The sequence below is a fragment of the Mitsuokella sp. UBA4253 genome (genome assembly GCF_002395285.1).
GTDB classification, from domain to species: Bacteria; Bacillota; Negativicutes; order Selenomonadales; family Selenomonadaceae; genus Mitsuokella; species Mitsuokella jalaludinii.
This window is the reverse complement of record NZ_DGWR01000013.1, coordinates 1-57671: the sequence shown is the minus strand read 5'-3', so window position 1 is coordinate 57671 and position 57671 is coordinate 1. Positions and strand designations below refer to the sequence as shown.

50 protein-coding genes, 3 tRNA genes and 1 rRNA gene are annotated in these 57671 nt (G+C 59.5%); 43 read left to right on the top strand and 11 right to left on the bottom strand.

The annotated features are described in order from the left end of the window. Nucleotides 1-159: 159 nt before the first annotated feature. The 7 genes from B2X55_RS06410 (at nt 160) to B2X55_RS06380 (ending at nt 9123) form a co-directional block, all read left to right on the top strand. Nucleotides 160-927, top strand: coding sequence for a ParA family protein (locus B2X55_RS06410; protein ID WP_414683488.1), 768 nt, complete (start codon nt 160-162; stop codon nt 925-927). After that, complete coding sequence (locus B2X55_RS06405; RefSeq protein ID WP_286821383.1) at nt 917-1855, top strand: ParB/RepB/Spo0J family partition protein; 939 nt, start codon at nt 917-919, stop codon at nt 1853-1855. The genes B2X55_RS06410 and B2X55_RS06405 overlap by 11 nt, the downstream gene beginning before the upstream one ends. 72 nt (nt 1856-1927) lie before the next feature. Then, a complete protein-coding gene (locus tag B2X55_RS06400; RefSeq protein ID WP_270528678.1) occupies nt 1928-2443 on the top strand; it encodes a DUF4446 family protein in 516 nt (171 codons plus the stop codon). A gap of 160 nt (nt 2444-2603) precedes the next feature. After that, nucleotides 2604-3728: a peptidoglycan DD-metalloendopeptidase family protein gene (locus tag B2X55_RS06395; protein WP_286821382.1), complete on the top strand. Its 1125-nt coding sequence runs from the start codon at nt 2604-2606 to the stop codon at nt 3726-3728. A gap of 314 nt (nt 3729-4042) precedes the next feature. Further along, nucleotides 4043-5149: a glutamate synthase gene (locus tag B2X55_RS06390; protein ID WP_036378501.1), complete on the top strand. Its 1107-nt coding sequence runs from the start codon at nt 4043-4045 to the stop codon at nt 5147-5149. Next, nucleotides 5137-6768: a glutamate synthase-related protein gene (locus B2X55_RS06385; RefSeq protein ID WP_286821381.1), complete on the top strand. Its 1632-nt coding sequence runs from the start codon at nt 5137-5139 to the stop codon at nt 6766-6768. The genes B2X55_RS06390 and B2X55_RS06385 overlap by 13 nt, the downstream gene beginning before the upstream one ends. Before the next feature lie 18 nt (nt 6769-6786). After that, a complete protein-coding gene (locus B2X55_RS06380; protein WP_286821379.1) occupies nt 6787-9123 on the top strand; it encodes an FAD-dependent oxidoreductase in 2337 nt (778 codons plus the stop codon). A gap of 86 nt (nt 9124-9209) precedes the next feature. Here the strand turns inward: B2X55_RS06380 and B2X55_RS06375 are convergent, their stop codons facing one another. Continuing rightward, entirely contained in the window at nt 9210-10667 is a 1458-nt protein-coding gene (locus B2X55_RS06375; protein ID WP_286821378.1) for an MATE family efflux transporter, read from the bottom strand. A gap of 81 nt (nt 10668-10748) precedes the next feature. Between B2X55_RS06375 and B2X55_RS06370 the strand changes: the two genes are divergently transcribed. The 5 genes from B2X55_RS06370 (at nt 10749) to B2X55_RS06350 (ending at nt 15939) form a co-directional block, all read left to right on the top strand. Beyond that, entirely contained in the window at nt 10749-11609 is an 861-nt protein-coding gene (locus B2X55_RS06370) for a MerR family transcriptional regulator (protein WP_286821377.1), read from the top strand. An 8-nt stretch (nt 11610-11617) separates the two neighbouring features. Further along, complete coding sequence (locus B2X55_RS06365) at nt 11618-12478, top strand: LysR family transcriptional regulator (RefSeq protein ID WP_286821376.1); 861 nt, start codon at nt 11618-11620, stop codon at nt 12476-12478. Between the two features lie 120 nt (nt 12479-12598). After that, entirely contained in the window at nt 12599-12892 is a 294-nt protein-coding gene (locus B2X55_RS06360; protein ID WP_278519991.1) for a hypothetical protein, read from the top strand. Between the two features lie 167 nt (nt 12893-13059). After that, on the top strand, nt 13060-14817 hold the full coding sequence (locus B2X55_RS06355; RefSeq protein ID WP_286821375.1) for a subtype B tannase: 1758 nt from the start codon (nt 13060-13062) through the stop codon (nt 14815-14817). A gap of 243 nt (nt 14818-15060) precedes the next feature. Further along, the gene (locus B2X55_RS06350; protein ID WP_286821398.1) at nt 15061-15939 is read left to right on the top strand and encodes a LysR family transcriptional regulator; all 879 of its coding nucleotides are present in this window, start codon (nt 15061-15063) and stop codon (nt 15937-15939) included. Between the two features lie 66 nt (nt 15940-16005). Here B2X55_RS06350 and B2X55_RS06345 read toward each other — a convergent pair whose 3' ends face one another. The 3 genes from B2X55_RS06345 to B2X55_RS06335 all read right to left on the bottom strand — a co-directional run bounded on the left by B2X55_RS06345 (nt 16006) and on the right by B2X55_RS06335 (nt 19888). After that, nucleotides 16006-17493, bottom strand: coding sequence for a class I adenylate-forming enzyme family protein (locus B2X55_RS06345; RefSeq protein WP_278821648.1), 1488 nt, complete (start codon nt 17491-17493; stop codon nt 16006-16008). 138 nt (nt 17494-17631) lie between these two features. Continuing rightward, the gene (locus B2X55_RS06340) at nt 17632-19026 is read right to left on the bottom strand and encodes an amino acid permease (protein WP_036378462.1); all 1395 of its coding nucleotides are present in this window, start codon (nt 19024-19026) and stop codon (nt 17632-17634) included. A gap of 139 nt (nt 19027-19165) precedes the next feature. Then, nucleotides 19166-19888: a phosphatase gene (locus B2X55_RS06335; protein ID WP_055160428.1), complete on the bottom strand. Its 723-nt coding sequence runs from the start codon at nt 19886-19888 to the stop codon at nt 19166-19168. Between the two features lie 176 nt (nt 19889-20064). Here B2X55_RS06335 and B2X55_RS06330 point away from each other — a divergent pair. From B2X55_RS06330 to araA, 8 genes are all read left to right on the top strand, one after another. Beyond that, nucleotides 20065-20141, top strand: a tRNA-Val gene (locus B2X55_RS06330). 46 nt (nt 20142-20187) lie between these two features. Then, nucleotides 20188-20264, top strand: a tRNA-Val gene (locus B2X55_RS06325). A gap of 300 nt (nt 20265-20564) precedes the next feature. After that, on the top strand, nt 20565-21857 hold the full coding sequence (gene purB, locus B2X55_RS06320; RefSeq protein ID WP_036378460.1) for an adenylosuccinate lyase: 1293 nt from the start codon (nt 20565-20567) through the stop codon (nt 21855-21857). A gap of 103 nt (nt 21858-21960) precedes the next feature. Further along, nucleotides 21961-23247 carry an adenylosuccinate synthase gene (locus tag B2X55_RS06315; protein ID WP_036378459.1) on the top strand — a complete coding sequence of 429 codons (1287 nt, stop codon included), beginning with the start codon at nt 21961-21963 and terminating at the stop codon, nt 23245-23247. Between the two features lie 227 nt (nt 23248-23474). Then, a complete protein-coding gene (locus tag B2X55_RS06310; protein ID WP_055160422.1) occupies nt 23475-24890 on the top strand; it encodes a sugar porter family MFS transporter in 1416 nt (471 codons plus the stop codon). 47 nt (nt 24891-24937) lie between these two features. Then, the gene (locus B2X55_RS06305; RefSeq protein WP_286821372.1) at nt 24938-26551 is read left to right on the top strand and encodes a xylulokinase; all 1614 of its coding nucleotides are present in this window, start codon (nt 24938-24940) and stop codon (nt 26549-26551) included. 33 nt (nt 26552-26584) lie between these two features. Continuing rightward, nucleotides 26585-27313 (top strand): L-ribulose-5-phosphate 4-epimerase, encoded by a 729-nt coding sequence (locus tag B2X55_RS06300; protein ID WP_286821370.1) that lies wholly within the window; start codon nt 26585-26587, stop codon nt 27311-27313. A gap of 96 nt (nt 27314-27409) precedes the next feature. Further along, entirely contained in the window at nt 27410-28837 is a 1428-nt protein-coding gene (araA, locus tag B2X55_RS06295) for an L-arabinose isomerase (RefSeq protein ID WP_286821369.1), read from the top strand. A gap of 106 nt (nt 28838-28943) precedes the next feature. Here the strand turns inward: araA and B2X55_RS06290 are convergent, their stop codons facing one another. Then, a complete protein-coding gene (locus tag B2X55_RS06290) occupies nt 28944-29966 on the bottom strand; it encodes a LacI family DNA-binding transcriptional regulator (protein ID WP_286821368.1) in 1023 nt (340 codons plus the stop codon). A gap of 187 nt (nt 29967-30153) precedes the next feature. On the opposite strand from B2X55_RS06290, the gene B2X55_RS06285 reads away from it, so the two are divergent. The 8 genes from B2X55_RS06285 to B2X55_RS06250 all read left to right on the top strand — a co-directional run bounded on the left by B2X55_RS06285 (nt 30154) and on the right by B2X55_RS06250 (nt 37250). Beyond that, on the top strand, nt 30154-30999 hold the full coding sequence (locus tag B2X55_RS06285) for a Cof-type HAD-IIB family hydrolase (protein ID WP_286821367.1): 846 nt from the start codon (nt 30154-30156) through the stop codon (nt 30997-30999). A gap of 199 nt (nt 31000-31198) precedes the next feature. Then, a complete protein-coding gene (gene sufC, locus B2X55_RS06280; RefSeq protein ID WP_286821366.1) occupies nt 31199-31954 on the top strand; it encodes a Fe-S cluster assembly ATPase SufC in 756 nt (251 codons plus the stop codon). 8 nt (nt 31955-31962) lie between these two features. Further along, nucleotides 31963-33390, top strand: a complete 1428-nt coding sequence (gene sufB, locus B2X55_RS06275; protein ID WP_270528696.1) for a Fe-S cluster assembly protein SufB — start codon at nt 31963-31965, stop codon at nt 33388-33390. Between the two features lies 1 nt (nt 33391). Then, complete coding sequence (locus tag B2X55_RS06270; protein ID WP_286821365.1) at nt 33392-34228, top strand: SufD family Fe-S cluster assembly protein; 837 nt, start codon at nt 33392-33394, stop codon at nt 34226-34228. Next, complete coding sequence (locus tag B2X55_RS06265) at nt 34221-35456, top strand: cysteine desulfurase (protein ID WP_286821363.1); 1236 nt, start codon at nt 34221-34223, stop codon at nt 35454-35456. The genes B2X55_RS06270 and B2X55_RS06265 overlap by 8 nt, the downstream gene beginning before the upstream one ends. Beyond that, nucleotides 35446-35883, top strand: coding sequence for a Fe-S cluster assembly sulfur transfer protein SufU (gene sufU, locus B2X55_RS06260; RefSeq protein ID WP_036378448.1), 438 nt, complete (start codon nt 35446-35448; stop codon nt 35881-35883). Before B2X55_RS06265 ends, sufU begins: the two co-directional genes overlap by 11 nt. A 115-nt stretch (nt 35884-35998) precedes the next feature. Further along, nucleotides 35999-36502 carry a flavin reductase family protein gene (locus tag B2X55_RS06255; RefSeq protein WP_036378447.1) on the top strand — a complete coding sequence of 168 codons (504 nt, stop codon included), beginning with the start codon at nt 35999-36001 and terminating at the stop codon, nt 36500-36502. A 4-nt stretch (nt 36503-36506) separates the two neighbouring features. Beyond that, the gene (locus B2X55_RS06250; protein WP_244881846.1) at nt 36507-37250 is read left to right on the top strand and encodes a Crp/Fnr family transcriptional regulator; all 744 of its coding nucleotides are present in this window, start codon (nt 36507-36509) and stop codon (nt 37248-37250) included. 544 nt (nt 37251-37794) lie between these two features. Here the strand turns inward: B2X55_RS06250 and B2X55_RS06245 are convergent. Genes B2X55_RS06245 through B2X55_RS06235 form a run of 3 tightly spaced genes read right to left on the bottom strand, consistent with a single transcriptional unit; the run spans nt 37795 to nt 40520 of the window. Then, entirely contained in the window at nt 37795-38589 is a 795-nt protein-coding gene (locus B2X55_RS06245; RefSeq protein WP_055160395.1) for an ABC transporter ATP-binding protein, read from the bottom strand. Continuing rightward, the gene (locus B2X55_RS06240; protein WP_286821356.1) at nt 38589-39473 is read right to left on the bottom strand and encodes an ABC transporter permease; all 885 of its coding nucleotides are present in this window, start codon (nt 39471-39473) and stop codon (nt 38589-38591) included. The genes B2X55_RS06245 and B2X55_RS06240 overlap by 1 nt, the downstream gene beginning before the upstream one ends. Before the next feature lie 33 nt (nt 39474-39506). After that, nucleotides 39507-40520 (bottom strand): ABC transporter substrate-binding protein, encoded by a 1014-nt coding sequence (locus B2X55_RS06235; protein ID WP_286821355.1) that lies wholly within the window; start codon nt 40518-40520, stop codon nt 39507-39509. Nucleotides 40521-40780: 260 nt separating this feature from the next. Between B2X55_RS06235 and mqnE the strand changes: the two genes are divergently transcribed. The 4 genes from mqnE to B2X55_RS06215 all read left to right on the top strand — a co-directional run bounded on the left by mqnE (nt 40781) and on the right by B2X55_RS06215 (nt 45594). Beyond that, entirely contained in the window at nt 40781-41878 is a 1098-nt protein-coding gene (gene mqnE / locus B2X55_RS06230; protein ID WP_286821353.1) for an aminofutalosine synthase MqnE, read from the top strand. Nucleotides 41879-41889: 11 nt separating this feature from the next. Continuing rightward, nucleotides 41890-42990: a radical SAM protein gene (locus tag B2X55_RS06225; protein WP_286821351.1), complete on the top strand. Its 1101-nt coding sequence runs from the start codon at nt 41890-41892 to the stop codon at nt 42988-42990. Continuing rightward, complete coding sequence (mqnC, locus tag B2X55_RS06220; protein ID WP_036378441.1) at nt 42987-44012, top strand: cyclic dehypoxanthinyl futalosine synthase; 1026 nt, start codon at nt 42987-42989, stop codon at nt 44010-44012. Before B2X55_RS06225 ends, mqnC begins: the two co-directional genes overlap by 4 nt. Nucleotides 44013-44724: 712 nt before the next feature. After that, nucleotides 44725-45594, top strand: coding sequence for an MTAP family purine nucleoside phosphorylase (locus B2X55_RS06215; RefSeq protein ID WP_055160377.1), 870 nt, complete (start codon nt 44725-44727; stop codon nt 45592-45594). A gap of 107 nt (nt 45595-45701) precedes the next feature. Here B2X55_RS06215 and B2X55_RS06210 read toward each other — a convergent pair whose 3' ends face one another. Further along, nucleotides 45702-46580 carry a response regulator gene (locus tag B2X55_RS06210; protein WP_286821350.1) on the bottom strand — a complete coding sequence of 293 codons (879 nt, stop codon included), beginning with the start codon at nt 46578-46580 and terminating at the stop codon, nt 45702-45704. Beyond that, nucleotides 46577-47956 (bottom strand): sensor histidine kinase, encoded by a 1380-nt coding sequence (locus B2X55_RS06205; protein ID WP_055160373.1) that lies wholly within the window; start codon nt 47954-47956, stop codon nt 46577-46579. Before B2X55_RS06205 ends, B2X55_RS06210 begins: the two co-directional genes overlap by 4 nt. Nucleotides 47957-48228: 272 nt before the next feature. On the opposite strand from B2X55_RS06205, the gene B2X55_RS06200 reads away from it, so the two are divergent. The 9 genes from B2X55_RS06200 (at nt 48229) to B2X55_RS06160 (ending at nt 56385) form a co-directional block, all read left to right on the top strand. After that, on the top strand, nt 48229-49647 hold the full coding sequence (locus B2X55_RS06200; protein ID WP_055160370.1) for a DASS family sodium-coupled anion symporter: 1419 nt from the start codon (nt 48229-48231) through the stop codon (nt 49645-49647). Nucleotides 49648-49931: 284 nt separating this feature from the next. Further along, a complete protein-coding gene (locus tag B2X55_RS06195) occupies nt 49932-51320 on the top strand; it encodes an aspartate ammonia-lyase (RefSeq protein ID WP_036378647.1) in 1389 nt (462 codons plus the stop codon). 205 nt (nt 51321-51525) lie between these two features. Beyond that, nucleotides 51526-51711, top strand: coding sequence for a ferredoxin (locus B2X55_RS06190; protein WP_036378646.1), 186 nt, complete (start codon nt 51526-51528; stop codon nt 51709-51711). Between the two features lie 107 nt (nt 51712-51818). Beyond that, a complete protein-coding gene (folE, locus tag B2X55_RS06185) occupies nt 51819-52418 on the top strand; it encodes a GTP cyclohydrolase I (protein WP_278822378.1) in 600 nt (199 codons plus the stop codon). After that, nucleotides 52387-53238 carry a dihydropteroate synthase gene (gene folP / locus B2X55_RS06180; protein WP_279182419.1) on the top strand — a complete coding sequence of 284 codons (852 nt, stop codon included), beginning with the start codon at nt 52387-52389 and terminating at the stop codon, nt 53236-53238. The genes folE and folP overlap by 32 nt, the downstream gene beginning before the upstream one ends. Nucleotides 53239-53258: 20 nt before the next feature. Continuing rightward, nucleotides 53259-53621, top strand: a complete 363-nt coding sequence (folB, locus tag B2X55_RS06175) for a dihydroneopterin aldolase (protein ID WP_278822382.1) — start codon at nt 53259-53261, stop codon at nt 53619-53621. Continuing rightward, nucleotides 53618-54616 (top strand): 2-amino-4-hydroxy-6-hydroxymethyldihydropteridine diphosphokinase, encoded by a 999-nt coding sequence (gene folK / locus B2X55_RS06170; protein WP_286821348.1) that lies wholly within the window; start codon nt 53618-53620, stop codon nt 54614-54616. The genes folB and folK overlap by 4 nt, the downstream gene beginning before the upstream one ends. A 17-nt stretch (nt 54617-54633) precedes the next feature. Next, the gene (locus B2X55_RS06165) at nt 54634-55308 is read left to right on the top strand and encodes a uracil-DNA glycosylase (RefSeq protein WP_055160355.1); all 675 of its coding nucleotides are present in this window, start codon (nt 54634-54636) and stop codon (nt 55306-55308) included. Nucleotides 55309-55347: 39 nt separating this feature from the next. Continuing rightward, a complete protein-coding gene (locus B2X55_RS06160) occupies nt 55348-56385 on the top strand; it encodes a LacI family DNA-binding transcriptional regulator (protein ID WP_036378636.1) in 1038 nt (345 codons plus the stop codon). 62 nt (nt 56386-56447) lie between these two features. On the opposite strand, the gene B2X55_RS06155 is transcribed toward B2X55_RS06160, so the two are convergent. Next, entirely contained in the window at nt 56448-56810 is a 363-nt protein-coding gene (locus B2X55_RS06155) for a PTS glucitol/sorbitol transporter subunit IIA (RefSeq protein ID WP_081828486.1), read from the bottom strand. A 219-nt stretch (nt 56811-57029) separates the two neighbouring features. On the opposite strand from B2X55_RS06155, the gene B2X55_RS06150 reads away from it, so the two are divergent. Continuing rightward, nucleotides 57030-57105: transfer RNA gene (locus B2X55_RS06150), tRNA-Gln, on the top strand. A 476-nt stretch (nt 57106-57581) separates the two neighbouring features. Further along, nucleotides 57582-57671, top strand: a 16S ribosomal RNA gene (locus B2X55_RS06145); the annotation flags it as partial.

Genomic DNA, 57671 nt, shown 5'->3' with positions numbered 1-57671 from the left:
GCGCGGAGGAGCCGTGACGGATTGCAGAGGCTCCTGTCGCACAGATGTTACAATGTAACAATTATACTGATTCTGCGGCGTTTTTACAAGGAAAGTTGTGTACTTGTTTCTTATTGCGGGACAGAATGGTATGGGAAATCAAAGAAAGTGGTGAAATCCGTGGCAAAGGCAAAGATCATTGCAGTGGCCAATCAGAAGGGCGGCGTCGGCAAGACGACGACATCGGTGAATCTCGCAGCGTGTCTGGCGGCAAAGGAGCAGAAGGTCCTGCTCGTCGACTGTGACCCGCAGGGCAACGCGTCGAGCGGTTATGGCATCGACAAATCGGCGCTTGCGACGACGATCTATCAGGTCATCATCAACAGCACGTCGGTGCAGGAGGCCATCGTCAAGACGGAGTTCGGCGTCGATGTGCTGCCGGCCAATATCGAATTGGCCGGCGCTGAGGTCGAGCTCGTCGCGGCCATCTCGCGCGAGACGCGCCTCAAGCGCGCGCTCGAGCCGGTCGAGCAGGAGTACGACTACATCCTCATCGACTGCCCGCCGTCGCTCGGCCTCTTGACGCTCAACTCGCTGGCCGCGGCGGATTCCGTGCTCATGCCGATCCAGTGCGAGTTCTACGCGCTCGAGGGCGTCTCGCAGCTCATGAACACGATTGAGCTCGTGCGAACGAATCTCAATCCACATCTCGAGGTCGAGGGTGTGCTCATGACGATGTACGACGGGCGCACGCGCCTTGCGGAGCAGGTCGTCGCCGAGGTCCGCGAGAACTTCGGCGAGCTCGTCTACGAGACGATGATCCCGCGCACGGTGCGCCTCAGCGAGGCGCCGTCGTACGGCGAGCCCATCCTTTACTACGACAAGCGCTCCAAGGGCACAGATACCTACATGAAGCTGGCAGAAGAGGTGATGGCACATGGCAAGTAAGGGACACGGCGGTCTCGGCAAGGGCCTCGGCGCGCTCTTGAAGAACCGCGAGATCACGCCGGCCAAGGACCAGGTCCAGGAGATTGCGGCCAGCGAGATCCGGGCCAACCGCTATCAGCCGCGCCAGAGCTTCGATGAAGAGGCGCTCGAGGATCTCAGCGAGTCCATCCGCCAGTACGGCATCCTGCAACCTCTGATCGTCCGGCGCCTGCCTGGGAAGGGCTACGAGCTCATCGCCGGTGAGCGCCGCCTGCGGGCTGCCCGCAAAGCGGGGCTTGAAAAAGTACCGGCACTTGTGAGAGAATATAACGACGCAGAGATCAGCGAGATTGCCCTGATCGAGAACATTCAGCGCGAGAACCTCAACATCATCGAAGAGGCAGAGGCGTACGCCTTCCTCATGAAGAACTTCCAGCTCACGCAGGAGATGCTCGCCAAGAAGGTCGGCCGCAGCCGCCCGCACATCGCCAACTCCCTGCGTCTCCTGGAACTCGCCGAAGAGATCCAGGACAAGCTCGTCGCCGGTGACCTGCTCATGGGCCAGGCAAGACCGCTCCTCGCGCTCAAGGACAAGGCCCTGCAAGTAAGGGCTGCAGAGCATATCCTCGAAGAGCACCTGTCCTCTCGCCAGGCTGAAGAGCTCGTGCGCCGCCTGCTCGATGACCCAGCCTATCTCGACGCACGCGAGAGCGGGGCAGAGGATGAGCCAGAAGAGGTACAGGAAGCACCGCAGGATGCCTTCTATCAGGATGCCGCAGGCCGCCTCAACGAGTACCTCGGCACGAAAGTCCGCATCCGTCCCGGCAAGAAGAAGAGCCGCATCGAGATCGAGTTCTACTCCGAGGATGACCTCGAGCGCCTGCTCGAACTTCTCTCCTCGGGCCACGCCGATCGCCATGCCAATCCGCCCGATCACTTCTCTGTTTGACCTTGACGTGACTGTTTCACGTGAAACATCGTCGCGTCCCCACGTATCTTATAAAGGAGTATTCAATAGACAATGGACATTCAGGAAATCACGAAATTTGCCCTAAACAACATCATCCCGATCCTAGCCGGACTCGGCGTCATCGCCGTCATCCTGCTGGCGCTGCTCATCAACCTCTACATGAAGGTCAGCTACATGAAGAAGCGCTACCGCAAGATGATGACGGGGGCGGATGGTGCGAACCTCGAGCGCATGCTCATCGGCCATCTCAACGAGATCCAGGAGGTGTCGGATGAGAACGCCGCCATCAAGCGCGAGAACGAGCGACTCGACAATCTCTTGCAGCTCGCCATCACGCGCGTCGGCGTCGTGCGCTTCCGCGCCTTCGATGATATGGGCAGTGACCTGAGCTATGCCGTTGCACTCCTCGATTCCTACAACGACGGCGTCATCCTCACGAGCATCTTCGGCCGCGAGGATTCGCGCAGCTACGTCAAGCCGGTCGAGAAGGGCCAGTCGACGTACCAGCTGATGCCGGAAGAGCAGCAGGCTCTCGACGAGGCGATGCGCAAGGGCGCAACCGCCTGAACCATGAAATAAGTTTTGAATTGCGGTAAATCCTATGCTATAATAGGCGTAAGATTTACCGCATCATTATTTTCCAGTGAATCATCAGTAAGGCAAGGCAGTTTTAATCCAGGGAGCGTATTATTTCCGTGGATTATTTTTTTGTTTGGAGGTTTCATCTTTGGCGAAGAAAGAAGAACAAGAACAGAACGGCACTCCGGCCCCGAAGGCAGAAGTGACCGACAAGACGATGGTGATGGCCCCGGTGGCTGATCCGTCGGATGCGCCTGACTCAAAGGGCGATGCTCCGGCAGAGAAAGAGGAGAAGCCCAAGACCAAGAAGAAGCAGACAATCTACACGATCAAGTTGATTCCCGATGACGATGGCGCGACGAAGAGCATCCGCCTGCCGGCGCGCGTGCTCAAGTTCGGCCTGGCCTCGGTGGCGGCCGGCGCACTGCTCTTTGTCGGCGCCTTCAGCTACTCGGTCTACAGCACGTTTGCCAACCAGAATGGTGCCGCGGAGATCCGCGAACTGCGCGAGGTCAACAACATCCAGCAGGAGCAGCTCTTGCAGCTCTCCAAGAAGGCCAATGCCCTGCAGGACGAGATCGACCAGCTCACGCAGCTCGAGTCCGACCTGCGCCGTATGTCGGGTGCAGGCCCGGCACAGGATGACGGTGCAAGCGATGGCAGCGGCCTGACGAATGACGGCACGAGCGGCAAGCACGACGGCCAGGGCGGCCCGTACGTGCAGCAGCCGAGTCTCGACAATGTCAGCGAAGCGCTCGACAATGTCGAGAAGGACATCGAGAAGCGCCGCGCCTCGCTCCTCGAGCTGCAGGAGCAGCTCAAGGCACAGCAGGAGTCACTGGGCACGCCGGGGATGGTTTCGCTGCCGGGCTCGCTCGTCGGCAGCACTGTCTCGGTCACGACGCCGACGGGCTGGCCGGCACGCGGTGAGGTCAGCTCGCCGTATGGCCTGCGCTGGAATGGCTCGGACTTCCACCCGGGCATCGACATCGCCAACGACATGGGCACGCCAATCGTCGCGACGGCTGACGGCACGGTCACGACGGCTGGCTGGAATTCAGGCGGCTACGGCAACATGGTCGACATCGACCACGGCAACGGCATCATGACGCGCTACGGCCACGCGATGCAGGTCGTCGTCAGCGCCGGCCAGCACGTGCGCCGCGGCCAGATCATCGCCTACATGGGCAGCACGGGCTTCTCGACGGGCCCGCACGTCCACTACGAGGTCCGCGTCAATGGCCAGACGGTCAACCCGGTCAGCTACCTCTGACAACAGCATGACGGTCATGACGGAATGATAGAAGCGCTGCAGAGGCACACATTCCGTGCCCAATGACAGGAAATCTGGGACGAATCCGCACAGAACGCATTCTTTCGCGTTCTGTGCGGATTTTTTATTTTTTGGAGTAATTTTCGATGATACTCGAGGTAAATGGTACAATAGATAGGGGTATTCATGTATACATGTTAAGTTATGGTTGACATGTCAAGTATACATTTTTATAATAGAAGTTACGTAACGCCGTATGCATTGTGCGAATACATTTGTGTATTGATTGTATCAGGATAGAAGGAGAGACCGCTATGTGTCGGATAGGTTCCATAAAGAGTAAAGTACCCATTCAGCCCTCCAAGGCACTGCATCTCATGCTTCCGCAGCAGGAAGGTCATGACAACTCAGGCTTCGCGATGGTCATGCAGGATCTGTACGGGATCTTTTCCAATTATAAGGACAAGCCGCTGTTATCGCTCGCCTGCACGCAGCGCGGTGCCCAGCTCGTCGAGGAGTACATGGATACCCACAACTTCGTGCAGCTGGCCGAGTGGATCCCGGTTCCGGACAAACAGCCGGGCCTCGACATCCAGGCTATGCCGTACTACATCTTCCGCAACTACGATTATCCGGAAGATGCAGAGCACATGACGAAAGAGCAGAAGGAAGACCTGCTGCTCGACACGCGCCTGGCTCTGCGCAAGATCCTTGAGAAGGAGAATGCCGGTTACGTCTACTCGTTCTGGCCGGATGTGCTGACGCTCAAGGAGATCGGCGATCCGCGCGACATCGCGACGTACTTCCACCTCTGGGATGACAATGGCTGCCTTGTCGCAAAATCCATCGTCGCCCAGTGCCGCCAGAACACGAACTACGACATCGTCCGCTATGCGGCCCATCCGTTCTTCCTGCAGGGCTACACGCTCTGCGCGAACGGCGAGAACACCTTCTACACGAAGAACAAGGAGTTCCAGAAATCGCTGCACCGCGGCTACATCGGCTTTGAGTCCGATTCCCAGTGCTTCCTCAACACGCTTCACTACGTCCATCACGAGCTCAAGTGGCCGCTGACGTATTACAAGCACGTCATCACGCCGCTGCCGTTCGAGGAGATCGCTGAGCGCCCGGACAAGGATGTCCTGATCGCCATCCGCCAGAGCCTCGCGAACCTCGAGATCAACGGCCCGAACACGATCATCGGCGTCCTGCCGGACAAGAAGATGATCACCTGCTGTGATTCCAAGAAGCTGCGCCCGGTCGTCGTCGGACGCACGGATGACATGGTGGCCATCTCGTCCGAGGTTTGTGGTCTCAATGAGATCATGCCGGACCGTGACCAGACGAAGGATATCTACCCGAATGAACGCGAAATCGTTGTGATCGACAACGACCTGGAGGTACAGAGATGGAAGCAGTAAAGACACAAGACGTGGGCGTCAATGATCTGCCCTGGATAATCGAATATCACCCCGAACGCTGCACGATGTGCGGCAGCTGCGTGGCATCCTGCTCCTTCAACTCCATCAAGGTGGCAGTGCGCGGCCAGTCCCTGACGGTGTCGGAAAAGCCGGTACCGGAGCCGAAGAAGGTCCATCAGGTGCGTCCCGTCATCAAGCAGGTTGCGAGCCTCACGGACTTCTGCCGCGGCTGCGGTATCTGCGAGAAGGTCTGCCCGAATGACGCAATCCGCCCGGTGCGCAACCCGGACACGAGAAAGACTCTGCTCTCGAAGGATCACGGCCCGATCAAGCGCGGCGGCCGCACGAACCTCAACGCACAGCGCACGCTCGACTCGATCGTCGTCGGCCGCATCTCGCAGATGACGGACCCGTCGCTCGATGCTGCGCGCCACACGTTCGACATCCGCTCGCCGTTCGGCCGCGTGCTCTCAGCCAAGGAACTGCCGTTTGCCATCAAGGACGGCAAGCTCGTCGAGACGAAGCACACGCCGCCGGTACACTGGATCTACCCGCTGATCTTCTCCGACATGTCCATCGGCGCGCTGTCGACGCGCGCCTGGGAAGCTGTCGCACTCGCTGTCGGCTACCTCAACGAGAAATGCGGCCTGCCGGTCCGCATGAGCTCCGGTGAGGGCGGCATGCCCGTGAAGCTCCTCGAGTCGGATTACCTCAAGTACTTCATCATCCAGATCGCTTCCGGTCACTTCGGCTGGAACCGCATCATCAAGGCCATGCCGCACATGAAGACGGACCCGGCAGGCATCCTCATCAAGATAGGCCAGGGCGCAAAGCCGGGCGACGGCGGTCTGCTGCCGGAGGCAAAAGTCGCCGAGCACGTCCAGGCCATCCGTGGTGTCCCGAAGGCGACGCTCGCTTCGCCGCCGAACCATCAGGGCCTTTACTCCATCGAGGAATCCGTCCAGAAGATGCACCTCTCGATGAACGCGGCTTTCGGCTTCCGCGTGCCGGTCGCCATCAAGTGCGCGGCTTCGGCAACGTCGGTATCCGTCTACAACAACCTGCTGCGCGACCCGTACAAGATCTGCGGCGGCTTCTTCATCGATGGCATCCAGGGCGGCACGGGTGCGGCAAACGAGGTCTCCCTCGACCACACGGGCCATCCGGTCGTCTCGAAGATCCGCGACTGCTATCTCGCAGCCGTCAAGCAGGGCCTGCAGGGCCAGATCCCGCTTTACGGCGGCGGCGGTATCGGCATGACGGGCAATGCTGCAGCCGATGCCTTCAAGATGATGTGCCTCGGCGCCAACGGCGTCTTCGTCGGCAAGATCCTCATCCAGCTCCTGGGCTGCATCGGCAATGAGCAGGGCCGCTGCAATGCCTGCAACACGGGCAAGTGCCCGATGGGCATCTGCTCGCAGGATCCGCGCCTCGTCAAGCGCCTCGACATCGACCGCGGCGCCCAGAAGATCGTCGATTACGTGCTGGCCTTCGATGCGGAGCTCAAGAAGCTCATGGCACCGATCGGCAACAGCTCGCTGCCGATTGGCCGCAGCGACGCGCTCGTCTCCACGGACAAGGCCGTGGCAGACAAGCTTGGCATCCAGTACGTTTGCTGATAGCAGGAGGAGAGCTTAATGTTTAAGATAGATACCATGAAAGGGCATGAACGCATGTCCACCCAGGACCTGCTCCTGGCCATCGGCGAAGCCGTCAAGCAGGGCGAGACGGACTTTGAGATCAAGGCCTCCGGCCAGCACGACATCGGCGGTCCGCTCTGGCATCCGGAAGGCAAGAAGCTGCACTTCCACGTCTGGAACGCCGGCCAGCGCACGGGCTCGATGTGCCTGCCGGGCACGGAGATCGTCATCGAGGAGTCGACGTCGGCTGATGTCGGCTGGCTCAACGCCGGCGGCATCATCACCGTCAAGGGTGATGCCGGCGATACGGCCGGCCACTGCTCGTCGGGCGGCAAGATCTTCATCGGCGGCCGCGGCGGCACGCGCACGGGCTCTCTGATGAAGCATGACCCGCTCTACGAGGAGCCGGAGCTCTGGATCCTCAAGAATGTCGGTTCGTTTTCCTTCGAGTTCATGGGCGGCGGCAAGGCCGTCGTCTGCGGCTACGACAGCGCTGATTTCGACTCGGTGCTCGGCGAGCGCGCCTGCGTCGGCATGGTCGGCGGCACGGTCTACGTGCGCGGCCCGATCGGTACGCATCCGGCTGACATCATCTGCTCGGCTCTCGACGAGGACGACATTGCCTTCCTCGCGGGCGGCATGGATGACTTCCTCGCGCACATCGAGCGCCCGGAGCTCAAGGCCGAGCTGACGGACTGGAGCGAGTGGCACAAGCTGCGCCCGCTGACGGCTGCTGAGCGCAAGCCGAAACCGGCACCGGACCTCCATTCCTTCCGCCTGCACGAGTGGGTCAAGGGCGGTATCTTCTCGGATGTCGCACACGACGACTTCGCCGTCCACACGACGATCTCGCACGGCCTCTACCGCCTGCGTGTGCCGAGCTGGGACAATGCAGCGTACGCCGCACCGTGCGAGTTCAACTGCCCGACGGGCATCCCAACGCAGCTGCGCTACAAGTACATCCGCAACGGCGAGCTCGACAAGGCCATCCAGCTCGAACTCGACTACACGCCGTTCCCGGGCTGCGTCTGCGGCTCCGTCTGCCCGAACCCCTGCATGGATGCCTGCACGCGCGGCACGATCGATGAGCCGATCCAGATCGGCGACCTCGGCTACAGCTCCGCCTTTGCGAAGGTAGAGCCGCCGAAGGAGAAGACGGGCAAGAAGATCGGCATCATCGGCGGCGGCGTCGCCGGCCTCTCGACGGCCTGGCAGCTCGCCCGCAAGGGCCACGATGTCACGGTCTACGACGATGCGGATAGCATCGGCGGCAAGCTCGAGCAGGTCATTCCGCGCGGACGCCTCTCGCACGAGCTGCTCGAATTCGAGCTCAAGCGTATCGAGAGCGTCGGCGTCACGTTCGTCGAGGGCTGCAGGGTCGATCGTGAGAAGTTCGACAAGATCCGCGAAGCGAGCGACGCCGTCGTTGTCGCGACAGGCGGCACGAAGTCCCGCTTCTTCCCGTGGGAAGGCGTCGAGCACCTGACGATGGGCCTCGAGTACCTCAAGTCCATCAACCGCGGCGAGCACCCGAAGACGGGCAAGAAGGTCGTCGTCATCGGCGCCGGCAACTCCGGCATGGATACGTGCCGCGGCGCCTACGAGATGGGCGCTGAGTCCGTCATCGCAGTCGATGTCCAGAAGCCGGCTGCCTTCGAGAAGGAGATCGCCTACTTCGAGGGCCTCGGCGGCAAAATCGTCTGGCCGTTCTTCACGAGCAAGATCACGCCGGAGGGCGTCTACGGCAATGACGGCCGCTTCATCGAAGCCGACCAGGTCATCGTTTCCATCGGTGAGGAGCCTGTTCTCGACTTCCTGCCGGAGGACGAGGGCATCGAGTACTTCCGCAAGAGCTGGCTCGTGCCGAAGAAAGACCTCTCCATCACGGACGGCGTCTTCACGGCCGGCGACACGATCAAGCCGGGCCGCCTGACGGATGCCATCGGCAGCGGCCGCAAGGCTGCCTGGTACGTCGACCAGTACGTCATGGGCAAGGAGTACAAGGCATTCCCCGAGAAGAAGCAGGTCCCGGCAGAGCGCCTCTCGAAGGCATACTTCGAGAAGTGCCACCACTGCGAGCTCGGCGACCCGGTCAGCGACTACAAGCGCTGCGTGAGCTGCGGCACCTGCCGCGACTGCAAGATGTGCCTCGAGTCCTGCCCGGAGAAGGCCATCAACCGCATCGAGCACGAGGATGGCACTATCGAGTACACGAGCGACCCGAAGCGCTGCATCGGCTGCGGCATTTGCGCCGGCGTCTGCCCGTGCGGTGTCTGGACCATCAAGGACAATCCGGAAAAGATCCCGATGTACTCCACGGGCGCCAAAGCCTGAGCATCGAACGCGTATATAAAATCAGCCTTTCCGCAACAAAGCGGAAAGGCTGATTTTTTGTTTCACGTGAAACAACGAGGCGTGTGTCAGTCGGCACGGTATGATGTTTCACGTGAAACACGTCCTCGTGTGTGATGGCGGTGATGATAGAGCGCTCTAGCGCTGAAGTCGCGCATCCTGGCGGCCAGCAGGAAGAGGCCGAAGATCAGGGCTGTGATGTCGGCGGCCGGCACGGCGAGCCAGACGCCGCGCAGTCCGAAGAGGTGCGGCAGGGTCAGAAGGAAGATGACGATGCCGAGCAGGTTGCGCGCGAATGACATCAGGGCCGAGGTGCGGCCATCGGAGATGGCTGTGAATAAGCCTGAGATGAAGAGGTTGAAGCCGCAGAGCAGGAACGAGAGTGAGAAGAGCAGGAAGCCCTGGTGCGTGAGCTCGTAGACGTGGCCGCCCTGCGGCAGGAACAGCGAAATCAGGGGTCCTGCGAGCAGGCGGGATAGCCCAAATGACAGCAGCGCCCCGCCCGCGATGGCCATCAGGCTGAGGCGCACGAGGCGGCGCAGCTCTCCGAAATCCCTGGCGCCGAATCGGTAGGAGAAGACGGGAGCGACACCGTTCGTGAAGCCCATGTAGATGGCCGTCAGCAGCATCTCGGCGTAGAGGATGACGGAGATGGCGGCGACGCCGTCGGCACCGGCGTAGCGGAAGGTCAGGATGTTGAACAGGAAAGTCGTGATGCCGACGGAGAGCTGTGTGACGAGCTCCGAGCTGCCGTTGTACATGGCCTGGCCGAGCGCGCGCCACTCGAGCGGCGCCTTGGTGAAGCGGAGCGTCCGGCTGCTGCGCCAGAAGTAGGTGAGGCCGATGACGGCGGAGAGCAGGTCAGCGATGCCCGTCGCAAGGCCGGCGCCGAAGACGCCGAGACCGAGGTGGGCGAGGAAGAGGTAGTCGAGGCCCGCGTTCGTCAGCCCTGCCAGCACAGAGACGCGGAAGCCCTGCATCGGCCGGCCGTCAACGATGAAGAATGCGTTGAAGAGGATCATCAGCGCGGCAAAGGGGAAGAAGGGCAACAGGGCGTAGAGATAGCTGCGGCAGTCCGCGAGCAGCTCTGGCGAAGCGCCGAGCAGGAAGAGCAGCCCGTCTCCTGCGGCAACGGCGAGAATGGCCAGGGCCGAGGCGAGCGCGACGGCAGTCACGGTGATCAGTGTGAAGCGGCGGCGTGCGGCCGCCGTGTTCCCTTCGCCGAGATTCTTGGCGACGAGGGCCGAGCCGCTCGAGGCCAGCATGATCGCGAGGCCGAGCACGAGGTTGATGACGGGGTAGACGATGTTCGAGGCGGCCAGCGCATCGCTGCCAGCGAAGCGGCCGATGAAGATGCCGTCCGTCACCGTGTAGAGTGAGATGATGATCATCATGCCGATGGACGGCGCGGCGAAGCGCAGCAGGCTCCCAAGGGTGAAATGGCGGGCGAGCGGCGATGCCTGCTCTGCCCGCTTCGTTCGCGCGGTCTGTGCAGCTTGTCTGTCTCTTGTCGTAGTCGTTGTCATATCTATCAAGATCCTTTCAGAAAAATGTCCTATACTCATGGTAGAGTATACAGTGACTGTAAAGTCAAGGGGGCATGAAGTATGGAAGGCGGTCTCAACTTCCAGACCGGGGAGTTCGCAAAGCTCTGCGGCGTCAACAAGAGGACGCTGCACTACTACGATGAGCAGGGCATCTTCTCGCCCGACCACGTCGGGGAGAACCACTATCGCTACTATTCGGCGCGCCAGCTCTACCCGTTCATCATGATACGGCTGCTGCGCCAGATGGGGCTGGAGCTCTCCGAGATTCAGGACTATATGCGCCACCGCAGTCCCGAGCGTCTGAGCCGCCTGCTGGCCGAGCAGGAAGACTGGCTCGACGCGGAGATCCAGAAGCTGCAGTACATGAAGGAGATCGTGCACAACCAGCGCCAGATGCTCGCGCTTGCCAAGGACATCTGCTGTGACACCGTACGCATCGAGCCGTGGCCAGAGGCCAATCTGATCTGCTCGGGCTCGGTCCGGCAGATGATGCTCAAAGAGGACCACGCTGGCATCGAGCGCGCGCTCATGGCGCACATGCGCTACATCATGGAGCACGGGCTGAATTCCGGCCTCGTCTTCGGCGCCATGGTCAGGCGGGCGGATTTCCTCGAGGGCGATGGCCATCTCCTATCGCGCTTCTTCACCGTGACGACGCGCAGCGTGGCAACTGTGCCGCCGGATGTGCTGTTCGTCCGGTCGGCGGGGCGCTACCTCGTCACGTACTTCCGCGGCGACTACATGAAGACAGGCGCCGCCTACGACAGGCTCCGCGACTACCTGCAATCACATCCGGCCTTGCATGCCGGTGCCTATTCGTATGAGGAGAGCATCTTGGAGGACCTCAGCACGGCCGACCCGCGCGGCTACCTGACGCGCGTGGGCATATGGCTGCAGGACGACAGCAAGAGAGAGGAATGAGAACCATTATGGATTTGAAACAATTGCGTTATTTCATGGCGATCGTGGAGGAGCGGCAGATTACGGCTGCCGCGAGGCGGCTGCACATGGCCCAGCCGCCGCTGAGCAATCAGATGAAGATGCTCGAGGAAGAACTCGGGTTCACGCTCTTTAGCCGCGGCCCGCATCACATCGAGCTGACGGATGCCGGCAGGCTCTTCGCCGCGCGCGCCAAGGAGCTCCTCGAGATGGCCGCGGCGACGAAGCGAGAGCTGCGGGATTTCAAGCAGGGGCTCAGCGGGACGCTGGCCCTCGGCACCGTCTCGTCCTCCGGCGGCATCTTGCTCCAGGAGGGCATGCGCGCCTTCCGGGAGACGTATCCGCGCGTCCAGTTTGAGATCCACGACGGCAATACGTATCAGCTCATCGAGCTGCTGGAAAAGGGGCTCATCGAGATCGCCATCGTGCGCACGCCGTTCAATGCCGCGCATTTCAACTGCAAATACCGGAAGCCGGAGCCCATGATCGCCGCGATGACGGAGGACCTCGACTGGGCCCCGGAGCGGGAAGCGATCCGCGTGGAGGAAATGCCGGGAAGGCCGTTGATCCTCTACCGGCGCTTTGAGCAGCTGCTCATGGATACCTTCGCCGCGCACGACGTTACGCCCGATATCGTCTGCCGCAACGACGATGCGCGCACGACGATCCTCTGGGCCAACGCCGGCCTCGGCGTCGCCATCGCGCCGGCCGCTGCCGTGAACCTCGCGGCCCACAACCATCTGCACGTCAAGCGCATTGATGAACCGTCCCTGGAAACGCGCCTGGCCGCCATCTGGCCGCGCAGCCGCTACCTCTCGGCTGTCGCCAAGCACTTCCTGCAATCTTTTTGACTGAGTCAATTAATTTAACGGAAATTCAACTTCTATTTAAAGGGAATACAAGACGGTTTGCCTATAATACAAGCATCAAACGAGATACAGACTCGCTCGCAAGAGAGGAGAGACATAGTCATGATGAAATGGAAAAAAGGCATGGCCGCCCTGATGGCCGGTATTATGAGCTTTGGCGTGCTGAGCACGACGTTGGCCGTCCCCGCAGAAGCAGCCTCGCATCACTACGAGGACTCGAATTGGCATTCGCGCCATGACCACCAGGTCGAGAAGCAGCGCCACGAAGCACATGAGCGCTGGGAGCGCGAGCACCGCCGCACAGAGAAGTCCTCGAAGGGCCACTCGACAGGTGAAGTCACGACGGCCGCCATCCTCGGTGCCGTCGTCGGTGCTGTCATCGCCAAGAATACCTGATGCTTGTGTACCGGGAAATAAATTCGCTCCCGAGGCGTCCAGGAGAAGGAAAACGCCACTGCTCTGGCGAAATCATTACGTTGAAATACGAGAATTAAAGACCGCTGTTCTGCAAAGAAAAGCGGTTTTCTTTTTGTCATGATGATCATGAAAGGATGGGGATATCCATGAACTTGAAGCAATACGTCCTGACGGCTCTGGCTGTCAGTGCCCTGACCATGCCTTGGGCACCTGGCGTGACGCAGGCTGCCGCTGCCGATGCTGCGGCGCAGCCGGCAGCTGAGCCTGCTCCGCAGGCAGTGAGCAGCGCGGCGGCCGCCACGGCCAAGACCGTCAAGGCAGACGCGCCAATCAAGGTAAAGCAGACAAAGTACAGCCTGAAGTTCGATGCGAAGAACTACACGAAGGAGACGCTGCAGATCGACGGACAGGCGGTGGCCTTCCGCGCTTACCGCAACGTCGTCTACGTCGCCAAGCCGGCATCGGCGGCCGCAGAGTCCATGAGTGTCTTCATCCCGGAGGCGTATTTCCAGAAGGGCGGCACGGTCAATGGCTATACGAAGGAGACGGCGCCGATCTTCCTGCCCAATGGCGTCGGCGGCTACATGCCGGGCGACAGCAAGGAGCCGAGTGACAGTGACCGCATGAGCGGCGGGGCCAATGCCTCGCTCGTCGCCCTCTCGAAGGGCTATGTCGTGGCGGCACCGGCTGTCCGCGGCCGCACGACGGTCGGCGCTGACGGCAAGACGTACGTCGGCAAGGCGCCGGCCTTCCTCGTCGACTACAAGGCGGCCGTGCGCTACCTGCGCTACAACCGCCACCGCCTGCCGGCCGGCAACACCGACAGGATCATCTCGGACGGCACGAGCGCGGGCGGCGCGCTCTCGGCTCTGCTCGGCGCCACGGGCAACAGCAAGGAGTACGATGCTGAGCTCCGGGCCGTCGGCGCGGCAAATGAGCGCGACGACATCTTCGCCGCGATGGTCTACTGCCCGATCACGAACCTCGACCATGCTGACATGGCCTACGAGTGGATGTTCAACGGTGTCAATACAGCATATCAGCGCAGCGCGCAGATGAGCCTGCTGCTGCCGCTGAAGGCAGGCTCCATGCCGGGAAGCCTTCAGGTGGGCGGCAAGACAGTGCCGCTCGGCCCGGGCCCTGTCGTCCAGGGCGACAGCAGCGCTGTGACGGACCGTCCCGACAATGCGCCGGCGGAGAGCAATACTGCGACAGAGATGACGCAGGAGGAGCGCGTGGCCTCGGACCAGCTCAAGGCGCTGTTCCCCGACTACGTCAACAGCCTCGGTCTCAAGGACCGTCAGGGGCGCGCGCTGACGCTCGACGAGGACGGCACGGGCAGCTTTGCCGACTACATCAAGTCGGTCTACGCCGCTTCCGCGCAGTCGGCCCTCGATGCGGGCGAAGACCTCTCCGGTCTCGACTGGCTGACCATCGAGGACGGCATGGTCAAAGACGTGGATCTTGCCAAGTATGCCGCCTGGGCGACGCGCCTCAAGGCGGCGCCAGCCTTCGACAAGTTCGACCGCAGCGCTCCCGAGAACGATGAATTCGGCACGACAGACGACACGCCGCGCCACTTCACAGGCTTCTCGCTGACGCGCGACAAGGAAGCCGGTGCGACCATGGCGACATGGGACGATGTCCGCCGCATGAACCCCATGTACTTCATCGGTCAGCAGGGCGCCGCTGTCGCGCCGCACTGGCGCATCCGCCACGGAGCCAAGGACCGCGACACGAGCCTGGCCATCCCGGCGCTGCTGGCCCTGAAGCTGCAGAACAGCGGCTATGACGTCGACTTTGCCTCGCCGTGGGGCAAGGGCCATGCCGGCGACTACGACCTCGATGCGCTCTTCAGCTGGGCCGACGGCATCTGCAAGGCAGCGGACACGCGCAAGAAATAACAGCATATGCCTCACGATTCGTGAACTCAATCAAGAGCATCTCGCAGACTGCGGGATGCTCTTTTTTATTAGAAAATAAGCAGTAAACAAAAAATAAATGGTGTTCTTTCTTACAGCGAGCATTCATAGCTTCATGCTATAATAGAATGTGACAGAATCGCAATGAAAAGAAAGAGAAGTGCACGGGTTGAGCGCGGCGCGCTTCTCGCTTCTCGTTTATCAGGAAAGGTGAATCGTATCATGATGACATTGACGCAGATGCGTTATTTCTATGAGGTCTGCCAGTGGCAGAATATCACGAAGGCCGCCGAGCATCTCCACGTCTCGCAGCCGACAATCAGCGTGGCGATGCAGACGCTCGAGGCAGAGACGGGACTGAACCTGTTTCACCGCGAAGGCCGGAAGCTCGTCGTGACGCCGGAGGGCAGCAAGTTACTTGTTAAGGTCAACCACATTTTAAGCCAGATGGACCAGCTCGAACTGGAGATCCAGGACATGGCGCACAACCGCAATCACATCCGCATGGCGTTGCCGCTGCAGATCGGCACGCGCTTCCTGCCGCGCATCCTCGGCGAGTTCCGTCGCACGCATCCGCAGATCAAGCTCGAGATCATCGAGTCGGGCGGCATCAGCGCTCTGCAGATGGTTGAGGACGAGAAACTCGACATCGCCCTGACGAACTACACGACAGGCTTCAGCCAGAAGCTCCGTTACCAGAAGCTCTACGACTGCGAATGCTGTTTCGTCACGTACCCGTCCCATCCGCTGGCCAAGCGCAAGGCCGTCTCGTTCGCCGATTTTGCCGATGAAGAGCTCGTTATGCTCGACAGCCACTACTTCATCTACCGCATGGTCCACGACCTCTACGCCGCACACAGCTGCAAGCCTCGCATCATCCACTTCTCGCCGTACCTCCACACGATCAAGAACCTCGTCGAGCGCGGCATCTGCTCGACCTTCCTCGCCCGCCAGGCCGTGCTTCCCGACGAGAACCTCGTCGCCGTCTCCCTCGAGGAGCCCTTCTACATCAACTCTGGAATCGTCACCAAGAAGGGCCGCCAGGTCTACGAGGACGAGCAGCAACTCATTGATTACCTGCAGGAAATCACGAAGGAGATGTAAAGGCAGACACAAAAAATGAGAGACTTTCAGAGGAAAGTCTCTCATTTTTGCTGTTCTCTTATTTCGTTATTTCGCGTTCTTCTTGGCGAGGAAGTCCTTGAGGATCTGGCGCTTGGCGATCTTGCCGGTCGAGGTGCGCGGCAGGGACGGGAGCTCGTGGAACTCGCGCGGGATCTTGTAGAGCGCGAGGTTGGCCTGCAGGAACTTCTTGAGCTCGCGGATGTTGATGGAGGCGCCGTCGTGCAGGCTGTAGAAGCAGGCGCCGGCCTGGCCGCGCAGCTTGTCGTCGATGCCGACGACGGCGGCTTCGCTGATGCCCGGGAACTGGTAGATGAGCTCTTCGACTTCGCGCGGGTAGATGTTCTCGCCCATGCTGATGATCATGTCCTTGATGCGGTCGACGATGTAGATGTAGCCTTCTTCGTCGGCGCGGGCGACGTCGCCCGTGTGGAGCCAGCCGCCGCGCAGCGCGTTCTTCGTCGCGTCGGGCAGGTTCCAGTAGCCGAGCATGATGTTGTCGCCCTTGACGATGAGCTCGCCGGCTTCGCCTTTCGGCACTTCATTGCCGTCGGAGTCGATGAGCTTCCAGGCGACGCCCGGCACGACGGGGCCGCAGGAGCCGACTTTCGGCTTTTCGGGCGGATTCATCGTGACGACCGGCGACGTCTCGGAAAGGCCGTAGCCCTCGCAGATGTCGACGCCGAACTTGTTCATGAAGTCCTGCTCAATCTGCAGAGGCAGCGTCGTGCCGCCCGAGACGACGAGGCGCAGCGAGGCCATGTCTTCCTTGCTCGCGAGCTTCGTCAGCAGGCTGCAGATCGACGGCACGATGTAGAGGTCGTTGATCTTCTCCTCGCGGATGACGCTGATCGTCTCTTTCGGCGTGAAGGAGTCGAGGATGACGATCTCGGCGCCGCAGTAGAGCGGGTAGAGCACGGAACAGGTCCAGCCGAAGCAGTGGTACATCGGCAGCACGCAGAGCACGTGGTGCTCGCGCTTGCAGTGCATGATGCTCATCTGGCTGGCGTTGGTGACGAGATTGCGGTGCGAGAGGACGGCGCCCTTCGGCGAGCCCGTCGTGCCGGACGTGTAGATGATGACGCAGGGGTTCTGCTCATCGAAGGTCGGCGGCAGGGACGGCGCAGCCGGGATGCTCGCGTCAATCTTGCCCATCTGGCGGATGTCGTGCTGTGTCACGCGCATGTCGCAGCGCAGGGCGGAGAGCGCGTCGACGAGGTTCAGCGGCTGGTACGTCAGGATGTGGCGCGAGCCGGAATCCTTGATGATGTAGGCAATCTCGCGGTTGCTGAGCTGGAAATTGATCGGCACGGCGATGGCGCCGAGCGAGGCAATCGCCATGTAGGCGTAGATGTAGTCCGCACTGTTGCGGGAGAAGATGCTGACACGGTCGCCGACGCGGACTCCGGCAGCGTAGAGGCGGTTGCGGCAGGCTGCGACGTGCTCCTGCAGTTCGCGGTAGGTGATGCGGCGCTCGTGATCGACGATGGCGAGGGAATCAGGCTCCCCCTGGCAGATCAGTTCATGTACAAACATTCTATTCCCTATTCCTTCCTCAGGAGCAGAGATGCTCCTGTAGCACAGGACAATTCTTCTTCGTTACAGCCTTAATTTTATACCAGGTCATAATTTTTGTCAAAGCATAATGTACCAGCGGCGTGATTTTCGCCGCACTCATTCCTCGTCGTCGTGCGGATGCGCGAGGGCGCTATGCTGGTAGCTGTAGCCGAAGTAGACGAGGCAGCCGAAGGTGCACCAGACGATGAAGCGGACCCAGGTCTCCCAGGGCAGGTGGTACATGAGATAGCCGCAGGTCAGGACGGCGAGCGGCGCGATGAGCCAGACGAGCGGACAGCGGAAGGTGCGCGGCACGTCCGGCTTCGTGATGCGCAGGACGAGGACGCCGATGGCCGCGACCAGGAACGCGGAGAGCGTGCCGATGTTGGCCATCTCGGCGATGACGCCGATGGGGACGAAGCCCGCGATGATCGAGACGAAGATGCCGCCCATGACGGTGACGATGTACGGCGTGTGGTAGCGCTTGTGGATCTTGCAGACGCGCGCTGGGACCATGCCGTCGCGGCTCATGGCGAAGAAGATGCGGGCCTGGCCGTAGAGCAGGACGAGCAGGACGGTCGTGATGCCGGCAATGGCACCGACACCGACGACGGCGGAGCCGAGGTTGTAGCCGATGTAGCGCAGGGCGAAGGCAACTGGCTCCGGGTTGTTGAGCTCGGTGTAGGGCACGATGCCCGTCAGCACGCCGGCGACGACGACGTAAAGGGCGGTGCAGATGACGAGCGAGCCGATGATGCCGATCGGCAGGTCGTGCGACGGGTTCTTGCATTCCTCGGCGCTCGTCGCGACGGCGTCGAAGCCGATGTAGGCGAAGAAGACGATGGCCGCGCCGCCGAAGATGCCCGAAACGCCGAACGGCATGAAGGGCTCCCAGTTCATCGTGTCGACGTGTGGGATGGCGAGCAGCAGGAAGATGGCGATGGCCGTGAGCTTGACCCCGACGAGGATGCGGTTGAGCTTCGTGCTCTCCTGCGTGCCGCGGATTAGCAGGACGGAGAGCAGCAGCGTGATGAAGATGGCGGGGATGTTGATGATGCCGCCGTCTGCCGGCACGTGTGTCAGCGCGTGGCCGGGGTCGATGCCCGCCGAGAGCAGGAGACCCGTGACGTAGCCTGACCAGCCCGAGGCGACGGCGCTCGCGGTGACGGTGTACTCGAGGATGAGGTTCCAGCCGACGATGAAGGCGATGAACTCGCCGAGCGATGCATACGTGTAGGTGTAGGCGCTGCCCGAAGCCGGCACGATGGAGGAGAATTCTGCGTAGGCGAGGCCGGCGAGCGCACAGGCGAGTCCGGAGATCATGAAGGAGATCGTGACGGCCGGGCCCGCGTACTTGGCGGCGGCGACGCCCGTCAGGACGAAGATGCCTGTGCCGATGACACAGCCGATGCCGAGCAGGATGAGGTCAAAGGCGCCGAGCGTCTTGGCCATGCCCGAATGAGCAGCCGTCTCGCGCATCTGCTCAATACTTTTGGTACGGAACAAGTTCATTTTTTACCATTCCCTTTTCTGTCTACAATACATTAGCGCAGCATGATAAATAAGATTTACAACGTTACTATTATAAGTAAGGAAAAAGCCTCCGTCAATATGACAGAGGCTCTGTAAGGCAAAATACAGGGCAGAGGCGTCAGGCGCGGATCCACTCCTTGAATTTCTCCGGCGAGCTGTTGATGACGAGTTCTTCCGGGAAATCGGCCTCGCGGATGACTTCTTCCGAGAGCGCATGATTGCCGACATCGAGGTCGATGTGCGCATCGCTGCCCATGATGACGTGCGTGCCGTACTTCTTGCAGGCCTGAAGCATCTTCTTGGCGAGGTCGCGCGAGCCGGAGCGGCTGCCGCCCGGGCGGTAGGAGCTGTTGTTGCACTCGAGCAGGACGTGGCGCTCCTTGGCAGCCTTGGCAATCTTGTCGAAGTCGACCGGGAAGCGCGGATTGTCCGGATGGCCGATGATCTTGACCTGCGGGATCCACATGGCGCTCATGATGGCCGTCGTGTTGTCGAGTTCTGTACCCGGATTGATGCAGGGGTCGTGCAGGCTCGCGATGGCGTAGTCGACGGAGCGCAGAGCCTTCTCCTCGAGGTCAACCTTGCCCGTCGTGTTCAGGATGTTGAGCTCCACGCCCATGAGGAGTTCAACGCCGGCTTCCTTGCCGTAGACCTCGCGGTCAAAGATGCGCAGGTTCTCGAAGTAGAAGCGGTGCGTCGAGCCCGGCATGGCCGGTGCGTGGTCGGCGATGCCGACGAGTGCGAGCCCCTTCTTGCTGCCAGCTGCAATCATCTCGCGGATCGTGTTGTAGGCATGGCCGCTGGCCAGCGTGTGCATGTGGACGTCGAGTAAGTCTTTCATAAAATCAATCCCCCAAACAATTGATAGTATCCTGCCCCTCATTATACCACGATACTGTGTTTGGAGGGGGTCAGATGGGGGCAAATCGAGGTGCCAAAAATTTTTTCAAGAAATTTGGATTTACCTGTTGACATTTCGAGGGGACTCCTTTATAATAAATCTTGTCGTTAAGACATGGGGTTATAGCTCAGTTGGTTAGAGTGTCTCGTTGACATCGAGGAGGTCACAGATTCGAATTCTGTTAACCCCACCATTTATGAAAGATGAGGTTTCGTCGAACGGCGAAACCTTTTTTGTTTGCTCGCTTAGCTCAGTTGGCTAGAGCATCTCCGTCACATGGAGGGGGTCGGGGGTTCGAATCCCTCAGCGAGCACCATATTGACATCCAGGCCGTGCGCATTGCGCACGGCTTTTATTTTTGTCTCTACTTGTTTTTGGGGAATGATGCGCCTGTGCGGATCGGCTCTGCTTCCTATATTGTAGGAAACGGGCGGGTACATTGACACTGGGGCCCGCAAGATGATATGATAGATAAGGGAATATTGGTAACTTCTCCAAACTCAAAACGAGACTTTCCGGAGGCAAGACAGTCGGGGAGTCAATTTGAGTTTTTTCGTCGTGTTTTCACTTCCGCGGTGCAGAGACGCCGCCAGGAAATTGAGGAGGAAATCACTAAATGATCGAGCGTTATACTAAGCCGGAAATGGGCCATCTCTGGTCTATCGAGAACGAGTGGCAGCAGATCCTGAATGTCGAGATGGCTGCCTGCGATGCCATGGCCGAACTCGGAGAGATCCCGAAAGAGGCTGCCAAGAACATTCGCGCGAAAGCAAAATTCGATGTCAACCGCATCCATGAGATCGAGTCGGTCACGCACCACGACATCATCGCGTTCCTGACGAACGTCGCCGAGAATGTTGGTGATGACTCCAAGTACATCCACAAGGGCCTGACGTCCTCGGATGTCAAGGACACGGCATACTGCATGATGATGCGCGATGCCTGCACGATCATCCTCGATGACCTCAAGAAGTTCCGCGAGGTCCTGCGCCGCCGCGCGAAGGAATTCAAGCATACGCCGTGCATCGGCCGCACGCATGGCATCCATGCAGAGCCGATGACGTTCGGCCTCAAGCTCCTGCTCTGGAGCGCTGAGATCGAGCGCGACATTGAGCGCATGGAGCATGCCAAGAAGATCGTCTCGGTCTGCAAGCTCTCGGGCGCTGTCGGCACGTACTCGAACATCGACCCGAAGATCGAGCAGATGGTCGGCAAGAAGCTTGGCCTGACGCCGGTGCGCCTCGCCACGCAGGTCATCCAGCGCGACCGCCACGCTGAGTTCGTCACGTCGATCGCCATCTGCTCCTCGACGCTCGAGAAGATTGCGACGGAAGTCCGCAACCTGCAGCGCACGGATATCCGCGAGGCTGAGGAGTACTTCTCCCCGGGCCAGAAGGGTTCTTCCGCTATGCCGCACAAGCGCAACCCGATCAACTGCGAGCGCATCTCCGGCATGGCCCGCCTGAACCGCGGCAATGCCGTCGCAGCTCTCGAGGACATCACGCTCTGGCATGAGCGCGATATCTCCCACTCGTCCGTCGAGCGCGTCATCCTGCCGGATTCGTCGATTAACCTCGACTACTGCACGCAGAAGCTCACGGACATCATCGACAAGCTGCTCGTCTACCCGGACAAGATGCTCCACGACATGAACCGCACGGGCGGCCTGATCTACAGCCAGCGCATCCTGCTGTCGGTTGTCGACAAGGGCGTGCTGCGCGAGGATGCCTACAAGTGGGTACAGCGCAACGCTATGAAGCGCTGGATGGAAGGCCAGGACTTCCGCACGAGCGTCGAGCAGGACCCGGATATCACGAAGTACCTGACGAAGGAAGAGATCGATGACTGCTTCGACTACAAGTACTTCCTGCGCCATGTCGATATGATCTTCGAGCGCTTCGGCCTCTGAGCATACAACTAGTGAATGAAAGCCTCTTCTCCCTTCGGGGAGAAGGCTTTTCTATGTCTGTGGACATCGCACCGGATGATCCATCATAAAGGAGAGACTCATTATGTCAACAGTAGTAGTAACGGGCACCCAGTGGGGCGATGAGGGCAAGGGCAAGATTGTCGACTACCTCGCCCAGAAGGCTGAGACGGTCGTTCGCTTCCAGGGCGGCAGCAATGCCGGCCATACCGTCGTCGTCGATGGTGTAGACTATAAGCTGCGCCTGATGCCGTCGGGTATCCTCTTCAAGGGTTCGCACTGCGTCATCGGCAACGGCGTCGCATTCAACCCGAAGGTCATGCTGCAGGAGATGGACGGCCTCGCAGAGCGCGGCATCGATCTCTCTGGCATCCGCATCAGCAACCGCGCGCAGCTCGTCCTGCCGTATCACTGCCTGATGGATCAGCTCGCCGATGATGCGCGCGGCAAGGGCAAGGTCGGCACGACGCACAACGGCATCGGCCCGTGCTATGTCGACCGCGACAACCGCATCGGCATCCGCGTCTGCGACTTCATCGACAAGGAGGAGTTCGCAAAGCGCCTCAAAGAGAACCTCGCGATCAAGAACCGCGAGCTCAAGCTGCTCTACGACCATGAGCCGCTCGACTATGATGAGATCCTCGCTGAGTACAACGGCTACGCAGACCGCCTGCGCCCGTACGTCTGCGACACGATTGCCCTGCTCGACGAGGAGATCAAGGCCGGCCGCAAGATCCTCTTTGAGGGTGCACAGGCCACGATGCTCGACATCGACTACGGCACGTATCCGTACGTCACGGCTTCGCACCCAATCTCGGGCGGCGTCGCCATCGGTGCCGGTGTAGCTCCGCAGAAGATCGATAAGGTCGTCGGCATCGTCAAGGCCTACTGCACGCGTGTAGGCGAGGGCCCATTCCCGACGGAACAGCTCAACGCGACGGGCGAGAAGCTGCGCGAAGTCGGCCACGAGTACGGCGTCGTCACGGGCCGTCCGCGCCGCACGGGCTGGCTCGACGCCTGCGTCGTCCGCTATGCCGGCATCCTCTCGGGCATCGACTACATGGCCGTCACGCGCCTCGACATCCTCGACAGCTTCGACGAGATCAAGATGTGCGTCGCCTACAAGTACAAGGGTGAGATCCTCAACGAGATCCCGGCAAGCCTCAAGGTCCTCGCAGAAGTCGAGCCGGTCTACGAAACGTTCCCGGGCTGGAAGTGCGATATCACCAAGGTCCGCAAGTACGAAGACCTGCCGGAGAACGCCAAGAAGTACCTCACGCGCATGGCAGAAGTCACGGGCATCGGCCTCGGCATCGTTTCCGTCGGCCCGAACCGCGACGAGACGATCGTCATCGCCAACGACATCTTCTGATTGGCAATACTGTAGGATATAGAGCAAGGTGCAGCTGCGATTGGGCAGCTGCACCTTTTTTTACAAAAGAGTCAGAAAACAACCTATAATCATTTAAGTCAACAAGAAATTAAAAACAATAAAAATAGATTGACAAACAGAGCGGCCGGTGCTATATTTAAATCATGAAATGTGCTCGAACACAAATGAGCCTAACCAATGAATTTTAAACAAAGGAGAGACAAGAAATGGTAACAAGCACAGGCAATGCACCGGAGAAGAAGATCTCCAGCGCATTCATTTATTTCTTTGGATCTTTCGGCGGCATTCTCTTTGGTTATGACATCGGCGTCATGACCGGTGCGCTGCCGTTCCTGCAGAATGACTGGAGTTTGCAGGGCAATGCCAGCATCATCGGTTGGATTACATCGGCAGTTATGTTTGGTGCAATTTTTGGCGGTGCAATGGCAGGACAGCTTTCGGACCGTCTCGGCCGCCGCAAGATGATCCTTATCTCGGCTATCATCTTCGTCATCGGCTCTATCCTCTCTGGTATTGCGCCGCATAATGGTGAGTATTACCTCATCGGCGTCCGCATTCTTCTGGGCCTAGCTGTCGGCGCAGCTTCTGCTCTTGTTCCGGCTTATATGTCGGAGATGGCGCCGGCTCATCTGCGCGGCCGCCTTTCGGGCATCAACCAGACGATGATCGTCTCGGGCATGCTGCTCTCTTACGTCGTCGACTTCCTGCTCAAGGACCTGCCTGAGACGATGGCATGGCGCCTGATGCTCGGCCTTGCTGCTGTACCGGCCATCATCCTCTTCCTCGGCGTCCTGCGCCTGCCGGAATCCCCGCGTTTCCTCGTGAAGCATGGTCTCGTCGATGAGGCTCGCCGTGTGCTCGGGTACATTCGTAATACGAAAGATGAAGTTGAGGCAGAACTTGCTGATATCAAAAATATGACGGCTACGGAAGCCAATCTCAAAGAGCCGTCGCTTGCCACGCTGTTCTCAGATAAATACCGCTATCTCGTAACTGCCGGTGTCGGCGTTGCTGCATTCCAGCAGTTCCAGGGTGCTAATGCGATTTTCTACTATATCCCGTTGATTGTCGAGAAGGCAACGGGCCAGGCTGCAAGCTCCCAGCTCATGTGGCCGATTATCCAAGGCGTCTTGCTCGTCCTCGGTTCGCTGATTTTCCTCGTCATCGCTGATAAGTTCAACCGCCGCACGCTGCTGACGGTTGGCGGCACGATTATGGGCCTTTCGTTCATCCTGCCGGCTGTCATCAACAGCATCATCCCAAATGCTGATCCGATGATGATTGTCTTCTTCCTCTGCATCTACGTTGCGTTTTACTCCTTTACGTGGGCTCCGCTCACCTGGGTTATCGTCGGCGAAATCTTCCCGCTGGCTATCCGTGGCCGTGCTGCAGGCCTTGCTTCGTCGTTCAACTGGATTGGCTCGTTCCTTGTCGGCCTGCTGTTCCCCATCATGACCGCGTCGCTCTCACAGGCAACGGTCTTTGCAATCTTCGGTGTTATCTGCATGCTCGGTGTATGCTTCATTCGCAATTGCGTTCCGGAGACGCGTGGCCATACGCTCGAAGAAATCGAAGCTGCTGGCACGAAGAAATCCGCAAATGCATCGGTGCACAATGCCTGATGGCAATCCAGTAATTGGATAGGGATATTGCAAAGGGAAGGTTTACCATGGATTTAAAGAAAAATGCCGAAGCAATTGAGGCGGGCCGCACAGCCCTGGGCCTCGAGCTCGGTTCGACGAACATAAAGATGGTTCTGGTCAATGAAGCGTGCGAGACGCTGGCTTCGACGAGCTACGGCTGGGAGAATCAGCTGGAGAACGGCATCTGGACGTACGACCTCGCAAAGGTCTGGCTCGGCATCGAGGACGCGTTCCACAGCCTGACGGCTGATGTGCAGAGCCGCTACCACGTGGAGATCAAGACAATCGGCTCGATTGGCGTCAGTGCCATGATGCACGGCTACCTGCCGTTCGACAAGACGGGCAAACAGCTCGCTCCGTTCCGGACCTGGCGCAACAACATCACGGGTGAGTCCGCTGCCAAGCTCACGGAGCTCTTCGGCTTCAACATCCCGCAGCGCTGGAGCATCGCGCATCTCTATCAGGCCATCCTCAATGGGGAAGAGCATGTCAAGGACATCGCGTTCCTGACGACGCTGGCCGGCTATGTGCACTGGCAGCTCAGCGGTGAGAAGGTGCTCGGCATCGGCGATGCCTCGGGCATGTTCCCGATTGACGAGCAGACGGGCACGTACGACGCTGCGATGATGGAAGCGTTTGGCGGCCTCGACGAGGTCAAGCGCTATCCGTGGAAGCTCGCCGACATCCTGCCGAAGCCGCTGCGCGCCGGCAAGACTGCCGGCCAACTGACGAAGGAAGGCGCATGGCTGCTCGACCCGACGGGCAAGCTGCAGCCGGGCGCGCTGATGGCACCGCCTGAGGGCGATGCCGGCACTGGCATGGTCGCGACAAACGCCGTGCGCAAGCGCACGGGCAATATCTCGGTCGGCACGTCGGCCTTCTCGATGAATGTCCTCGATGCGCCGCTCAAGGCCGTGCACCGCGACATCGACATCGTGACGACGCCGGACGGCGCTCCCGTCGCGATGGTCCACACCAATAACTGCTCGAGCGATCTCAACGCCTGGGTCCAGCTCTTCGGCGAGTTCGCCGAGCTCATCGGCCATGGCCAGACGCCAGCGAAGCTCTACCGGACGCTGTTTGAAGTCTCGCAGCGCGCAGACCGCGATGCCGGCGGCCTCATCAACTACAGCTGCCTGTCCGGCGAGAACATCACGGATGTGGAGACGGGGCGCCCGCTCTTCGTGCGCGCGCCGCACAGCCACATGAATCTCGCGAACTTCATGCTCGCCCAGCTCTACGGCTGCTTCGCCCCGCTCAAGATCGGCATGGACATCCTCGTCAAGGAGGAGGGCGTGCAGACGGACGTCATGATTGCACAGGGCGGCCTGTTCAAGACGCCGGTCATCGGTCAGCAGGTCCTCGCGGACTGCCTTGGCCTGCCGATCACCGTCATGGAGACGGCAGGAGAGGGCGGCCCCTGGGGCATGGCCGTGCTCGCCGTCTTTGCCAAGTGGCACGGCGAGAAGGCGCTGGCGGATTTCCTCGACGACGAGGTCTTCCACAACCCCGAGAGCTCGACACTCTTGCCGACGGAAGAAGGCCGCCTCGGCTGCCAGAAGTTCATCGCAGCTTACCGCGCAGGTCTCACCGTCGAGCGCGAGGCGGGCAAGGCCGTCGCCGACCCGGCAGATGCGTGATCTATCGTGATATCGTGAAAGGATAATCCAGATATGTTAGAAGAACTCAAGCAGGAAGTCTATGAAGCCAACATGATGTTGCCGAAGCTCGGCATCGTCACGTTCACCTGGGGCAATGTCTCGGGCATCGACCGCGAGAAGAACCTCTTCGTCATCAAGCCGTCGGGCGTGCCGTATGAGGACCTCAAGCCTTCCGATATGGTTGTCGTCGATCTCGAGGGCCATGTCGTCGAGGGCGAGATGAACCCGTCGAGCGATACGATGACACACCTCGTGCTCTACAAGGCATTCCCGAACATCAAGGCCGTCGTCCACACGCATTCCAAGTGGGCCGTCTCGTTCGCTGAGGCTGGTGTGCCGATCGAAGCACTCGGCACGACGCATGCCGACACGTTCTACGGCGATGTCCCCGTGACAGATGCACTGACGAAGCAGGAGATCGAAGAAGCCTACGAAGAGAACACGGGCAAGGTCATCGTCCGCACGTTCGAGGAGTACGGCATCGACCCGGATGCTGTGCCGGCCGTCCTCGTCAAGCAGCACGGCCCGTTCACCTGGGGGCCAAGCCCCAAGAAGGCCGTCGAGAACGCTAAGATTCTCGAGGTTGTCGCCGAGATGAATTACCATGCACTGCAGCTCACGCGTGCTGACATCCGCGTGCCGCAGTTCCTGCTCGACAAGCATTACTACCGCAAGCACGGCGCGAACGCCTATTACGGCCAGAATAACGCCAAGTCCAAGAGCGGTGCCACGCACAAGTAAGGGCAGCCTCCTGCGGCACGCCGCAGGAGAAAACCAAACACAGGCTCCTGCAGTACGCTGCAGGAGGTAACATACAAGTAGAAGGGAAGTAACATCATGTTGAAACTCACGCACGATTATAAATTCTGGTTTGTTGCTGGTTCTCAGTTCCTCTATGGCGAGGAGCAGCTCAAGAACGTTGCCCGTGATGCAGAGGACATCGTCAAGAAGCTCAATGCGAGCGGCAAGCTGCCGTACCCCATTGAGTTCAAGGGCGTCATGACGACGGCTGACGGCATCACGCAGTTCATGAAGGACGTCAACTACAACGACGATGTCGCAGGCGTCATCACCTGGATGCACACGTTCTCCCCGGCGAAGAACTGGATCCGCGGCACGAAGCTCCTGCAGAAGCCGCTGCTGCACCTCGCCACGCAGTACCTCAACAAGATCCCGTACGACACGATCGACTTCGATTATATGAACCTCAACCAGAGTGCGCATGGCGACCGTGAGTACGGCTACCTCAACGCCCGCCTCGGCCTCAACAACAAGATCGTCTACGGCTGGTGGGGCGACGAAGAGGTCCAGGATGAGATCGCATCGTGGGAAGATGTCGCCGTCGCCTACAACGAGAGCTTCCGCATCAAGGTCTGCCGCTTCGGCGATACGATGCGCAATGTCGCCGTCACGGAGGGCGACAAGGTCCAGGCTCAGATTCAGCTCGGCTGGACGGTCGACTACTGGCCGGTCGGCGATCTCGTCGAAGTCGTCGATGGTGTCAGCGAGGCGGACATCGACGCCGAGTACAAGAAACTCCAGGATCTGTACACGTTCAACCCGCAGGAGAACAGCCCGGAGAAATTCGAGAGCTCGGTCCGCTATCAGCTGCGCGAGTACCTCGGCATCAAGAAGTTCCTCGATGACAAGGGCTACACGGCCTTCACGACGAACTTCGAGGACCTCAAGGGCCTCAAGCAGTTGCCGGGCCTCGCTGCTCAGCTCCTGATGCGCGATGGCTACGGATTCGGCGCAGAGGGCGACTGGAAGACGGCAGCCCTGACGCGTCTCCTCAAGATCATGGCCCACAATGACCGCACGGTCTTCATGGAAGACTACACGCTCGACCTGCGCAAGGGCCATGAGGCCATCCTCGGCGCACACATGCTCGAGGTCGACCCGACGATTGCCAGCGACAAACCGCGCGTCGAAGTCCATCCGCTCGACATCGGCGGCAAGGACGATCCGGCCCGCCTCGTCTTCACGGGCGCTGACGGCGACGGCATCGACTGCACGGTCGCGGACTTCCGCGATGGCTTCCGCCTCATCAGCTACCCGGTCGACTGCCGCAAGGCTGAGGCCGAGACGCCGCATCTGCCGGTTGCAAAGCAGCTCTGGACGCCGAAAGTCGGCCTCAAGAAGGGCGCGACGGAGTGGATCCATGCTGGCGGCGGCCATCACACGGTCCTCTCTTTCCGCATCACGGAAGAGCAGATCCATGACCTCGGCACGATGCTGGGCATGAACCTCGTCGAGATTTGCTGATACTCTGATTCCCCTTGTATCCATACACCTATATACAAAAGGCGCATCCCATTCCTTCTGGAACGGGATGCGCCTTTTGCTATATGATTGACGATTATCTGTTCGGTCAGCCTTCGGCATTCTGCAGGATGCGAATCTCGTTGCGCATGATGTACTTGTCGCGCTCCGGCTCGATGCCGTTGACGAGGTAGTCGAAGACGATCAGCATGGCTCGCTGGCCCTGCTGATGCGGGTGCTGGTAGATGGCGGCCTGGATGACGCCCTTCTTCATCATCTCGATTGTCGTCGGGATGGTATCGAAGACGATCATCGTGATGTCCTCGCGCCTCGAGGCGAGGATGGCGCGGGCGGCACCGTAGGCACCGGCCGAGATGACGAAGAGCGAGTTGAGCTCGGGATGGTCGAGCAGGAACTGCCGGACCTTTTCGTAGGCGATCATGTCGTCGTCCTCGGTCTCCTCAACGCCACAGAAGTGGAAATCGGGATGGCCCTGCATGGTTTCGAGAAAGCCGTCAAGGCGCTGGCGGTGGCCGAGCATCTGCAGCGAGCCGAGCAGGACGCCCGTGTGGAGCGCCTGTGGATGGATCATGCACAGCAGGGCTGCGGCCGTCCGGCCGCCGTTGGGGTAGTCTGGTCCGACGTAGCAGTGGCGCTTGGATGTCTCGACGTCGTTGTTGAGCGTGACGACGAAGATATTGGCATCCACGCACTCGTCGATCTTCTCGATGATGCGCGGATGGTTGAGCGGATCGATGATCAGCGCGTTGATTCCCTGTTCGCGGAGTTCATCGATCATGGCACACTGCTTGTTGATGTCGAAGCCGCGCATGCTGCGCCAGATGACCTTGAGGCCGTAGGAGTCGTACTTGTCTGCGAGCCGGTGCATGGAGTGCAGGACGTCATCGAAGAAGTGGACGCCTTCAGAGAGCAGCAGGACGCCGACGACGGGGTGTTTCTTGCGAGCGGCGAGCGCCTTGCCCGCCGGGTTAGGATGGTAGTTGAGTTTGGCGGCCATTTCGAGGACGAGCCGCTCCTTTTCCGGCTTGACCTTGCCGCGGCCGTTGAGCACGCGGTCGACTGTGCCGCGCGAGACGCCGCAGAGTTCGGCAATCTGTTTGATGGTTACCATAGATATCGACTTCCTTGCTGTGATTTTGCTGTGATTGCGATAGTGATTTAAGATAATAATTCGATATGCGATGAACTTTTTCCTGCCAGTTTCCTGTCAGAGGCTTCTGTGGATTGATGCGCGGGGCGATTTCTGCTATACTATTCGCGATTGCAGAAATGGCAGAGTACAGTGACACGGTGACACAGTGAAAGGATGGACACGCGCGATGTACAAGATGATTGCCCTCGACCTCGATGGCACGCTGAATAACGACGAGAAGAAGATCACGGAGAAGACGAGAGAGGCACTACTCGCCGTCCAGCAGCACGGCGTGACGGTCGTGCTGGCCTCGGGCCGCCAGGCGCCGGGCCTCTCGCGCGAGGCAGACGCTCTCGACCTCAAGGACTACCACGGACTGCTGCTCTCGTACAACGGCGGACGCATCCAGGATGCGACGACGGGGGAGATCCTCTTCGACCAGGCCATCGAGCGCGCGACGGCGCTGCGCTTCCTGCGCCACCTCGAAGCCTATCCAGAGCTCTCGCCAATCGTCGACGATGGGGAATCGATCTTCACGACGGATGCAAACCGCCACAAGGTGCAGGATGAGAGCCGCAACAACAACCTCAAGATCGAGATTGTCGAGAACATCGCCGATGCCGTCGAGGCGCGCGGCTTTTCGCCCGTCAAGATCCTGACAGCGGCGCCGAACGAGATCCTCGTGCCGCGCCTCGCTGATATCCGCCGCGGCTTTGAGGATGAATTATCCTTCGTCCAGTCGGCACCGTGGTTTTACGAGGCGACGGTCAAGGGCGTCAGCAAGTCGAGTTCGCTCGCGCGCGTCTGTGAGCGCCTCGGCATTGAGCGCAGCGAGGTCATGGCCTTCGGCGATGCACAGAACGACATGAGCATGCTCGATTCCGCGGGCCGCGGCGTCGCGATGGGCAATGCCTGCCCCGAGCTCAAGGAGATGGCCGATGAGATCACGCTGTCGAACAACGAGGACGGCATCGCGGCCTCGCTCACGCGCCACTTTGACTTCCTGAACTGATGATTGTCAGAGGAGCTTCCCGATGGGAAGCTCCTTTTTTATGGGAAAATCACATAGATATAGATGAAGTTTATAGAAGATGGCTATTGCTATTGACTTTTTGGCGCACAGGCCATAAAATGAAATCATCAATCCCGAGTATTTTTGTAAGGATTACGATCCGAGCATATATCTTAAGTCTTAAAGGAGAGTTTTACATATGGCTGAGAATCTTTTGGAAATCAAGGATCTCCATGCTGGTGTCGAAGGCAAGGAAATCCTCAAGGGCCTGAGTCTGTCGGTAGGCAAGGGGGAGGTGCACGTCATCCTCGGACCGAACGGCTCCGGCAAATCGACGCTGATGAACATCATCATGGGTCATCCGAAGTACGAAGTCACGTCCGGCACGATGTCCTTCGAGGGCGAGGACATCACGGGCCTCAAGACGTTCGAGCGCGCGCGCAAGGGCCTGTTCCTCTCGTTCCAGACGCCGGAGGAGATTCCGGGCATCACGGTCGAGAATATGATCCGCACGTCGAAGCAGGCCATCTCTGGTGAGCGCGTCAAGATCGTGCCGTTCCGCCGCCAGCTCAAGGCGACGATGGAAGAGCTCAAGATGAAGCCGGAGTACGCGGAGCGCTACATGAATGTCGGCTTCTCGGGCGGCGAGAAAAAGCGCACGGAGATCCTGCAGCTCCTGATGCTCAACCCGAAGCTCGCGCTGCTCGATGAGACGGATTCCGGCCTCGACGTCGATGCCGTGCAGATCGTTTCGGAAGGCGTCGCGAAATTCCACAACGAGGACAACAGCTGCCTGATCATCACGCACAACACGCGCATCCTCGAGAAACTCAAGGTCGACCGGGTCCACGTCCTCATCAACGGCGAGATTGTCGAAGAGGGCGGCCCGGAGCTCATCGATGACATCAACCGCCGCGGCTTCACGCACATCCTCGATGCCCAGGCAGGAAAGTGAGGCGTGCGATGGCTGAAGAAAAATTTGTACCGAAAAAGAAGACGTACGTCGAGGACATCGAGCGTACGCTCTATGACATCAAGGATGAGGACCACTCCGTCTACAAGACGCAGAGCGGCCTGACGGAAGATATCATCCGCGATATCTCGAAGCGCAAGAACGACCCGCAGTGGATGCTCGACTTCCGCCTCAAGTCCCTTGCGGTCTACAATTCCCTGGCGCTGCCGACCTGGGGCCCGGACCTCTCGGAGCTCAACATGGACGACATTGTCACCTATGTCCAGCCGGACGCCAAGATGACGGGCAACTGGCAGGATGTGCCGACGGACATCAAGAACACGTTTGACCGCCTCGGCATCCCGGAGGCGGAGCAGAAGCAGAGCCTTGCCGGTGTCGGTGCGCAGTACGACTCGGAAGTCGTCTACCACAGCATCCAGGATGACCTCGTCAAGCAGGGCGTCATCTACACGGATATGGAGACGGCCATTCGCGAGCACGAGGATGTCGTCAAGGAGTACTTCATGACGCTCGTGCCGCCGAAGGACCACAAGTTTGCGGCGCTGCACGGCGCCGTCTGGTCTGGCGGCTCCTTCGTCTACGTGCCGGAAGGCGTCCATGTGGAGATCCCGCTGCAGTCGTACTTCCGCCTCAATGCGGCAGGTGCCGGCCAGTTCGAGCACACGCTGATCATCGTCGAGAAGAACGCGAGCCTGCACTTCATCGAGGGCTGCTCCGCGCCGAAGTACAACGTCACGAACCTGCACGCGGGCTGCGTCGAGCTCTTCGTCAAGGAGGGCGCGCGCCTGCGTTACTCGACGATCGAGAACTGGTCGCGCAACATGATGAACCTCAACACGAAGCGCGCGCTCGTCGAGAAGGACGGCATCATCGAGTGGGTATCGGGCTCCTTTGGCTCGCATGTCTCGTGCCTCTACCCGTGCAGCATCCTGCACGGCGAGAATGCGCGCTGCGAGTTCACGGGCGTCACGTTCGCCTCGAAGGGCCAGAACCTCGACACGGGTGCCAGCGTCATCCACGCGGCCCCGCACACGTCGGCCAACATCAACACGCGCACGATCTCGAAGGCGGGCGGCATGGCGACGTACCGCAGCGCCGTCAAGGTCACGCGCCGCGCTCCTTTCGCGAAATGCTCGGTCAACTGCGAATCGCTGATGCTCGACAATGCGTCGCGCAGCGACACGCTGCCGGTCATGGACATCGAGGGCGATGAGGCAGATATCGGGCATGAGGCAAAGATTGGCCGCATCAGCGATGAGGCAATCTTTTACCTGACCTCCCGCGGCATCGATGAGGACGAGGCGCGTGCGATGATCGTGCGCGGCTTCGTCGAGCCGATTGCCAAGGAGCTGCCGCTCGAGTACGCCGTAGAGATGAATAACCTGGTCAACATTGAATTAGAAGGGACGATGGGCTGATATGGCAGAGCTTAAGACATTCTCCCGGATACCCATGCGTACCTGGCGCTGGCTCGGCGTCAATGAGAGCAGGATTCCGGCTGATATTAATGAACATGTGAAGACGCAGAAGATCCTTGTCGAAGCGGGCAAGGAGGATGAAGTCGTGCTGACGCAGCGCGAGGGCGGCCAGTACGAGCTGCAGGTGCATATCGAGGAGGGCGCGAAGCTCCACCTCGTCAATGCCCAGCTCGTGCCGGACGATGCGCTCTACACCTGCCGCGTCAAGGTATTTGTCGGCAAGGGCGCGACCTTTGCCTACACGGTCGTCGAGGCTGGCGCGCGCCACACGGCGACGGAGCTCCACGTCGACCTCGTCGGTGATGACTCGAAGGCCGACATCTGGGGCCTCTACTTCGGCGATGGCGAGAGCGTCATCGACCTCAACTACGTCATCCGCCAGGGCGGTCGCCGCACGGATGCGAACATGCAGGTGCGCGGCGCCCTGCTCGGCAAGAGCGAGAAGATCTTCTGCGGCACGCTCGACTTCCTCGAGGGCTCGAAGGGCTCGGTCGGCCGCGAGGACGAAGAAGTCGTCCTGCTCTCCCCGAACGTCCGCAACCGCAGCGTGCCGATCATGCTCTCGCATGAGGACGATGTGGACGGCCACCATGCCGTTTCCGTCGGCAAGATGGATGAAGACAAGCTCTTCTACCTCATGAGCCGCGGCCTTGACCTCGCGGAGGCACAGCGCCTTGTCGTCGAGGCCTCGTTCAATCCGGTGCTCGACCGCATCCCGGATGCGGAGCTCAAGGCAGAGATCGATACGTATTTGCAGAGGAGACTTTCAAATGGCTGATGCACAGGAATTCTTGAAGGATTTCCCGCTTCTCAAGATGAAGATGAACGGGAAACAGATTGCTTATCTCGACAACGGTGCGACGACGCAGAAGCCGGAGCAGATCATCAAGGCCATCTGCGGCTACTACGGCGGCTGCAACGCCAATCCGCACCGTGGCGCCTACGCGCTCTCGGTCAAGGCGACGGAGATCTATGAGAATGCGCGTGCGCGCACGGCGAAGTTCATCAATGCGGCCCGCCCCGAGGAGATCATCTTCACCAAGAATGCGACGGAGGCGCTGAACCTCGTCGCCTACAGCTACGGCCTGCACAATGTCAAAGCCGGCGATGAGATTGTCATCTCGATCACGGAGCATCACAGCAACCTCGTGCCGTGGCAGTTCGTTGCCAAGACGACGGGCGCGACGCTCAAGTACATCTATCTGGAGAAAGACGGCAACCTCTCGGATGAGGACATCGAGACGAAGATTACGGAGAAGACGAAGATCGTCGCTGTGACGCAAGTCTCGAACGTCCTGGGCCTCAAGAACGACGTCAAGAAGATTGTCAAGAAGGCGCACAGCGTCGGCGCTGTCGCCATCGTCGACGGCTCGCAGAGCGTGGCACACATGAAGGTCGATGTCCGCGATCTCGACTGCGACTTCTTCGCCTTCTCCGGTCACAAGATGCTCTCGCCGATGGGCATCGGTGTGCTCTACGGCAAGTACGACATCCTCGATGCGATGCCACCGTTCCTGCGCGGCGGCGACATGATTGAGTACGTCGAGGAGCAGGATACGACGTACGCTGAGCTGCCGGCCAAATTCGAGGCAGGCACGCAGAACGTCGGCGGCGCAGCCGGCCTGACGGCGGCCATCGACTACCTCGAGACGATCACGTTCGACCGCATCGAGGCCATCGAGAAGGACCTCGTCGACTACGCGCTGCCGCAGCTGCGCGAGCTGCCGTACATCGAGCTCTACGGCTGCGATACGACGCGCGACAACAAGACGGGCATCATCGCCTTCAACGTCAAAGACGTCCATCCGCACGATGTGGCGAGCATTCTCGACAGCTACGGCGTCGCAGTCCGCGCCGGCCATCACTGCGCACAGCCGCTGCACCGCTACCTCGGTCAGAACGCGAGCTGCCGCGCCAGCTTCTATCTCTACAACACGCGCGAGGACATCGACCGCTGGATCGATGCACTCAAGAAGGTAAGGGGGGTCCTTGGCTATGGCGCTTGAAGACATCTACACAGAGCTCATCGGCGAGCACAGCCGCAATCCGGAGAACAAGCGTCACCTGCCGCATGCGACGTGCGCGCTCAAGGGCCACAATCCGAGCTGCGGCGATGAGATCACGCTGGAACTCCAGATCGAGGACGGTATCGTCAAGGACGCTTCCTTCACGGGCGTCGGCTGTGCCATCTCGCAGGCCTCGACGGACATCATGATTGACCTGATCCGCGGCCAGAAGGTCGAGAAGGCCAAGGAACTTGCTGAGAAGTTCATCGGCATGATCAAGCGCGAGATCACGGACGAGAGCGAGCTCGAGGAACTCGACGAGGCGCTGGCACTCCAGAACGTCTCGAATATGCCGGCCCGCGTCAAGTGCGCCGTGCTCGCATGGCACACACTCGACAATGCGCTCGAGGATGAGGAGAAGAAGTAAACTTTATCCACAGAAAACTGGGGATATCCATGGAAGACCTGTGGATATCCCCTGTGTTTTGTGGATAACATGTGGATATATGATTTAGGTGTGTACAGAAGAAAGGAAGAGCATCATGGCAGTAAAAGAGATTTCCCCGTTTGATTTCAACGAGAGCCCGTTCCGCGTCATCGGCAAGGACTGGCTGCTCGTCACGGGCGAGTACGAGGGCAAGTCGAACGGGATGACGGCCTCGTGGGGCGGCCTTGGCATCATGTGGGGCAAGCCGGTGGCCTACATCTTCATCCGTCCGACGCGCTACACGAAGGAATTCGTCGACAAGGCAGACGGCCTGTCTCTGTCGGTATTCCCGGAGGAGTACCGCAAGATGATGAACTACTTCGGCACGGTCTCGGGCCGCGATGAGGACAAGATCAAGAAGGCCGGCCTGACGGTCCTTCACGACAACGGCCGCACGTACTTCGACGAGGCGCGCGTGACGATGCTCTGCCGCAAGCTCTACGCGCAGCCACTCGCTTCGGAGTTCTTCATCGATAAGAGCTGCGACGAGAAGTGGTACAAGGACGACTACCACACGATGTACGTCGTCGAGATCGAGAAGCTCCTCGTCAAGGAATGAGCCGATGAGTACCGTCCGGAAAAAGGGAGGCCCGGCCTGCTGCAGCTGCCTGTCAAACCAGGAGGCGCCGGTGGCCTCCATCCTGCGCTGCAGCAACCTGACGACGGGCATGGATGACGCAGAGATTGCGGAACTTCTGGCCTCGAGCCAGGTCCGCCGCCACGTGTTTGCGCCAGGCGAGATCGTCTTCCACGACGGCGATCAGCCGCATTCCCTCTACATCCTCCTGCGCGGCGAGGTGCACATCCTCAAGGACACGTTCTCCGGCCGACGCATCTTCATCTCGGAGGTCAACGAGCCGGGCGACATGTTCGGCGAGGTCTACGAGGTGCTCAAGCGTCCCTACGACATCTACGTCGAGGCGGCGAAGGAGACGGAGCTCTTGGAGATCGGTAGCCGCTTCTTCACGCTGAGCAGTCAGGATGAATCGCCCTCGCGCAGCGCGCTGCTCGTCGAGCGCAACCTCATGCGCATCTTCGCGCGCAAGGCCTACTTCATGCACGGCCGCATCAAGGTGCTCGCTAGCGGCAGCCTGCGCGAGAAGATCGTGCGCTACCTGTTCCAGAACATGGACACAGACGGCCACGTCGAGCTCGCCGTCAGCCGCGAGTACCTCGCAGCCTACCTGGCCGTCACGCGCCCGTCGCTATCAAGAGAGCTCTCAGCGATGCAAAAGGATGGCCTGCTCAAAGTAGAGGGCAAGAATCTTCACATCCTCGACCTCGAGCGCTTCGAGGAATACCTCTGAGTCAACGGAATCCATCCGACAGAAAAGCCAGTTCCATGCATGTTTTTTACATGGAACTGGCTTCTTCTTTGTTTTTTACATCGAGCATCGATGCGCGGGGGCCGGAGGGGATGGGCGTGCAACGCTTCGCTGAGGCGTCCTGCTGAATCGATTTTTTTCCCTTAGGAATGAATCCTGCCTAAAGAGCTAAACGCGCTTCGCTTGGACGACGCTCTTTAGACAGGATTCTTGTCGGGAAAAAAATCAATTCTTTACGCAGGATGCCAACGCTCCGCTTTTGCCCGCCCATCCCCTTCGGGCCCGCAAGGCTCGTTTCGACGATCTGGAAGCGGGGGCATGTATTTCGCCTGCAGGCGTGGAGCGATTGCCCGCAGGGCTGTGGCCCAAGACATCCCTGCTTAGCACAGTGATGTCGGAACGCCGCGGCAGGCGGCGAAACAGCCTTGATGTGATTCGTGCCATGGGCCACATTCAGCGGCAGCGCCGAAGCCGAAATATATGCCCCCGCGCTACGCTGTTGGATGTGAGTGGTGTTGGATGTACGTCAGCTCAGCAGCAGGCTGTCGCTTGTCAGCTCGCTGCCGGCGGCTTTCTCGAACATGGCGAGCAGATCCTTGACGGTCAGGTGTGCTTTTTCTTCGCCGCTGACGTCGAAGAGGATGTGCCCGTTGTACATCATGATCAGGCGGTTGCCGAGACGCAGTGCGTCGCGCATGTTGTGGGTGATCATCAGGGTGGTCAGCTGCTGCTCGCGGACGATGCTCTCGGTCAATCCGAGGACTTTTTCGGCCGTCTTCGGGTCGAGGGCGGCTGTGTGCTCGTCGAGCAGCAGGAGCTTCGGCTTGGCCATCGTGGCCATCAAGAGGGTCAGCGCTTGGCGCTGGCCGCCGGAGAGCAGGCCGACTTTTGACTCGAGGCGGTCCTCAAGGCCGAGCTTGAGCCCTGCGAGGAGTTCGCGGAAGTGCTCGCGGTCCTTTGAGGACGAGCTCCAGCGCAAGGTCGGGCGGCGCCCGCGGCGGGCGGCGATGGCGAGGTTCTCCTCGATCATCATGCCGGCCGCTGTGCCCATCATCGGGTCCTGGAAGACGCGGCCGATGAACTTGGCGCGCTTGTGCTCCGGCCACTTCGTGATGTCGGTGCCGGCAATCTCGATGGTGCCCTCATCGACGGGATAGGTGCCCGCGATGGAGTTCATCAGCGTCGACTTGCCCGCGCCGTTGCCGCCGATGACGGTGACGAAGTCGCCAGCGCCGAGGTGGAGGCTCACGTCGTGCAGGGCCAGCTTCTCGGTGATTGTGCCGGGATTGAATGTCTTGGAGATGTGCTTGATGTCGAGCATTATTTCTTCACCGCCTTCCGCAGTGCGTTGAAGCGTGCCTGTATGAGCGGCAGAGAGAGCGCGATGGCGACGAGGATGGCCGTGAAGAGCTTGAGGTCATTCGGCGGCATGCCCATCTGCAGGACCGCGGCGATGACGGCGCGGTAGACGATGGAGCCGAGGATGACGGAAATCAGGCAGTTCTTGAAGCTCCTCGTGCCGAAGAGCACCTCGCCGATGATGACGGAGGCGAGACCGATGACAATCGTGCCGACGCCCATGCCGACATCGGCGAAGCCGTTGCTCTGCGCGACGAGGGCGCCGGACATGGCGACGAGGCCGTTCGAGAGCAGCAGGCCGAGCACGACCATGGCGTCGGTGTTGATGCCGTTGGCGCGGATCATGTGCGGGTTATTGCCCGTCGCGCGGACGGCGGCGCCGATCTCCGTGCCGAAGAACCAGTAGTTGAGCACGGCGACGATCAGGACGATGATGGCGCCGATGACGAGCGTCGTCATGCTCTTGTCGAGGCCGGTGAACTGCCAGATCGTGAAGATCGTGTCCTGCTGCAGGAGCGGCAGGTTTGCCTTGCCCATGATGCGCAGGTTGACCGAGTAGAGCGCGATCATCGTCAGGATGCCGGCGAGCAGCGCCGGGATCTTGAGCTTCGTGCAGAGGAAGCCCGTGACGATGCCGCCGAGCATGCCCGCGACGCAGGCCGCGAGGATTGCCGCGATGGGGTGGTAGCCGGCCGTCAGCAGCGTGGCGGCCGTGGCTGCCCCTAGAGGGAAGCTGCCCTCGACGGTGAGGTCCGCGATGTCGAGCACGCGGAACGTCAGATAGACGCCGATGGCGAGCAGCGCCCAGAGCAGCCCCTGTGAAACAGTGGATATGACTAGATCCATGTTGTTCTCCTTACTTGCAGTGCCTCATCCGGCTCATTCGATGACGTCAGCATCCTTGAGGACATCCTCTGGGAAGGTGATGCCGAGCAGAGCAGCGTTGGCCTTGTTGACCGTGACTTTGAGGTCCTTGGCCATCTCGATCGGCATGGAAGCAGGCTTCTTGCCCTCGAGGATGTCGGCTGCCATGTGGCCCGTCTGGACGCCGAGCTTGTAGTAGTCGATGCCGTAGGTGGCGAGGCCGCCTGCCTTGACCATGTTCGGCTCACCGCAGATGACGGGGACCTTGGCGGCATTCGTGATGTCGATGAGCGTCGGCATCGCCGAGGCGATGATGTTGTCGGTCGGCTCGTAGAAGGCGTCGACGGAGCCGATGAGGCTCTGCGCTGCCTGCTGGATGTCATTGACCGTGGAAATCGTCGCGACCTTGACCGTCAGCCCCTTTGATTCGGCGTACTCCTTCATGGCCTTGACCTGGACTTCCGAGTTGACTTCGCTCGAGCAGTAGACCGTGCCGATCGTCTTGGCGTCTGGCTTGATCTTCAGCAGCAGGTCAATCTGTTCCTTGACCGGGTTCATGTCGCTCGTGCCGGTGACGTTGCCCTTCGGTTCCTTGTTGGAGGCGACGAGTTTCGCGCCCTCATAATCGGTGATGGCCGTGCCGACGATCGGGATGTCATGCGTGGCGTTGGCCATCGTCTGCGCTGCTGGCGTCGCGATGGCGCAGATCAGGTCCATCTTCGCGCTGACGAAGCGCTGGGCGATGTTCTGGAGGTTCGACTGATCGGCCTGTGCGTTCTGGCGGTCGATCGTGATGTTCTTGCCCTCTTCGAAGCCGCGTTCCTTGAGGCCATCGACAAAGCCCTTGTTGGCGGCGTCGAGCGCATTGTGCTCGACGAGCTGGACAATGCCGATCTTGTAGGTCTTGCCGCTGCCCGAGGAAGACGACTGGTCGCTGGAGCCACAGCCGGCCATGAGGCCGAGACTCAGCACCGCAGCAGCGCTGAGCGCCAGGAGTTTACAGCGTTTGGATACATTGGATAGTCTCATGAGGAATCCCACCTTTTCTCTGTGAATCTGTACACGCGCGTGCACGATGAATAGACTCTTATATTATACAATGTTACAGATAAAAAATCCATCGTTGTTTGTGCAAGATGGACATATTCATGACATTTATGGTTCGTACCCTCTGGCATGACTTTTGACCTAGGAATCTGAAATGTTCGATGATATAATAGAAGGAGTTTGCACGCGATACGAGCAGAAACGTGCTGCGGGGAGCGGCACAGAATACGGAGGTTTTTGTTTTGCTGGCTACAAGAGAATATCAAGATATCGAGTCGAAGGTGATGCGCGGAGAGCGCCTGACGCGGGAGGACGGCATAAGGCTCTTCCAGTGCCATGACCTCGCCTGGCTCGGCGCCCTGGCCGATCACGTGCGCCGCGAGAAGTGCGGGGACATTGTCTACTATAACGTCAACTGCCATGTCAACTTGACGAATATCTGCACCTCTCACTGCAAGTTTTGCGCCTTTGGCCGCGATGCGGACGAGAAGGGCGCCTATGCGATGACGAAGGCACAGGCCATCGCGGTCGTCGAGGACGCCATGCGCGACCCGAACCTTGCGGGGCTCCACGTCGTCTCGGGACTCCATCCGACCTGGTCGTTCGAGGATTACCTCGGCATCGTGGAGGCGCTGCACGAGCGCTTCCCGAAGCTCTACATGAAGGGATTCACTGGCGTGGAGATCACGCATTTTGCCGAGATTTCCGGCCTGCCCGTCGAAGAGGTGCTGCGCCAGCTGCGCGACCGTGGCGGCCTGCAGGCCATTGCCGGCGGCGGTGCGGAGATCCTCTCCGACCGCGTGCGCGGCGAGCTCTGCCCCAACAAGGCCACGGCCGACGAATGGCTCACGGTGGCGCGCACGGCGCACAAGCTCGGCATCAAGTCGAATGCGTCGATGCTCTACGGCCACATCGAGACGATGGAGGAGCGCGTCGACCACCTGCTGCGCCTGCGCGAACTGCAGGATGAGACGGGCGGCTTCCAGACGTTCATCTGCTTCCCGTTCCTGCCGAAGCACACGGAGCTCGGCAAAGAGGTCAAGCAGACGAGCATGTGGGATGACCTGCGCACGATGGCCATCTCGCGCTTGATGCTCGACAACTTCAAGAACATCAAGGCGTACTGGGTCATGCTGACGGTGCCAGTCGCGCAGGTCGCACTCGGATTTGGTGCCAATGACATCGACGGCACGGTCCACAAGGAGACAATCCTGCACGATGCGGGCGCGAAGAGCCCGACTGCCCTGAGCGAAGACAACATCATCCGCATCATCAAGGAGGCGGGGCGTACCCCGGCCGCCTGTGACTGCAATTTCAACATCCTGCGCATCATCGAATGAAAGGAGACGTCATGAAGAACATCGAAGCGGCGCGCGCGAAAGCGGCGGCAGGCGAGCGCCTGACCCTCGAGGACGCGCTGGCGCTCTACGAGGACAATGACCTGCTGTTCCTGGCAGACTGCGCGCGCAGAGCCAAGGAAAAAAAGAGCGGCCGATCGGTCTACTACACCGTCAACCGCCACATCAACCTGACGAATATTTGCAGCTCGAACTGCCCGCTCTGCGCCTTCCAGGTGGAGGCGGGCGATGCGCGCGGCTTTGTGATGGAGCCCGGTGACATCGAGCGCGTCCTCGAGCAGGCAAAAAAGACGCCAAACTTATCGGAAATCCACATCGTATCGGCCCTGCACCCCGATAAGCCGTTCTCGTATTATCGCGCCGTTGTGCGTCAGGTCAAGGCGGCGCTGCCGGAGGTAGACGTCAAGGCCTTCACGCCCGTCGAGATCGTGAACTTTGCCAAGATGACGGGCAAGAGCATCCGCGAGGTCCTGAGCCTGCTCAAAGAGGATGGCCTCGACAGCCTGCCGGGCGGCGGCGCTGAGATTCTCTCGGACCGCGTGCGCGAGATCATCTGCCCGAAGAAGGCGACGGCGGATGAGTGGATCGAGACGATGAAAGCGGCGCACAGCCTCGGCATCCGCACGAATGCCTCCATCATGTACGGCCATGTCGAGACAATCGAGGAGCGCCTGCAGCACCTCATCACGATCCGCGAGATCCAGGATGAGACGGGCGGCTTCCAGGCCTTCATGCTCTTCCCGTTCCATCCGGCTCACACGAATCTCGGCGAGGAGTATCAGCTGCAGCGCGCCGGCTCTTGGGAGGACATGAAGATGATGGCGCTCTCGCGCCTGATTCTCGACAACATCGACCACGTCAAGGCCTTCTGGATCATGCTGACGCTGCCCGTCGCGCAGCTCGCGCTCGGCTTCGGCGCCGACGACCTCGACGGCACGATCGGCGAGGAGAAGATCATCCATGCTGCGGGCGCGCGGACGAAGACGGGTATCACGCGCACGCAGCTCGAGAAGATCATCCGCGAGGCGGGCTACGAGCCCGTCGAGCGCGATACATTCTATCAGCCAATCGGCGGCAGTGAGGTGAGAGCATGAGACTGACAGAACGAGAAGGAGAAGATCTGCTGCGCGAGGGCGACCTCATCGCCCTCGGACGTGAGGCAGACAAGATCCGCAAGGAGCGCTTCGGCAACACGACGACCTTCATCATTGACCGCAACATCAACTACACGAATGTCTGCGTCAACGAGTGCCGCTTCTGCGCCTTTTTCCGGCGGCAGGGCAGCAAGGACGCCTACCTGCTCTCCCATGAAGAGATTCTCGAGAAGGTCCGGGAGACGGTCGAGGCCGGCGGCACGCAGGTCATGATCCAGGGCGGGCTCTACCCGGAGCTCGGCCTCGCGTATTACGAGAAGATGCTGCGCCTGATCAAGGAGGCGTATCCTTCTATCACCATCCATTCGTTCACGGCGACAGAGATCCAGCACTTCGCGCGCGAGGCGGGGCTCTCCATCCTCGAGACGCTCAAGCGGCTGCAGGCGGCTGGTCTCGACAGCCTGCCGGGCGGCGGCGCGGAGATCCTCGTTGACGAGGTGCGCCGCAAGGTCAGCCCCAAGAAGATCATGACGGACGACTGGCTGCATGTCATGGAATGCGCGCATTCCATCGGCATGGAGAGCACGGCGACGATGGTCATCGGCTTCGGCGAGACGATGGCGCAGCGCATCGAGCACATGGAGAAGGTGCGCCGCCTGCAGGACAAGACGGGCGGCTTCCGCGCCTTCATCACCTGGACGTTCCAGCCGGGCCACACAGAGCTCGGCGGCGAGAAGACCTCGAGCTGGGACTACATGCGCACGCTGGCGCTCTCGCGCCTCTACATGGACAACATCGCGCACATCCAGGGCTCGTGGGTCACGCAGGGCGAGCGCATCGGCCAGCTGACGCTCGGCTTCGGCGCCGACGACGCCGGCAGCATTATGCTCGAAGAGAATGTCGTGCGGGCAGCGGGCACGCGCTACGATATGTCGACCAAGAAGATGGTCCGCCTCATCGAAGGGGCGGGCAGAGAGGCCGCGCAACGCGATACGGAGTACCGTATCATCAGGCGTTTCTGATTCGTGTGATTCGTGGCGCGGGGCGGGGCATGCATTCCGGCTTCGTCGCGCCGCTGAATGAGCCCTATGGTGTAGCTTACCATTGAGGTGAGTTCGCCGCCTACCGCGGCGTTCTGACATCGGATTTCTAGGCCAGCGCGCGATAGGGCTCAGCCCTTCGGGCTATCGCTCTGCTCCTGCAGGCGGAATGCATGCCCCGCCCTCAGTAACGGCCTGCTATCCGGCTTCGTCGCGCCGCTGAATGAGCCCTATGGTGCGCCTTGCTGTTGAGGCGAGTTTCGCCGCCTACCGCGGCGTTCTGACATCGGATTTCTAGGCCAGTGCGCGATAGGGCTCAGCCCTTCGGGCTATCGCTCTGCTCCTGCAGGCGGAATGCATGCCCCGCCCTCAGTAACGGCCTGCTATCCGGCTTCGTCGCGCTGATGAATGAGCTCTATGGTGCGCCTAGAAAACGGGCTGAGCTTAGGCCGGGGTGGTGTGTGCCGCCTGGAGCCGCGCAGTGATAGCCCGCAGGGCTGGGGCCCGAGGGTCTGCGGCTTCTATTGCCGTGTAAAGAGCCGCGGCAGGCGGCGAAGCAGCTTAGAAGGATATTCTGGCATGGGCCCCATTCAACGGAGCGGCGAAGCCGGCACATACCACCCCGGCCCTTTGCCATAAGCTGCTCCATCCCACGAATCAATCCAGCGTACTACAAAGAAAGAGAGGCATAATCATGGCAAATGAACAGCAGGCAGTGAACGCAGAGATCCCGCGTGCAGATTACGCCGTCGTCGGCGGCTCGGGCACGCTCTCGAGCAATTTCCCGGCGAACCTGCCCGATGAAGATGTGAAGATCCTTGAGGACAATCTGTATTTCGAGACGCCGTACGGCAGGAGCCCCTCGATGCGCCTCTTCTGCGTCGGTGAGAAGCGCGTGCTGACCGTGCGCATGCACGGCTGGCGCTCTGGCGTGACGCGCGCCGATGCCTCGCGGCAGGTCTTCTGGGTCTTCCGCGAAGCGGGCGTCAAGCGCATCATCTCGGAGGGCGGCGTCGGCACGGTCAACAAGCTCCTCGATTTGCGCGACTTCATCATCCCCGACGATTACCTCGACCTCTCGGTCCGCAAGGACGTCATGCTCGACGGGCGCTACCTGCTCGTCATGCGCGATGCGCTCTGCCCCGAGATGCGCGAGGCCTTGATCAAGGCGACGAAGAAGCGCTTCACGGGGCGTGTCTTCACGCGCGGCACCTATGCCGTGACGGACGGCCGCCACTTCGAGAGCCCCGCGGAAGTCGCGATGATGAGCGGTCATGCCGACATCGTCGGCCAGAGCATTGCACCCGAGGTCTATCTGGCGCGCGAGATCGGCGCCTGCTATGCCGGCCTCTACTTCACCGTCAATTACGGCGAGGGCATCCGCAAGGCATGGTCGCATCAGGATATGGCGGACATCTTCTACGACGACGCACCGATGATCGGCGAGATTATCCTCGAGACAATCCGCACGGTAGACGCTGACGACCGCCATTGCGAGTGCCTCTCCTTGCGCAAGGAGACACTGCTCAAGGACGTCTACAATGAGGTTTCATCGAAGGGCTGAGACTGCCGTAACAAGAGCATATGAGAAGACGAGCTGTGCATAACTCCGCGATTTTTTCGGAGTTATGCACAGCTCGTCTTGATTTTGTGGATAATTTTGTGGATAAGTCAGGCTTCCTGCGAAGCGGTGTAGAGTGCCTGTATGAACTTCTTGGTGTTGATGTGAACCTTCGAGATCTGCGGTTTCTCGTTCTGCTGGATCATGCGCATAATGCTGCATACCTCTGCGTAGTCGAAGTAGAACGGGGCGTATTCCTCGAACTTGGGGTTCGTGTAGTCGACGACGCCCATTGAGGCGGTGCTGACCATAGCCTGGAAGACGGCGCGGCGCAGGCGCTGCTCGATAGTCTTGGCTTCTTTCTGGACGTTCTCGGCAGCGTGCTGCTCGGCGACGGCGGTGAAGATAATCTTGAGCGAGGGGATGGCTGAGCCCTTGTTGTGCGCCTGCAGGTAGGCGATGATCTCGATCAGGTCGTCGTAGCCCGCTGAGCCGGCCACGCCGAGCTCCTTGAGCAGGGAGGCGGCCTTCTGTTGCGGCGTGACCTCCTTCTGTTGCATCATGGCGATGTCCGGATTCAGCGTCGTCTGCAAGGTGCTCTGCAGGGTGTGGGCAAAGCGCTCGAGGCGGATGTATTCCTCTACGGACCGCATTACGCTGATGATCTCATTGCGGTTCAGGGGCTTCGTGATGTAGGCGTAGATGCCGCTCTCATAGGCTTTGCCGATGAGGTCCTTGCTGTTCACCTGCGAGATCATGATGATCTTGCCGGGGAAGTCCTGGAAGCGGCGCACGGAGGCGATGCCGTCGCAGTCCGGCATGAGCATGTCGATGAGCAGGAGGTCGATGTGGCGCGCGATGAGCTCTGCCGTCGTGATGTTTGCGGCACTCGGCAGCGAGGCGACAACTGTGCCGAGCTCGTAGTCTTCAATAATGTCCTGCAGCATATCGCGGATTGCTTCATCGTCGTCGATGAGCATGATGTTCATGATAGCGGTCCTTTCTGTTGAGATGATGCGGCGCCTGCCTTCTCTACGGCTGGCAGGTTGGCTATTGGGTGCGTCATCAGGCTGTTGAGCGGCAGCGCGATGTGGAACGTCACATTGTCCTTGCCGTCCGATGCCGCCGTGATGCTGCCGCCGAGATGTTCGGCGAGCGACTTGACGTATGTCAGTCCCACGCCGCTCGAGGCGCGGCCGTCACTGTCGTACTTCGTCGTGTAGCCGGGGCGGAAGATCTGGCGCAGGCGGCGCAGCGGGATGGAGCTGCCCGTATTCGTGACCTCGAGGTGGAGGTCACTGCCCATGCGCTTCATGGAGATGGCAATGCTGCCTCTCTCATGGATAGCCTCGATGGCGTTGGCCGTGAGGTTGTTGAGGATGGACAGGATCGTGTAGGCGTGGAGCTCCGGCAGTCTGGCGGACACATCTGTCGAGAATTCGATGCGCTTGTCGAGCTGGCGCGCGTATTTCTTCTGCGCGTGGACGATCAGGCGGCAGATCTCGGCAGGTGACAGGTAGTCGTTGAGCTTGTGCGAGTTGTTCTGGCTCGTCATCTCGCTGAGCGCGGCGTAGATGCGCTGGTTGTCCTTCTTGATGTCGTGGACCTCGCCGGCCACGCGCAGGGCCTCCTGCGTGATGCGCGTGAGTTCTGCTGGGTCGTGCAGGCTGCGCAGGTCCTCGTAGATGCCGTAGCAGTCGTGCGTGGCCGTCTCCGCCTTGTGCAGGGCCTGCCTGAGCTCGAAGACCTCCTCGTAGATGTTCGCGATCATCATCGTCAGGCGATTCTTCTCGTGCAGTTCGTGGGCGAGGTGGATTTCCGTCAGATAGAGCTGCGACAGGAAGAAGAAGCTCAAGATGAAGAAGCAGCGCAAGAAAGCGATGCCCGTGAGGCGCGCGAGCACCGGCACCGTGATGATGGCCGCCTGTGTGCCGAGGAAGAGGTCCATCGTGTAGAGCTCCGCTATGCTCGCAATCACCTCGGCGATGATGGCCCAGAAGGCGATCTTCATGGCCTGCGTCGTGATGGGCGCACGGTTGAGCTTCATGCAGGAGAAGCAGATGGCATAGGTAAAATAGTAGAAAAACGTCGGGATGTGCTGGTAGACGCCCGTCGAGATGGGCGCACCGCCAATCGCGTCGAGCGCTCCGCGGAACAGGACGACTGCAATGCCGACGGCGAGGCCCGACACAGCCATCGGCACATTGCGCAGCCAGAGCAGGAAGAGCAGGAACATCGGCGAGCCAAAGCTCACGCGGAACGAGCTGAACTCATTGCCGAATGGATGGATGCGCGGCTCACCGGCCAGCGGCACGATGAGCAACATGCATATAAAGATGAAGAGTTCCCGGTGTTTACTGATCATGTTGCCTCCTCCTCAGTGAATTATGTATACTGCCCTATAGTGTATCACACGGTTCTTTTTCCTGGCAACAGTTGTACCTATCGAAATGATAAATGGACTGCATCTAAAACACTGATATTATATCACAGCCTTCCCATTTATGTTACAAGTTGTCAGTAAAAAAAAACTATTTACTCGATATTGTAGGATTCTGTCGATTTTGCTAGGCGATACGGTATATTGAATACAGTAATAAAAAGATAAGTCGTATTAATGACACAGGAGGGAATCATATGTCAAAAGAAAACAGCAGTAATTTGCTGCGTGGCCTGATCTGTGTGGCCATCGGAGCAATCATCTGGTTTATCCCAGCGCCTGCTGGGGTAGGCCCGCAGGCATGGGGCCTGCTCGCCGTCTTTGTCGCAACGATCGCCGGCTTCATCCTGCAGCCGCTGCCGCTCGGTGCCATCGCAATCATCGCCTGCGCACTCCTGCCGGTACTCGGCATCATGAAGGCTGGTCAGGCACTCGAAGGTTTCTCGAACGGCACAATCTGGCTGATCGTATCGGCCTTCATGTTTGCCACGGGCTTCATCAAGACGGGCCTCGGCAAGCGCATCGCTTACCTGCTGCTCTCGCGCTTCGGCAAGAACACGCTGAGCGTCGCCTACGTCATGAGCGCAGCAGACTTCATCATCGCACCGTTCACGCCGTCGAACACGGCTCGTGGCGGCGGCATCATCTACCCAATCGTCAACAGTGTCTCCCTTGCCCTCGGCTGTGATGCCAAGAGCGGCAAGAACAAGCGCACGGGCGCTTTCCTGATGTACAGTGCTTATGCGGCCGTCATCACCTCGGCCTGCATCTTCATGACGGGTGCATCGAACAACGTCCTCGCGAATACCCTGACGGAACAGGCCTTTGGCCAGTCCTTGAGCTGGATGTCCTGGTTTGAGGTCAGCATCATCCCGGGCCTGCTGCTCTCCATCGTCACGCCGTATCTGCTCTACAAGATCATCAAGCCGGAACTCACGGAAACGCCGGAGACGCTGGCTCTCGCCAAGAAGGAACTCGGCGCAATGGGCGCCATGACCGGCAAGGAAAAGGTTCTCTGCGTCATCTTCATCGCTTGCCTCGTCCTCTGGGCAACGGGTAGCATCCATCACATCGATTCTGCTATCGTCGCACTGCTCGGCCTCTCGGCCATGCTCATCACGCATTGCATTGACTGGAGCGACGTCACGAAACAGCATGGCGCATGGGATGTCCTCGTATGGATGGGCGTTCTCGTCAACATGGCTGCTTATCTCTCGAAATTCGGTTTCATGAAATGGTTCGCTGCCACGATGGCAGCAGCTTGCGCCGGCATGTCCTGGATGACGATGCTCATCGTCCTCTGCGTCATCTACACGATGGCACATTACCTGCTGGCCAGCAACAGCGCACACATCGCCGCGATGTTCATCGCCTTCATGACGATTCTCGTCGCAGCAGGTGCTCCGGTCATCCCGACGGCCATCATCCTCGCAATCCTCTGCAACAGTGCATCGTTCCTGACGCACTACGGCTGTGGCGTCACGCCAATCTTCTTCGGCACCGGCTTCATGGGCCAGGGCGAGTGGTGGAAGATCGGCTTCGTCATCACGGTCATGCACATCGTGGTCTGGATGGCTCTCGGCCTGCCAATCATGGGCATCCTCGGCATGATGTAAGGTAATCCCGATATAAGTTCTGATGTAAGTTTTCGTATAAGGTAATCATTGGAGAAAGCATCCGCGTGGTGCTTTCTCTAGATTATCTGTTACAGTGTATACAAAGAAAGACATTTTTCAAAAAAGTACTTGATTGTATTTTGTATACATGATACAATGCAATCAGCAAGCGGGGAGAACGAAGCCCGCTGAACTAAATGATAACAACGTGTACAACGCGAGATGATTTCATTTCAGGCGCCGCCTGGGAAATCAGGCGGGGAAAAGAAAGGAACGTGGAAAACATGAGAAAAGAACATGATTTCATTGGTGAGCTCGAAGTACCGGATGAGGTTTACTACGGTGTTCAGACGATGCGTGCCATCGATAACTTCCACATCACGGGCCAGACGATTGACCCGGATTTCGTTCAGAGCATCGCCCGCGTCAAGAAGGCCGCTGCTATGGCGAACATGGCTACGGGCCGTCTCGACAAGAAGATCGGCGAGGCACTGATTGAAGCTGCTGATGAGATTATCGACGGCAAGCTCCTCGACCAGTTCCCGGTTGACCCAATCCAGGGCGGTGCTGGTACGTCCATCAACATGAACATGAACGAGGTCCTCTGCAACCGCGCACTCGAGATCATCGGTCAGCCGAAAGGCCGTTACGACATCATCTCCCCGAACAACCATGCAAACATGGCACAGTCCACGAATGACTCCTTCCCGACGAGCATCAAGGTCTGCCTGAGCCACAAGGCTAAGAAGCTCACGGCAGCTCTCGACCGCCTCGCTACGGAGCTCGAGAAGAAGTCCGAGGAGTACAAGGATGTCCTCAAGATGGGCCGCACGCACCTGCAGGATGCAGTTCCTATTACGCTCGGCCAGGAGATGGGCATGTACGCATCGGCTGTACGCCGCGGCATCCGTCGCATCAACCACGCTGTAGAAGAGATCCATGTCATGAACATGGGCGGCACGGCTGTCGGCACGGGCCTCAACGCAGAGCCGGCTTACATCAAGAAAGTCGCTGAGACGCTCAGCGAAGTAACGGGTGAGACGTACGTCACGGCCGACAACATGATCGACGCGACGAACAACACGGACGGCTTCTCCGATGTTTCGAGCGCAATGAAGACGACGGCTCTCGTTCTCATCAAGATGGCCAATGACTTCCGCCTCATGGCTTCTGGTCCGCGCTGCGGCCTCAATGAGCTCAAGCTGCCGAAACGTCAGCCGGGTTCTTCCATCATGCCGGGCAAAGTCAATCCGGTCATCGCAGAGGTCCTCGACCAGTCTTGCTATCAGGTCATCGGCAATGACCTCGCCGTTTCGATGGCTGTTGAGAACGGCCAGTTCGAGCTCAACGTCATGGAGCCGGTTATGGCCTTCAACATGTTCAACTCGATGACGTACATGACAAATGCGGTCAACACGTTCGTCGACAAGCTCCTCATCGGCCTCGAGCCGAACCGCGAGCAGTGCCAGAAGTGGCTCGACAACAGCGTCGGCGTTGTCACGGCTCTGCTGCCGCACATCGGCTACGAGAACTCCGCTATGCTGGCTAAGGAAGCCTACAACACGGGCAAGCCGATCCGTCAGGTCATCATGGAGAAGGGCCTCCTCTCCCGCGAGAAGATGGAGCACATCCTCTCCCCGCGCCAGATGACGACGCCGGGCATCGCAGAATAATCGGTGACTGACTTCCTATTCCAATAGAAGATCTGGATCATCCCCATAGATCGAATTTCCCCCTAGAGCAAAAGGGCTCCTGCAAGGCTGATGGCAGGAGCCCTTTTTCGTAAGAATTGTTACACACGCATAGCTGCGGTTGTGCTATGATAGAGGTGTTCCATTCATCTGTAGTTGTGTATATATCTTAAGAGGAGGAATCATCATGAAGGGATATGTTGACAAGTCGGCCTGCATCGGCTGCGGCATGTGTGCGGATACGGCACCGGAGGCTTTCCGCATCGGTGAGGATGGCCTTGCCGAGGGCTATCAGGAGATTCCCGCAGACAGCATCGATAATGCGAAAGAAGCGGAGGCAGATTGCCCCGTCGGAGCCATCCAGGTCAAGTAAAATCCATAAGATCGAGAACAGCCGCCTCATGGCGGTTGTTTTTTTTCGATGGATTTTCTATAATAAAAAATAATGATGAATCGTCAGGAAACGAGAGGGCAGATGATATGCGGGAACAGAATGAAAAGGCTGTGCAGGCCATGCGGGCCTTTTTGAAGGCGCTTGGCCTGGACCTGGAGCAATGCGGCATGGAGCGGACACCGGAACGGGTAGCCAGGCTCTATGGAGATCTATTCGATGGCCTTGGCAAAGACCCGGCTTCCATTTGGGGAGAGCGCTTCGCCTCGGAGACAAAGGGCATCGTGGCTGTGCGCCACATCCCGTTCTATTCGGTCTGCGAGCATCATCTGCTGCCGTTTTTCGGCGAGGTCAGCCTCGCGTACCTGCCGCACGATGGGCAGGTCGCTGGCTTCAGTAAGTTCGTCAAGCTCGTCGAGTGCTTTGCGCACCGGCCGCAGTTGCAGGAACGCATGACGGCGCAGTTGGCCGATGCCATCGCGGACGGCCTCGATGCAGAGGGTGTGCTCGTCGTCGTCGAAGCGGAGCAGCTCTGCATGACGATGCGCGACGGCATGGCCCGCGGCACGAAGACCGTCACGTCAGAATGCCTCGGGGCATTCCGCACGGACGCGGTGCTCTGCCAGCAGGCTTGGATGGTACTAGGAGGTAAACAGGATGACAGCACTGCGGAAATACACCTTTCATGATGGCAAGGAATTGGAACTGGGCAAGCGCACGCTCGTCATGGGCGTGCTCAACGTGACGCCGGATTCGTTCTCGGACGGCGGCAAGTGGAACACGCATGACAAGGCACTGCGCCATATGGAGGAGATGGTGCGCGATGGTGCGGACATCATCGATATCGGCGCGGAGTCCAGCCGCCCCGGCTTCCAGACGATGCCGGCCCAGCAGGAGATCGAGCGCCTCATGCCGTTCCTCGAAGCCGTGCTCAAGGAGTGCCCGGTGCCGATCTCTGTCGACACATTCAAGGCCGAGACGGCGCGCGAGGCCGCGAAGGCCGGCTGCCACATGCTCAATGATATCTGGGGGCTGCAGTACAAGGAGGAGCCGAGGGCGATGGCTGAGGTCGCGGCGGAAGCTGGCCTGCCGATTGTCGTCATGCACAATCAGGACGGCAAGGCGTATGCGCGCGATATCATCGAGACGATGAAGGACTTCTTCCGCCGGACGATCGAGATTGCTGACCATGCCGGCGTGCCACGCAATCACCTGATCCTCGACCCAGGCATCGGCTTTGGCAAGACGCCGGAGGGCAATCTGACGGTCCTGCGCCGCCAGCAGGAACTCCTGACGATCGACGGGGTGGAGTACCCGCTGCTCCTCGGCACGAGCCGCAAGAGCTTCATCGGCGCGGCGCTGGGGCTTCCTGTCGACGAGCGCATGGAGGCGACGGGCGCGACGTGTGTCGTCGGCATCATGAAGGGAGCAGGCATCGTGCGCGTCCATGACGTCAAGCCGATTGCGCGCATGTGCCGCATGACGGATGCCATCCTGCAGGCGGACTGAGTGGAGTGAGGTACTAGGATATGGACCGTATCGTATTAGATCACATGGAATTTTACGGCTACCACGGCTGCCTGCCGGAAGAACGCCAGCAGGGGCAGACCTTCTTTGTGGATGCCGTGCTGCATCTTGACCTCCGGGCGGCTGGCGAGCAGGACAACCTCGCGCAGACGGTCAACTACGCGGATGTCTTCACGAAGATCCGCAGCATCGTCGAGGGGGAACCGGCAAACCTCATCGAGGCAGTGGCGGAGCGCATCGCCTCGATGGTCCTGCGGGAATACCCGAGCATCGTGCGCGTCGAGGTGACGGTCCACAAGCCGTCCGCGCCGATTCCGGGCCCGTTCCGGGATGTCTCGGTCAGCATCATGAGGGAGCGCGGATGAAGCCTTATACGTGCTATCTGAGCCTCGGGGCCAATCTCGGCGAGCGCGGCGAGACGCTGCGCGAGGCACTGCGCTCCTTGGCAGGGCTCTCGGGGACACATCTCGTGGCTGTCTCTCCGTTCTATGAGACAGCGCCGTGGGGAAAGCTGGATCAGCCAGCCTTCCTCAATGCGGCAGCGGCGGTGGAGACAACTCTTTCTCCGCTCGAGCTGCTCAAAGGCTGCCAGCGCGTCGAGCAGCGGCTCGGGCGCGTGCGACACGAGCACTGGGGAGCGCGCACGATTGATATCGATCTGCTCCAAATCCCCGATGTCATGCTCGATGAGCCGGAACTCAAGCTGCCGCACCCTTATCTGACACAGCGTGCCTTTGTGTTGCAGCCGCTCAGGGACATTGCGCCCGACCTCGTCATTTCGGGTGTGCCTGTGCGAGATTGGTGCCAGTCCATAGGTGATCAGGGTGTCTCGCCCGCAGCGGAGCTCGCCAATCCCTGGCCGCTCCAGATGATTGCCTGCCTGGACGCGCGGCGCGGCATCGGGTATCGCGGTGAGTTGCTCGCACATCTTCCCGAGGATATGAAGCATTTCCGCGCCCTGACCGAGGGAAATGTCGTCATCATGGGGCGCAGGACGATGGAATCGCTGCCGGGAAAAGAGCCGCTGGCCAATCGGACGAACATCGTGCTGTCGCGCACGCTCTCTGCGGCGGAGGGCTTTACCGTCTGCTGCAGCCTGCTGGCCCTCTGGCGGGAGCTCGGGCTCCGGCACCTCAAGGAGCCGCAGCGGTCGTTCTGGTGCATCGGCGGGGCGGAGCTCTATGTGGAGCTGCTGCCCTATACAAGAGAGCTCTATCTGACACGGCTCAAGCAGTCGTATGAGGCCGATGCGTTCTTTCCGGCATTCCCCGACTTTGCACTCTACTCATCGGATGACAGAGGGTCTTGCGCGTTCGAGCACTATGTGGCAGCAGACAGGCTGCTGAAGATGAAGATATAGAAGGAAGTTGTTAGGCGATGGAAATCTTTCACAACGATTGGGCCGAACTGCTCAATCCAGAACTAGAAAAACCGTATTACCGCAAGCTCAGGCAATTCCTGATTGGGGAGTACCGCACGCATCATATCTACCCGGACATGTACTCGATCTTCAATGCGCTTCATTATACGAGCTATGCCGATACGAAGGTGGTCATCCTCGGCCAGGATCCGTATCATGGCCCGGGGCAGGCGCATGGGCTCTCGTTCTCCGTACTGCCCGGCGTGCAGCCGCCGCCGTCGCTGCTCAACATCTTCAAGGAGCTGGAGACAGACCTCGGCTGCAAGGTGCCGAATAACGGCTGCCTCAAGCCGTGGGCAGATCAGGGCGTACTGCTGCTCAACACGGTGCTGACCGTTCGGGAGCATCAGGCGAATTCACATCACGGGCAGGGCTGGGAAATCTTCACGGACCGCATCATCGAGCTGCTCAATGCGCGCGAGAAGCCGATGGCATTCATACTCTGGGGGACACCGGCCCGCCGCAAGAAGGCGATGATCACGAATCCGCATCACTACATCGTCGAGTCGCCGCACCCGAGCCCGCTGTCGGCTTCACGCGGCTTCTTCGGCAGTCGCCCGTTTTCCAGGGTCAATGACTTCTTGAAGCGCACAGGGCAGGAGCCGATTGACTGGCAGCTGCCGGACATTTGATTTTTCAGGAGAGCTGTCTCCTGTTTTGGAGGGAATATTGTGGGAGCAAAGGTAACGATCAAGGATGTCGCGGAACTGGCCGGCGTCTCGAAAAGCACCGTGTCGCGCTATCTCAATCACGGCTACATCAGCCTGGAGAAGCAGCAGAGAGTGCGTGAGGCCATCGAGCAGACGGGGTTCAAGTCGAACTTCTTTGCCAAGCGGCTCAAGACGCAGGAGAGCAAGCTCATCGGTATCGTCCTGCCGCGCATGGACTCCGTGACCGTCGGCAAGCTGCTGTCGGGCATCAACCGCATCTTCGATCCGGCTGGCTACCAGGGGATCCTGCTCGTCAGCCATCTTTCCATCGAGAAAGAGCTCGAGAACATACAGAATCTGCAACAGCAGGGCGTCGATGGCATTCTCGTGGACTCAGTCGGCCTGACTGACAGGCATATTGAACTGGCTAAGACGACATCTGTGCCAATCGTCTACACGGGCCAGTGGAATGAGGCCGTGCCGAGCATCAAGATCGACGACTGGGCCGCCGGGCGCATGGTCGGCGCATACCTGCGGCAGATGGGACATCGTCATGCCGTCTTTGCCGGTGTCACGCAGACCGATAAGGCCGTCGGCGTTGACCGCAGACAGGGCTTCGTCGAGGCGTTCTGTGAGGACCGTCCTGAGGCGCGCGTGGATTTCGTCGAGACGGGCTTTGACTTCTTGTCGGCTTACAACAAGGGGGCAGCCATCCTGGAGCTCGCACCAACCGTCGTGGTCGGCGCGACGGACAACATCAGCCTCGGCGTCCTGCGCTATCTCCACGAGCGCGGCATCCAAGTGCCGGAGCAGATCTCCGTGGTCGGCTTTGGCGGCTACGACGTCGGAGCTGTTGTCTATCCGGCGCTGACAACTGTGGCCTTTGACTACGAGCTGCTGGGCATGAAGGCGGCACAGTACCTTCTGGACCTGCTGGCCCATCATGCGGGCGAGGAGAATATGACACTGCCGCTCTTCTTCGTCGAGCGCGAGAGCGTGCGCAACCTCACGGAAAAATACGAGACAAAGGCTCCAGCTTCGTATCTCGAACTGACCTGATATCGACAATAAAAATGGACTCTGCCATGGCAGAGTCCATTTTTGCTCAAGATAAGAGCAGCTTATTTCTTGGTGAAGGTGATATGAGCCCCGACCGAGAGCGTCGGCTGAGACGGGCCCTTGACGATGATCTGGCCCGGCATCGAACCCGTTGCATTGAAGATGATCGTGCAGTGGCCTTCTTCGCGGATGTTGTCGTTGACCGCATCGCCGACTTTCTCGACCGTGTACTTCACACCGCCCATCAGGAGCTTGTCGCCCTTCTTGATGTCCTCTTCGAGTTTGCCCGGCGTGTGCTCGATGACCATGTCCGAGAGATTCGGGCGGATGCCCTCGTCGAGCAGGATCGCACTCTTGTTGTTCTCGAGGAACGTGCGCGCGAGATTGCCGATAGCTGTGATCGAAACATCGTATTTAATTTCCATGATTTTCCTCCCTGTATATACACAATATCCATCAAACAACGTCATAAACGCCATGAACGTCACAAGTCGATATCAACTATATTATAACATAACCAAACGCCTGTGAAGGGGTAACGGCGCTTTTTGTACCAGGTTTTCAAAAAAACGGAAAAAAATACTTGCCAAGATGCCAAGGATACGCTATAATGATTTCTGTTGACAGCGACTGGCTGAAGACACAGGGGTATCGCCAAGTTGGTAAGGCACGGGTCTCTGAATCCCGCATGCGTTGGTTCGAGTCCAGCTACCCCTGCCATATGGAGATGAGCATCGCGAAAGCGATGCTTTTTTCGTATCATGGTGAATCTCAGCACATCTGAGGCCGCATGCAAATTTTTTTAAAAAAGTTCAAGATAGCGGTTGACAAATGGCTGCGCGTCCTGTAATATAATACAAGTCGCCGCGAGACACCGGCCTGGCAAGAAAATGCTCCTTGATTGGAAGCGCCTTGCTGGAGCGGATGACTCAGATAAAAAGAAAAATAAAAAAGTTCTTGACAGTCTGAAAGAGATGCGGTACAATAAATGAGTCGCTTGAAGCGAGAGCTTCGAAAGACAAAGTTGTTCTTTGAAAACTAAACAATGCAACATGAATCATTTGTGATTCAAGCCAGATGTTTTTAAAACATCGATTGATTATGAACATAAGCAATCGGCAATTTCTTTACTGAGCTTTGATTTATCAAGGTTCAGGCCAAAAAGATTATTTGAGCCAATCAAGGCTTTCCTAAATTTTATGGAGAGTTTGATCCTGGCTCAGGACAAACGCTGGCGGCGTGCTTAACACATGCAAGTCGAACGAGACGATTGAAAGCTTGCTTTT

Bases quoted from the DNA above. Each gene is read 5' to 3' on its own strand.
- folP (WP_279182419.1), top strand. From the start codon at position 52,387: ATGACAGCACTGCGGAAATACACCTTTCATGATGGCAAGGAATTGGAA.
- B2X55_RS06195 (WP_036378647.1), top strand. From the start codon at position 49,932: ATGAGAAAAGAACATGATTTCATTGGTGAGCTCGAAGTACCGGATGAG.
- B2X55_RS06200 (WP_055160370.1), top strand. From the start codon at position 48,229: ATGTCAAAAGAAAACAGCAGTAATTTGCTGCGTGGCCTGATCTGTGTG.
- B2X55_RS06255 (WP_036378447.1), top strand. From the start codon at position 35,999: ATGGCAGTAAAAGAGATTTCCCCGTTTGATTTCAACGAGAGCCCGTTC.
- sufC (WP_286821366.1), top strand. From the start codon at position 31,199: ATGGCTGAGAATCTTTTGGAAATCAAGGATCTCCATGCTGGTGTCGAA.
- B2X55_RS06205 (WP_055160373.1), bottom strand. From the start codon at position 47,956: ATGATCAGTAAACACCGGGAACTCTTCATCTTTATATGCATGTTGCTC.
- B2X55_RS06345 (WP_278821648.1), bottom strand. From the start codon at position 17,493: ATGTTTGTACATGAACTGATCTGCCAGGGGGAGCCTGATTCCCTCGCC.
- purB (WP_036378460.1), top strand. From the start codon at position 20,565: ATGATCGAGCGTTATACTAAGCCGGAAATGGGCCATCTCTGGTCTATC.
- B2X55_RS06290 (WP_286821368.1), bottom strand. From the start codon at position 29,966: ATGGTAACCATCAAACAGATTGCCGAACTCTGCGGCGTCTCGCGCGGC.
- B2X55_RS06370 (WP_286821377.1), top strand. From the start codon at position 10,749: ATGGAAGGCGGTCTCAACTTCCAGACCGGGGAGTTCGCAAAGCTCTGC.
- folE (WP_278822378.1), top strand. From the start codon at position 51,819: ATGCGGGAACAGAATGAAAAGGCTGTGCAGGCCATGCGGGCCTTTTTG.
- B2X55_RS06400 (WP_270528678.1), top strand. From the start codon at position 1,928: ATGGACATTCAGGAAATCACGAAATTTGCCCTAAACAACATCATCCCG.
- B2X55_RS06305 (WP_286821372.1), top strand. From the start codon at position 24,938: ATGGATTTAAAGAAAAATGCCGAAGCAATTGAGGCGGGCCGCACAGCC.
- B2X55_RS06265 (WP_286821363.1), top strand. From the start codon at position 34,221: ATGGCTGATGCACAGGAATTCTTGAAGGATTTCCCGCTTCTCAAGATG.
- B2X55_RS06155 (WP_081828486.1), bottom strand. From the start codon at position 56,810: ATGGAAATTAAATACGATGTTTCGATCACAGCTATCGGCAATCTCGCG.
- B2X55_RS06240 (WP_286821356.1), bottom strand. From the start codon at position 39,473: ATGGATCTAGTCATATCCACTGTTTCACAGGGGCTGCTCTGGGCGCTG.
- folB (WP_278822382.1), top strand. From the start codon at position 53,259: ATGGACCGTATCGTATTAGATCACATGGAATTTTACGGCTACCACGGC.
- sufB (WP_270528696.1), top strand. From the start codon at position 31,963: ATGGCTGAAGAAAAATTTGTACCGAAAAAGAAGACGTACGTCGAGGAC.
- B2X55_RS06355 (WP_286821375.1), top strand. From the start codon at position 13,060: ATGAACTTGAAGCAATACGTCCTGACGGCTCTGGCTGTCAGTGCCCTG.
- B2X55_RS06250 (WP_244881846.1), top strand. From the start codon at position 36,507: ATGAGTACCGTCCGGAAAAAGGGAGGCCCGGCCTGCTGCAGCTGCCTG.
- B2X55_RS06300 (WP_286821370.1), top strand. From the start codon at position 26,585: ATGTTAGAAGAACTCAAGCAGGAAGTCTATGAAGCCAACATGATGTTG.
- B2X55_RS06310 (WP_055160422.1), top strand. From the start codon at position 23,475: ATGGTAACAAGCACAGGCAATGCACCGGAGAAGAAGATCTCCAGCGCA.
- sufU (WP_036378448.1), top strand. From the start codon at position 35,446: ATGGCGCTTGAAGACATCTACACAGAGCTCATCGGCGAGCACAGCCGC.
- B2X55_RS06270 (WP_286821365.1), top strand. From the start codon at position 33,392: ATGGCAGAGCTTAAGACATTCTCCCGGATACCCATGCGTACCTGGCGC.
- B2X55_RS06375 (WP_286821378.1), bottom strand. From the start codon at position 10,667: ATGACAACGACTACGACAAGAGACAGACAAGCTGCACAGACCGCGCGA.
- B2X55_RS06165 (WP_055160355.1), top strand. From the start codon at position 54,634: ATGGAAATCTTTCACAACGATTGGGCCGAACTGCTCAATCCAGAACTA.
- B2X55_RS06210 (WP_286821350.1), bottom strand. From the start codon at position 46,580: ATGAACATCATGCTCATCGACGACGATGAAGCAATCCGCGATATGCTG.
- B2X55_RS06390 (WP_036378501.1), top strand. From the start codon at position 4,043: ATGTGTCGGATAGGTTCCATAAAGAGTAAAGTACCCATTCAGCCCTCC.
- B2X55_RS06245 (WP_055160395.1), bottom strand. From the start codon at position 38,589: ATGCTCGACATCAAGCACATCTCCAAGACATTCAATCCCGGCACAATC.
- B2X55_RS06385 (WP_286821381.1), top strand. From the start codon at position 5,137: ATGGAAGCAGTAAAGACACAAGACGTGGGCGTCAATGATCTGCCCTGG.
- B2X55_RS06190 (WP_036378646.1), top strand. From the start codon at position 51,526: ATGAAGGGATATGTTGACAAGTCGGCCTGCATCGGCTGCGGCATGTGT.
- B2X55_RS06365 (WP_286821376.1), top strand. From the start codon at position 11,618: ATGGATTTGAAACAATTGCGTTATTTCATGGCGATCGTGGAGGAGCGG.
- folK (WP_286821348.1), top strand. From the start codon at position 53,618: ATGAAGCCTTATACGTGCTATCTGAGCCTCGGGGCCAATCTCGGCGAG.
- mqnC (WP_036378441.1), top strand. From the start codon at position 42,987: ATGAGACTGACAGAACGAGAAGGAGAAGATCTGCTGCGCGAGGGCGAC.
- B2X55_RS06235 (WP_286821355.1), bottom strand. From the start codon at position 40,520: ATGAGACTATCCAATGTATCCAAACGCTGTAAACTCCTGGCGCTCAGC.
- B2X55_RS06340 (WP_036378462.1), bottom strand. From the start codon at position 19,026: ATGAACTTGTTCCGTACCAAAAGTATTGAGCAGATGCGCGAGACGGCT.
- B2X55_RS06335 (WP_055160428.1), bottom strand. From the start codon at position 19,888: ATGAAAGACTTACTCGACGTCCACATGCACACGCTGGCCAGCGGCCAT.
- B2X55_RS06360 (WP_278519991.1), top strand. From the start codon at position 12,599: ATGATGAAATGGAAAAAAGGCATGGCCGCCCTGATGGCCGGTATTATG.
- B2X55_RS06315 (WP_036378459.1), top strand. From the start codon at position 21,961: ATGTCAACAGTAGTAGTAACGGGCACCCAGTGGGGCGATGAGGGCAAG.
- araA (WP_286821369.1), top strand. From the start codon at position 27,410: ATGTTGAAACTCACGCACGATTATAAATTCTGGTTTGTTGCTGGTTCT.
- B2X55_RS06350 (WP_286821398.1), top strand. From the start codon at position 15,061: ATGACATTGACGCAGATGCGTTATTTCTATGAGGTCTGCCAGTGGCAG.
- B2X55_RS06225 (WP_286821351.1), top strand. From the start codon at position 41,890: ATGAAGAACATCGAAGCGGCGCGCGCGAAAGCGGCGGCAGGCGAGCGC.
- B2X55_RS06215 (WP_055160377.1), top strand. From the start codon at position 44,725: ATGGCAAATGAACAGCAGGCAGTGAACGCAGAGATCCCGCGTGCAGAT.
- B2X55_RS06405 (WP_286821383.1), top strand. From the start codon at position 917: ATGGCAAGTAAGGGACACGGCGGTCTCGGCAAGGGCCTCGGCGCGCTC.
- B2X55_RS06380 (WP_286821379.1), top strand. From the start codon at position 6,787: ATGTTTAAGATAGATACCATGAAAGGGCATGAACGCATGTCCACCCAG.